This window comes from Cryobacterium sp. MDB2-A-1, assembly GCF_004402675.1.
Lineage (GTDB): Bacteria > Actinomycetota > Actinomycetes > Actinomycetales > Microbacteriaceae > Cryobacterium > Cryobacterium glucosi.
In genome coordinates this window covers 1-42195 of sequence record NZ_SOFK01000035.1, presented here as the reverse complement: position 1 = coordinate 42195, position 42195 = coordinate 1, and the positions used below count along the sequence as shown (strand labels likewise).

Here is a 42195-nt window from a genome sequence, read left to right as displayed (position 1 = left end):
AGTGGGCAGATCTCATGGCCACCAGCGGGCAGTTCTACTGGCCGTCAGCGGGCAGTTCCATGGCCGCCTATGGGCAGCTTGTCATGGCCGCCGACAGAGACGCACGCTGACGGTGCCGCTTCTGGCGAAAGCCCAAGCGCGGATGCTGGCCGAAGGCGTCACAGATGCTGCTCTGCCCGCTGCCGAGCTACCCGATGATCTCCGTCCCCATCTCCCCTTCAACGACGCACAAATCCGCGACGCGCTGCCCGATTCGGACGGCTTCGGATGGCGCGATCTGCGACTGGGTGGCTCTCTTCAATGACGCCCCGGACAAATGCAGCTGACCTACGCGGCTTCGGTCGAGAATGCTCTCGACGCAGCGAACGAGGTGACGCATGACCAGTCCGGAACGTGGTGAATGGCCGGCGAGCGACCGTGGGTACCGGCGCTCCGAAGTGTCGGCGCTCGTGGGGCATGGTGACGCCATCTGGGAGCGCGCCACCAGGGACGTCGTCCGGTGGCGGGTGAAAACAGCGAGCGGGTTTGCGGTCGACTCGACCGGGCCGGTGTCACAGGGGGACCATGTCATCGTCACCGCACGTGTGCTCACTGTGACCGTTGTCGAGCCCGTGGAGGTCGTTGAGGTCGTCAAGGAGTCCGACCGGGTCGGCTTTGCATACCGAACCCTGCCTGGGCACCCGGTCAGTGGTGAAGAGGCGTTCATCGTGCACCGACGTGGCGACGAGGTGCGTCTCACCGTGCGCTCGCTCACGCGACCTGCGCCACAGCAGCCTTGGCGAGCCCTCTACCCACTATTGCTCATCGCCCAACGGATCGCGCGTAGACGCTACCTGCGGTCACTTCGCTGAGCCACTGGCGCGGGCTGGTTCTGAGCATGAGCCGGGTTTCCTCTCTGGCCGGAGTCGTCCTTTGAGGCGCTTCCCTGCGCTCGGAACGTCCTGCACGTCGCAGAATCCGCGTATACAAAATTAAAATGATAGTTTTGATTTAAATACCTAAATGTTTGGAGTCAACATGCTCTCTGCCCAGTCTCTGCCCCTGATCGAAGCGACGTTGCCCCTCGTAGGCGAGCGCATGCCCGAAATCGCCAGGAATTTCTACGGCCGCATGCTCACCGCCCACCCCGAGCTCTTCGACGGCCTGTTCAGCCGCTCGAATCAGAAGAACGGCTCTCAGCAGCAGGCACTCGCCGGCAGCATCGCAGTGTTCGCGACGCACCTGGTTCAGAATCCCGAGACCACTCCCGAGGCCATGCTCTCCCGCATCGCGCACAAGCACGTCTCCCTCGACATCCGGCCCGAGCAGTACGACATTGTCTACAAATACCTCTTCGAAGCCATCGCCGACGAGCTCAGCGACGTCATCACAACGGAGATCGCCGGTGCCTGGACCGAGGTCTACTGGCTGATGGCCCACGCCCTGATCAAGATGGAGAGCGGACTTTACTCCGGCCTCGCAAGCGACAAGCCCCTCGCGCCCTGGGTCGTCGTGAAGAAGGAAACGGCCGGTACCGACGCCGTCACGTTCACCCTCGAACCGGCCGATGACACCCCGGTCTCGCCCGCATTGCCCGGCCAGTACGTGAGCGTCACCGTGCGGATGCCCGACGGCATCCATCAGGTGCGGCAATACTCCTTGTCAGCCGGCACGGCCACGACCCGCGTCTTCACCACCAAGCTGGATGCGAACGGCGAGGTCTCCCCAGCCCTGCACCGCGACGTGCAGGTCGGCGACACGCTGATCCTCTCTGTGCCCTGCGGGGACATCACCCTGGACCGCGGCGACGGCCCGCTCGTCCTGGCCTCGGCTGGTATCGGCTGCACGCCAAGCGCGTCCATCCTGCGCTCGCTGGTGGACGGTGCCTCGAAGCGCGAAGTGCTCGTCCTGCACGCCGAAAGCAACCTGGAACGCTGGGCGCTGCGCGACCAGATGAGCGAGGACATCGCCCTGCTCGAGGCCGCCGAGCTGGAGCTGTGGCTGGAAATCCCGAGCGCCGGTCACCACGAGGGTTTCATGTCTCTCGAGAATGTGACCATTCCCGACAACGCCTCGGTCTACCTGTGCGGGCCGCTCCCGTTTATGCGCAGCCTGCGCTCGCAGGCGCTGGCTGCAGGGGTCCCTGCCAATCGCATCCACTACGAGATCTTCGGACCCGACCTCTGGCTCGCGGGCGTCTGAGCGCTACCGGGCAAAACCGATGCGAGGATGATCGCATGACCAAGGACTTCGTATCGCGTCGACCAGACGTTGTAGCGGTCGAGCTTGTCGGCGGATCTGAGAAGCGCGAGCTGGAACTCGTTGCCTATGACGACAGCTGGCCCGTTATCTTCCTTGCCCACCAGAATCGTCTGCGGAAGGCGCTCGGAACGACGGAAGTCGAGGTTGAACACATCGGATCGACCTCGGTACCCGGGCTGGCGGCCAAGCCGATTATCGACATCCTGGTCACGGTCGGCGATATCACGGTGGAGGAGGACTATCTCGGACCTCTCTTATCCGTGGGATACGAGTTGCGCGTTCGTGAGCCCGGCCATCGCCTGGTGCGAACCTCGGCACGCGATGTGCACATCCACATCCTGCAAAGAGGCGATTCGGCTATCGACAGGTACCTCCTCTTCCGCAACCGTCTTCGTGCGGATGCTGACGACCGGTCCCTATATGAAGCGACCAAGAGCGCGTTGTTGGGTGAGGGTTTCGACGACATGAATGCATACGCCGAAGCCAAGGCCGACGTCATCGCGGCGATCATTGCGCGTGCACTTGCGTCCGGAACCTAGCCTCACCAGAATGTCGCAGGGAAGCTGCCGTCCTGTGGATCCGACGGCCCGTTGTCATACGGGACCGCAGGGAGGGACTTCTAGCGTGCGCGCATGCTGTTGTTGCGGGGGTCGTGGGTGAGTTCGGCGAGTCCGAGCGCTTCGAGCAACGGCGGAAGATACATGCCGAATCGCCCGCGGTATCCGTTCCGGAGCCCGTACCAGCCGCCGAGCGGGTTGGACTCGGACCGGCCCCACGCCTCGACACTCCCCTCAGCCGGGACTTTCTTCTCGTCCGCGGCACCCAGCGGTACCCAATCACCATGCTCCGTGAGCCAGGTGTGCAGGTCCTCAACGGCTCGGGCGTCGTAGCTGAGCTTTGTTGATCCGACCTGGCAGACCAGGCTCGGTGGTGTGCTCGACTCGTCGCGGTACATCGTGTACTGGCTCGTACCCGGCGGGGTGGACAGAATCCACGGTTCGTCTTTGCTTCCAGTGGTCATGAGCTACGTATATCACGCACCCCGCAGCTTGGGAATGCCGGGGGTCAGGTCGTGGACGCCGTGTAGATCCGCTCGATGGAGGTGGCCAGCATTGCGTTGAAGGCTGCGTCCGATTGCTGGACGGTAAGGCCCTCGAGCAGCGCCCGGCTGAAACTGGCGCTCAAACCGTGGTTCTCGGCCAGCAATCGGCAGGCCTCACTTTGGCTGTAGCCACCGGAGAGTGCTACCACCCGCAATACCAGCGGATGCTCGATCAGGTCGGTGTAGAAGTCGGGTACCGTCGGGATCGACAGCTTGACGATCACAGGCTGGTCGGTGGGGAGCCGGTCGAGGGCCGCCAACACGTCGGCTTTGAGCAGGTTTTCGGCTTCGGCCTTGTCAGGGGCATGTATGTCGACTTCGGGTTCCAAGATCGGCACCAGGCCATGGGAAAGAACCTGCGCGGCGACGGCAAACTGTTGGTCGACGATCGCCTGGATTCCGGCGGGGTTGGCTGACTTGATCACGGAACGCATCTTCGTGCCGAACATCGTGCGTTCAACGGCACGGGTGAGGAGGGGTTCCAGCTTGGTGAGGGGCCTCATCAACTGGACGCCGTCCTCCTCAGCGGCCAGGCCCTGATCGACCTTGACGATTGGCACGATACCTCGGGCGGTGAGGTACTCACCCGTCAACTGGCCGTTAACGGTGCGGTCCATGGTCTGCTCGAAGAGGATCGTCGCGAGGATGCGGTCGGAGGTGAAGCTTGCGGCCGTCATTACACGGGCACGCATCTGATGCATCAGGTCGAACATCTGCTCATCGCTGCCGTACGAGGCCGGGTCGATGCCATAGAGCTTCAGAGCGCCACTCGTGCTGCCGCCGCTTTGGTCAAGTGCTGCGACGAAGCCGACTCCGGTGTTCATCCTTGCTGCTTGTTCGGTATTCAAAGTCCCTCCAAAAAGGTCGTGGACTCGAGTCCAGTTTAGCGAGCGGTGATCGTCGCCCGAGCGGTTCACCGCGCCGATTTCCGGCTGTCGGCCCAGGCCTCGTGCCGGCACCGGGTGATTCTCGAAGCTGAGCCAGCGTCATCGGATGGACTGACTCGATTGGTGCCCGGGGACGTTACCTGCGTGGTGCCTTGGGCTATGCCACCGGCGCCCGCACCAGCTTCGCCAAGGCGGCCGGTCTGGTGCAGAACTCACGAACCCGGCCGCACCCACTTCCGTCGCACCGGAACCCCAAGTGGCGGCTGCGGCTCCCCGAATGCCCGGCGTCGCAGCGTCAGGAACTCGCGCACGGAATTGTCGGCAGACGGCCTTTAGCTGCCGTTGTACTCGTCATCGGTGATGTGCTCAAGCCAGGTGGTGGTTTTGGCCGGGTCGTCGCCCGACTGAACCATGGCGATGTGCTCCATGAAGACGCCGGGGGCTGCCGCGTGCCAGTGCTGTTCGCCTGGCGGGGTGTAGAGCGTCTGGCCGGGGTGGACCTCGATGATCGAGCCGTCTCGCGCTCCGAAACGGGCGACGCCCTGCGTGACGCGGACGTACTGGCCCAGTTCGTGGGAGTGCCAGGCGGTGCGGGCTCCTGGAGCGAACCGCACCGTCACGACGACCATGCGCTGGTCGGCCTCGTGGGGCAGTGCGATCGGGTCGAGCCAGACTTCACCGGCGAACTGGGCGGCCGGGTTGAGTGTGGTCGGTACTGCAGGTTCGATGATCATGATGTTCCTTACTCGTTCTTGGAGAAATACTGCTTGGCGACGCCCATTGCGGCCATGCCCCGGGGCCAGCCGGCGTAGAGCGTGACGTGCGTGATGGCTTCGATGAGTTCGATCTGGGTTACGCCGTTCTTGACGGCGTGATCGAGGTGGAAGGTCAACTGGTCGGTGTTCCCGCCGGCCGTGAGTACGGCCACGGTGATCAGGCTGCGGTCGCGGGCGGAGAGTTCGGGGCGGTTCCAGACGTCGGCGAAGAGGACGTCGTCGGTGAGTTCGGCGAGTTTCGGAGCGAAGTCGCCGAACAGGTTCCGGCCTCCTCCGACCTGCGTGCGTTGGCTGGTCATGGTGTTCCTTTCAGGGGTGGTCGATGGTGCGGGGAGCGGCAGGAGTGTGTCGTTCAGAAGGCGATCATGACCTTGAGGGCTTCGCGGTCGTCCATGGCACGGTACGCCTCGGGGACGGCGTCGAGGGTGACGGTACGGTCGAAGACCCTTCCGGGGTTGACGGTGCCGTCGAGGATCGCCGGCATCAGCCGTTCGATGTAGGCCCGCATAGGAGCCGGGCCGCCGGTCAGGGTGATGTTGGCGCCGAAGAGGCTGCCGAACCCGATCGGTGCGTCCTCATACTGGGGAACGCCGACGCGGCTGATGACTCCGCCGGGCCGGACGATGCGGTAGGCCTGTTCGTAGGCGGGCAGATGCCCGACCGCTTCGAGCACCTTCCGGACGCCGTGACCGCCGGTGAGTTCGCGGACCTTGTTGATGCCTTCGTCGCCGCGTTCTGCGACGACGTCGGTTGCGCCGAATTCCCGCCCGAGGTCGGTGCGCGCCTGGTGGCGCCCCATCAGGATGATGCGCTCGGCGCCGAGCTGCTTGGCTGAGAGGACCGCCATCAGGCCGACCGCTCCGTCACCGATGACCGCGACAGTGTCTCCGGCGGTGACACCAGCGCGGCTGGCTGCGTGCCACCCGGTGCCGTAGACGTCGGACAGGGTCAGCAGCGAGGTGAGCAGCGGGGACTTCTCGTCGATGCCGGGGACTTTCACGAGGGTCCCATCGGCGAAGGGGACCCGGATGCCTTCGGCCTGGGCGCCGCCTATGCCGGGCATGTCCCAGAATCCGCCGTGGATGCAGGAGGTGTAGAGGCCTTCGCGGCAGAATTCGCACGTTCCGTCGGAGAAGGCGAACGGAGAGATGACAAGGTCGCCGGGCGCGAGGGTGCGGACGTCGGATCCGACTTCCTCGACGACGCCGATGAATTCGTGCCCCATGGACACCCCACCCGGGGTGCTCGGCATGCTGTGGAACGGGTGCAGGTCGGAACCGCACACGCAGGCCCGAACGATTCGGACGACGGCGTCGGTGGTGTCGTGCACGACGGGGTCGGGGGCGTCGACGAGACGAACGTCGCCAGCACCGAACATGTATATCGCTTTCATTGCTATCTCCAGATGTGTTGCTGTCGATTGGTCGAATGGTTGAGAAATTGTGGGAAATGGTTGCTAGAGGCGGACGGGGAAAGCGGTGCGACGTCCGTAGACGGTGAGCAGGAGCGCGGTGAGGCCGAACACGATCATCACGACGGTGAGGACGAGGCCGTCGAAGACTGTCAGTAGGGCGGCGCCGAGAATGCCGGCGGTGAAGATGGCGAGGTTGAACGCCACCGGCAGGAACGAGTTGGCGATATCCGAGTCGTTGCCTCCCGTTGTGGTGAGAGCGGCTTGGACCTGGGCGGATACCCCGCCGAACGCGATTCCCCACAGAACGGTCGCGACGACGATCGCCGCGGTCGAGGTGTGCCCGATGAGGAGGACAACACCGGCCATGATGAACAGCGCCGCGCTGCCGTGCAGCAGCGGTCTCGAATAGCGGTCCAGCAGCGCCCCGGTGATGACGATGCCGCCGATCGAGGCGACTCCGAAGATGAAAAGCTGAACGTCGACGGTGAGGCTGCTGCTGGTCGCCCTGAGGTACGGGGAGAGATAGGTGTAGATCGTGTTGTGCGCCAACATCCAGGTGAAGATGACGGACAGAATGATGGCGATGCCGGGGATTCGGAACACCCGGACCAAGGGCAGTCGTGAGCTTCCCGGCTGTCCGTGGGCGTCGGGGGCGATCGCGGCGATGAGCGCACCGGCGATGATGGCCACTGCGGTGAGGCCGCCAAATGCCCACCTCCAGTCGAATGTCGTTCCAAGCCAGGATCCGAGGGGTGTACCGAGGGCGAATCCGACCGGTGCCCCGCCGGAGACGATCGCCAGGGACAGCCCTGCGCGGGACGGCGGGCTGATCTTTCGACCGTAGGCCGCGAGCATCCCCCAGATGATTCCTGAGAATGCCCCCGCAACGAACCGTGACAGCAGGGACAGAGCCACGTCGCTGGAGAGTGCGGTGACGCTGTTCGCGAGGATGAGACCGAGGATCGTTCCGAGGAGCAGGGGCTTTCGGCGCATTCCCCGGGTCAGGGTGATGGCCGGGATCGTGATGATGACCGTGCCGAGGGCGTATGCGCTCACAAATAGCCCGACGGTGCCTTCGCTGGTCCCCATGCCGGCGGCGATGACCGGAAGCAGGCCGGCCGGCATGGTCTCCATCGCCACGAGAACGAAGCCGATGACCGCCAAGGCAACCAGGGTTGCCAGAGGCAAACGCTTCATCGTCTCGACGGCGGCCGGTGGTGGCACCGTGATGGTCGTGTTCAAGATTCTCCTCACCGCCGACTGTTGCATGCGTTACTGCCCACGGGTGCGCAACGGTCCACACCGTGCCCGCCGTGAACAGCCGGTTGTTGCATATGCCTCAGTCAACGCGCTGTGCACCCCGGGAGGGAGTCTCTGTCGAGGGGTGTACCAGCAGGGCACCCCGCGCCCAGTGCCGGAGACGTAGTCTCGTCGACATGGACAATCACTCCGAGGTACGCGAATTCCTCATGTCCCGCCGCGCGAAAATTGCTCCGGAACAGGTGGGCCTTCCCGCCGGAGCAAACCGGCGGGTGGCGGGGCTCCGTCGCACCGAGGTGGCAACGCTCGCCGGCGTCAGTGTCGAGTACTACGCCAAGCTCGAACGTGGCGCGATCGGAGGGGCGTCCTCCTCCGTTCTCGACGCCCTTGCCCGCGCACTCAACCTCGACGACACGGAACGGACCCACCTCTTCGACCTCGCCCGCGCAGCAGACGGCGTCCCATTGTCCGGACGTCCGCGCAGGCGCGCCACAAAGAACGCCGTGAGCAGGCTCAGTCTTCACTGGGTACTCAGCACGATCACCGACGGCGTGGCATTCGTGCGCGACCAGCACCAGGATCTTCTCGCCACAAACGAACTCGGACGTGCCTTCTACTCGCCACTGATCGGCGACGGTGGGCGCACACCGAACCTGGCCCGGTTCCAATTCCTCGACCCCGCATCACGCGACTTCTATCCGGACTGGGATCTCTTCGCCGGAATGTGCGTCGCAATCATGCGTGCCGAAGCAGGGCGCGACCCCAACGACAAAGGCCTCCAGGACCTCGTCGGCGAACTATCCACCCGCAGCGACACATTCCGCCAGCTCTGGGGGGCCCACGACGTCCGCACCCACGGCTCCGGCACAAAACGCTTCAATCACCCCGTCGTCGGCGAGCTCACTCTTGCCTATGAAGAGCTCATCATCACCGCCGACCCAGGATTCGTTCTTATGATCTACACCGCGGAACCCGGCTCACCCAGCGCAGAGCGTCTGCGACTCCTGGCCAGCTGGGCAGCCCCGCGAATCGAAGCGGCCGAACCCCGGTAAGGGCTTCGCTTCAGTGAGGCGATGTTGCCTGCTGTTCATTCACCGATCAGGTGCCGACGAACGAAGGGACTACTGGGCGGGACGCCTCGACCCGTAGAAGCCGGACTTGATATCGTCGACAAGGCCGGCGTGCGTCGGTGTCCAGCCGAGCAGGTCCTGCGTCCGGGCGCTCGAGGTGGGAACGTCCAGGCCGAAGAACATGCCGATCCAGCCGAAGTGCGCGGCGGCATCTTCCGGGGGAATCGACACCAGTGGGATGCCTCGAGCGTCGCCGATTGCGGCGGCAATCTCGAGCGACGAGATGCCCTCTTCGCCGACGGCGTGCACGCGGGATCCGGCAGGCGCCTTCGCGAGTGCGAGTGCCACCATCCTCGCTGCATCCAGACGATTCACGGCAGGCCAGCGGCTGGAACCGTCACCGACATAGCCGGAGACACCCTTTTCGCCGGCGATCCCTGAGATCACCTGCATGAATCCGTGGTCGCCCTCACCGTGGACTGTCGGGGAGAAACGGAGGGCGACGGAGCGGATTCCGCGGTCGGCATAGGAAAGCGCGAGCGCCTCTGCGCCCCCGCGCGGCGCCTCAGGCCCGCTGAACGGAACCGCGTCGTCCTCGCTTGCGAGCCTGCCAGGCGCGAGCCCCGCAACACCAGACGCGAACAGGAACGGGCGATCCGAGCCGGCGAGGGTGTCCCCGAACATCTCGATGGTGGCTCGCTCGGTCGCGCCGGCACCCGCCATGTCGGAAAAGTCGTGCTTGTATGCCAGATGGATGACGCCATCCGCTGCTGCCGCCGCCTCGCGCATGCTGTCGAGATCGTCGAGATTCCCGCGATGGGGAGTGACGCCGGCGGCCTGCAGTTTCGCGAACGACTCGTCGTTTCGCGCCAGGCCGACGACCTCGTGTCCGGCAGCGATGATTTCCTGGGATACGGCAGAGCCGATCCAGCCGGAAGCGCCGGTGATGAAAATACGCATGAGTGACTTCTCCTTCGAGACGCGCGCCCGGTCGGTTGCCAGGCATCGGCTACTGATGTCAGTTGCTGACGTCAGAGTAGCACGTAATGTCAGCGACCGACATCAACTCGAAAGATCGTAGACTGCCTTTCATGGGACGCTGGCTACCGGATGCGCACGGTCGGCTCGCGCGCGCCGCACTGGAGCTCTACTCGGAGCGCGGCTTCGAGCAGACGACGGCCCTTGAGATCGCGGAACGAGCGGGTGTTACTGAGCGCACGTTCTTCCGTTACTTCGCCGACAAACGGGAGGTGCTCTTCCAGGGATCCCAGGAACTCCAGCGCATCATCCTCGCGACCATTGCCGAGACGCCCGAAGATGTGCGACCGGTCGACGTGGTCATTGCGGCCATGAACAAGGTCGGCGGACTGGTCTTCGACCGTGCACACTCCATTCGGCGGGCCGCGATCATCTCGGCCAATCCCGCACTCCAGGAGCGCGAACTGCTGAAATTTTCGACCCTGAGCGCATCCGTCGCGGGGGCGCTGCGCGAGCGCGGGGTTGCGGAGCCGTCGGCGACCCTTGCCGCCGAGACGGGTGTGACCGTGTTCAAGATCGGCTTCGAGAGATGGATCACGGGTACGCCTTCCGAGGACTGGGCTGAGTGCATCCGTGACACCGTCTGCCAGCTTCGTGAGGTCACACCCAGCATCATCGTTGGCTAGACCTGAACGCGGAGTAGCTTGAGAGCATGACCGAACAACAGCCCTATGCGGTCGTGGGCAATAACGATGGTTTCGAGTTGCGTCGCTACCCGGAGCATCTCGTCGCCGAGGTCATCACGACAGGGCCATTCGAAGATGCCGGCAATCGTGCATTCCGATACCTGTTCGCCTATATCAGCGGTGAGAATTCCGTTCGTCAGAAGGTCGCGATGACCGCGCCTGTCGTGCAGGCCGAGGCGTCGACGAAGATCGCGATGACCGCTCCTGTCGTTCAGGAGGCCGTCGGCGGAAAGCCAGGTGATCCTGGCGAGAAGGGGGCGTTCCGCGTTGCCTTCGTGCTCCCCACGGGCCTCACGATCGAGACGGCTCCACAACCGACCAGCCCGCAGGTGCGGCTGAGGAGCATTCCGGGGAGTCTCACCGCTGCGGTGAGGTATCGCGGCCGGTGGGACGAGGCCGGGTATGCGCGCCATCTGGAGTTGCTCCGGGGAGCGATAGCCGCCTCTGGATTCACGGCGTGGGGAGAGCCCCGTTTCGCCCGTTTCGATCCACCGTTCATGCCCTCGTTCCTGCGTCGTAACGAGGTCCTGCTCGATATCGTGCCCACCGAGGCAGAGACTCGGCCGTAACCTCGTCAGCCAGGTCGAGGGCGCCCTGGCCGACTTGACGCACAGGCGCTGATGGGAATCGAAGAGCCGCAGCCGGAACGCCGGCCCATCCCTGCTAACCCCTGGCGGGATCTCTGCCAACCCCTTAGCCGACAACCGCTTGGACGACAAGAAGGGCAAGAAATAATTCGTGCCTCCGGGCGGGCCAGTGCATGATGCATGCACCGGCCCCACCAATGGCTACTCGGTCACGAGTACGGCTTCCCGCTTGTCGGGCTGGGAATCGGGGCGCTCGTCGAGTGCATGGCCTTCCATGTCAAGATTCGGGAGGAGGCGATCGAGCCACTTCGGCAGCCACCACGCGGCCTTGCCGAGCAGGGACATCATTGCGGGCATCAGGATGAGGCGCACGATGAAGGCGTCAGCCATCACTCCGACCACGAGCCCGAAGGCGATGGATGCGGCGATCGGGAAGGTGCTCGTCGCAAAGCCCGCGAAGACGACGGTCATGATGGTTGCCGCAGCCACCAGGACCGGGCCCGAACGGGAGAAGCCTTCGATGATCGCCTGCTTCGGCGACATTCCCGTGTTGTGCATCTCCTGGATCCGGGACACCAGGAAGACCTGGTAATCCATGGCGAGCCCGAAGAGCACGCCGACGAGCAGGATCGGCAGGATGCTCATCATCGGGTCGCCCTGGGGCGCCGGGATCAGGGGATCGAGCCAGCCCCACTGGAAGACGGCGACGCTCGCGCCGAAGGAGGCGCCGACGGAGAGCAGGTAGCCGAGGGTGGCGATGAGCGGGATGAGCAGCGACCGGAACATGACGATCAAGAGCACCAGGGAGATGACGACGATGACAATGAGATACCGGATCAGCGCGTCCTGGAGGGCCTGGTCCTGGTCGATGCCGATCGCGGTCTCTCCGGTCACCTCGAGGTGGATTCCGGGCACAGAGTCGGCGTCGGTGCGGATCTGCTGGACGAGGTCCTTCGTCTGCTGATCGATGGGGCCTTCTGCGGGGATCACGGTCAGGAGTGCGACGTTTCCGTCGGCGCTGATCGGGCCGGGAACGACCATCTGGACACCGGGAAGGCTGGCGAGTGCGTCCTGGACGGATGCGGTCTGGGCGGTGATATCGCCGTCGGCTTCGGCGAGCACGACGAGCGGGCTTTGCACCCCGCCGAATTCGTCGATGATGAGGTTGTACGCGGTCCGCTGCGTCGAGGTCGGGTCGGCGCCGCCGGGGATGCTGAATGCGGTCTTCATGCTGAGGATGGGGGCGGCGACAATGACAAGCACGACAACGCCGGCGAGCAGCGACCGGACCGGATGGGCGACGACGAACGTCCCCCAGCGCCGGAGGAACCCTTTCCGAGTGGGGGACTGCGCGTCCGTCGAACCATCGGATGGCGTCCCGAAGGCGTTCGAGCGGCGGGTGCGTTGCTTCTTCGGCAGAACCCGGCGTCCGAGGGTGCGCATCAGGACCGGGAGGAGGGTCAGGGCCATCAGCACCGAAACGAGGATGGCGAAGGCGGCGGCGATGCCCATCTCCGTGATGAAACTGATGTTCGCGACGAGGAGGCCGACCAGGGCGATGATGACGGTGAGGCCGGCGAACACCACAGAGCTTCCGGCGGTTCCCGTTGCCCGGGCGACGGAGTCTTCGACGTTCCTGCCGCTGCGGAGCTCGGCGCGGAACCGGGTCAGGATGAACAGGCTGTAGTCGATCCCGACGGCGAGGCCGAGCATGGGCGCGAGGATGATGGTCGTGTCGCCGATCGGGGTCAGCGCCCCATAGGCGAGAACGCCCACGAGGCCGACGCCGACGCCGAAGACGGCGATCAGGAGGTTGACCCCGGCCGCGAGGAGCGACCCGAAGGTGAGGATCAGGACGAGGAAGGCGACGATCACTCCGACGCCCTCACCGATGCCCGCGGGCGGGGCGCCGAGCGGGACCAGGTTTCCGCCGACCTCGACCCGGAGGCCGTCAGGGGCATCCGCTTGCACGGTGAGGGCTGCCTCGTAGGAGGCTTTCTGCTGGTCGGCGGATAGGTCGCCGAAGCTGAGCGTCGAAACGGCGGTGCTCCCGTCCTGGGAGATGTACGGCTTCTGCGCGTCGAAAGGGTCGCTGACGGACGCGATGTCCGGGATGGTCGCGGCATCGGCCAGGACGCCGGCGATCTGAGCGGTGGCGGCGGCATCCGTGACGGCGGCCCCCGTGTCGGACTGGAAGACGAGCTGCAATGAGGAGGGCGTGCTGGTGCCCAGATCGGGGAATTCCTGGCTCATCCGCTCCAGCGCCTGGGAGGACTGCGTGCTCGGAATCGACGTGGAGGCCGTTCCGGGGGAGCCCTGGCCGCTCGCAACGACCAAGGTGCCGATGAGGCCGACGAAGATCAGCAGCCAGGCGCCGACCACCACCAGTCTGTGCCGGGCGCTGAAGCGCCCGATGAGGGAAAGAAACGTGGCCATGATGCTCCTAGGACTCGCGAAGAGAGGCGTCCGGGCATTCGCGGTCGGCCGGTTGGGCCAGGCGGATGCTGCCGTGCGGCAGGGACAGTTCCTATCGTTCCCGCGGGGCGGCTCGGCCACCTCGTCCAGGCGCATCGGCCGGTCTACTGCGTGCGCAGTAGACCGGGTGTGGGAGTGAGCCGGCTACGCGGAGAGCCCGGCGCGGTAGGCGAAGGTGACGAGCTGGGCGCGGTCACGGGCGCCGAGCTTCATCATCGCCCGGTTGGCGTGGGTCTTGACCGTGTATGGCGAGACGAACATGTCGGATGCGATCTGGGCGTTGTCGCGCCCCGTTGCGATGGCGATGACGACGTCTCGTTCGCGGGGTGTGAGCACGGAGAAGCGATCGACCATGGCCGCGTCGACAGCCGGGCGGTGTTCCTCGGCGACGTGGTGGATGAGCGCCGCGGTCGCGGCGGCGGACAAAGCGCCGCCACCGGAGGCGACGTCGACGATCCCGGCCACAAGTTCGGTCGGTCCGATGCCCTTGCTGAGAAAGCCGTTCGCGCCGGCCCGGAGTGCTGCGAAGACGTTCTCGTCGTTTTCGAACGTGGTCAGGATGATGATGCGCAGTTCTTCGGGCGGAAAGTCGAGGCGCAGGCGCCGGGTGGCTTCGACGCCATCGATTCCGGGCATGCGGATGTCCATCAGAACCACGTCGACGGACAGCCCGACGATCTGCTGGAGCGCTTCGAAACCGTCGGCGGCATCCGCCACGACGTCGATGTCCGGCTCCGGGGCGAGGATGGCGCGCAGCCCGACCCGGATCATCTCCTGGTCGTCCACGATCATGACCCGGATCATCGGATCCTGCCTCCGTCGACCCGGAGGGTCGCGGTGACGTGGAAGAGGTCATCACGGTCCTCGACCACGAGTTTGCCGCCGGCCGATGCGGCGCGTTCCCGCATTCCGACGAGACCGTAACCGCGGCGCGGGGCCAGGTCTGCCCCCGTCCGCGTCCGCGCAGGGGAGGCGATCTTCGCGGTGCGCACGGTCTTCGGATTGGAGACCGTGATCGTGAGGACGGCGCCGGACAGGGTCGTACTCAGCGTGACCGGTCCCGAACCGTGGCGCTGGGAATTCGTCAAGGCCTCCTGCACAATCCGGAATGCAGCGGTGCTCACTTCGGGATCGAGCGCGGCGGGTGCCTGGGTGAGGTCGGCCCGGACATCGACCCCGGCGTTCCGGCAGGATTCGATGAGATCGGGTATCCCGGAGAAGTCCGGCGCCGGCCGCAAGCCGACGCCGGAGTCGCGGCCCTCGGTGGTGTCGGAGCGCAGCACGTGCAGAATGCGCTGGGTCTCGAGCAGGACGGATTGGACACTCGTGCGCGCCGAGTGCAGGGATTCGCGGGCGACGGCGGCGTCGCTCGGCAGGTTCACTTCGGCGACGCCCAGGTGAATTCCGAGGACGGCCACCTCGTGCCCGATCACGTCGTGCAGGTCGCGGGCGATCCGGAGGCGTTCCTCGGTGACGCGGCCATTCGCCTCGGTATCCCGCGCGGCGAGAGCGTCGAGCGTGCGCTGTTCCAGCTCGTTTCGATAGCGGTCGTGGCTGCGCACCGCGCTTCCCGCGGCGGCGGCCATGAAGCCGAACGCGAATGCGGTGAAGGCGGTCGGGCTGCCGAAACCGATTCCGTTGTACATCACGGCGGCGAAATACAGGGTCGGTCCCACGAGCAGGCCGACCCATACGCCCGGAAGTGCGCGCAGGGTGACGGAGAAGGCGGTGAACACGGCAATGTTCCAGGTGATCAGCGGATCCCAGGCGACCGTGGCCGCGAGCAGCGGCGTGAGGGTGACGATCACGATGCCGGTCCAGGGATACCGTCGGGAGACGAGGACGCCGAGGAGAGAGACGGTCAGGGGCAGATATCCGAAGAGGCTCGTGCCGTTGGCCAGGGGGACACTGAATTCGGTCGCCGCGGCAACGAGTGTGACCGCGACCGCGGCCAGGTCGAGTGTTCGCGGATTGCGGTACCAGCGGGGTCGATAGGCGGCGAGTTCTCTGGGGGAGGCCGACATCGTCACCTGTCGATCCTCCCACTCGAGGACGCGCGACGGCCCGTGTGGATCTACTGCGTTCGCAGTAGATCCACACCGGCCGCATGACACACCGGGATTCTGGCTGTTCCGGGCTACTTGACCGAACCGCGGGTGACCCCGCTCACGACCCACTTCTGGGCGATCACGTACACGACCAGGAGCGGTGCGAGGGCCATCAGATACGAGGCGAAGGCCACGGGGTAGTTCGTGTTGAACTGGCCCTGGAAGATGAACTGCGCCAGCGGCAGTGTCTGCGCCGAGGGGTCGGACAGCACCACCAGCGGCAACAGGAAGTCGTTCCACGCCCAGACGCAGGTGAGGATGCCCACGGTCGCGTTCATGGGGGAGAGCAACGGGAAGATCACCTTCCAGAACACCGTCCAGGTGCTCGCCCCGTCGAGGCGGGCGGCTTCCTCCAGCTCGACCGGAATGGAGTTGATGTACGCGACGAAGATGAAGATGTTGAACGACAGCCCGTAGACCGTGTACAGCAGGATCAGGCCAACGGGAGTGTCGATGCCGAGCACCGCTGTCTCCTTGACCACCGGCAGCATGATGATCGGGAACGGCACGAAGATCGCGGCGAGGAAGTAGAAGTACAGCCCCTTGAAGAACTTCCTGTGCATGTTGCGTGCGATCGCGTAGGCCACGAGCGAATTGGTGAGCAGGGTGAGGAAGACCGCACCGACTGTGATCAGGGCCGTGTTGAGCAGGGCGCGCGGGAAGTTCGTGAGTTCGTAGGCATCCGCGAAGTTCTCCCAACGGATGCTCGTAGGCAGTTCGAACCCGGTGCCGCCCAGTTGGTCCGGCGTCTTGAGGGCGGTGACGACGGTGAAGTACAGCGGGATGAGTACGGTGAGCGAGCACACTGCGATGAGTGCGGTCAGCCACCAGTTGGTGCCGCCGTTGCCGCCGTCGATGCGTCGGCGGGTGCGCGGTTTCGCGATGCCGGCATCCTGCAGGTTCGGCGTCGGCGACGCGGTCGGGGTGGTCAGGGTATCGGTCATGAGAAGCTCGCCTCCCGGCGCTGCAGGAAGCGCAGCTGGACGAATGAAACAATGATGATGACGAAGAGGTAGATGACGGCGTTGGCCATCTGGTACCCGTACTCTCCGCCCTGGAAACCGCCTCGGAAGATGACCAGGGCGATGGATTCGGTGGACGTGCCCGGACCGCCCGCGGTGAGCGCGACGATCTGGTCGAAGACCTGCAGGAACGACTTGAACGACAGCACCATGTTGATGGTGAAGTATGCACCGATGAGCGGGAACGTAATCGATCGGAACCGGCGCCACCCGGATGCGCCGTCGATGGACGCAGCCTCGTACAGGTCTGCGGAGATGGTCTGCAGGCCGGCCAGATACAGGATGACGTTGAATGCCGCTGCCTGCCACACCGTTGTGATCACGATGCCGACCCAGGCGAAGTCCGGGCTGGCCAGCAGGTTCGTGGCCAGACCTGGCATCCCGATGGCCGTGAAGATCGCCGGGAAGGAGTTCGCGAAGAGGTAGTTGAAGACGTATCCGATGATCAGGATGGCCAGCACGTATGGGATGAAGAAGACCCCGCGGAAGGCCGCCTGGAACTTGATCTTCGAGTTCAGTCCGAGGGCGATGGCCAGGGCGATCACGTTGACCAAAACCGTGGAGACGATCGCGAATCCGAAGGTGAACCCGTAGGAATTGAGCACGCGGTCGTCCTGGAACAGGTTGACGTAGTTGGACAGCCCGACGAAGTCCCAGGTGCCATAGCCGGCGTAGTTGGTCAGGCTGAAGAACATTCCAGAGAGCACCGGGACGGTGTGCAGGCCGAAGAAGATCACAACGGCCGGCACCACCATCCAGTAGAAGGTGCGCGGGGTGCGGGCGAACGACGACCGGGCGGATGCCGGTGCCGATACTGCAGGTTCCGGCCGGTGTTTCTTGATCCGGACTGATGCTGTCGACGTCATCGTCATTTCCCCTGTCTCTGAGTAGTCGTGCGGGCCGCGACCTTGCTCCATTCGGAGTCCAGGTCGCTCAGGAAGGTTCCGGAATCGCCGCTGATCACGAGCGATTGCAGGAGGTTCACGAGCGGCACCGCGGCGGGAATCTGATGGTCGATGAAGCCGACGATCTTCCCGGCGGTGAAATAGGGTTCGAGTCCGGCCAGGGCGGTGTCCGTGTTGGGGGTGGCGTTCGCCAACGGCGAGAACGTGCTCTGAGCCTCGGAATATCCGGTGACGACCGCGGGAGACATGAGGTAATCGACGAACTTCTGCGCTTCGGCAGGATGCGCGGTGTCCCGGCCGATGGCGATCCCGACATCGACACCGGAGACTACGACGCGGGCGTCGGCGTCATCGGTGACCGGGTAGGGGAACGACCCGATGCTCGCCTGGGGATTGTTGGCACGAATGGCAGGAATTGCGTACGAGCCCTGAAGGTACATCGCGGATTCGCCATCCGCGAAGGCCTTGTTGCCTGCGTTGTAGTCGCGGCTCGCGAAGTTGTCCTGGCAATAGCTGAACAGGGTGACTTCCTTCTGGGCCGCGGTGGCGAAGTCCTTCTGGAACGAGACTGTGCCCGAGGAAACGTTGGAGCCTTCGGCACGGAGGGCGTCGAAGAATCCGTTCGGCATCAGCGTTCCGCCGAGGTTGACGAACGCGGGGGCGGCGGTCCACGCGTCTTTCAGGGTGCAGAAGAAGGGCGAGACGCCGTTGGCTTTGAACTTCTCGGCTGCCGCAACAAGCTCTGTCCACGTGGTGGGTACGGTGACGCCGTTCTGGGCGAAGATGGTCGGGTTGTACAGGATGCCGGAGGCGTTGCTGGCGAAGGGGAGTGCGTTCACTTCCTTCCCGCCGTCGGCCGCGCAGGTTCCGAGCGCCTGGACGATGTTCTGTACGGCGGGGTTGACCGTCGCTGCCACGGGGGTGGCGGCCAGGTCGGCGAAGATGCACGCCCGGGCGAGTTCGCCGCAGTTGCCGTTGGCATTGAGGGTCAACACGTCGGGCACCTTGTCCTTCACGAGCAGGGTGCGGATGGCGGTGTCCGGGTCTGGCACGGAGTTCTGGATGACCCGGATTCCCGGGTTCTCCGCCTCGAAGTCGTCAATGATCGACGCGAACTCCGTGACGGCTTCCGGCTTGAACTGGAAGAAGTTCAGCGTGACGATGCCGGTATCGGGTGCGGAGCATCCGGAGAGTCCGACGAGAGTCGCGGCTGCGACGACCACGGCGGTTGCCGTGATCCGTCTGCGATGCCGGAGCCCGGTGCGGTTGGTGTTTCTCATTGCGCCTCCTTGCGCTTGGTTCCGCCTCAGGCGGAAGTGATCTCGATGATGACGAGGTGTTCGGGAAAGAGGACCGGTCCGTGCACGCCGATGGTGCGCAGGGCCCGTCCCGTGAGGGTCAGCGGCTGGTGGGACCAGGACAGGGGCGACTGGCCGGCGTCCGGGCCGGTGGATGATTCGACGAGCATTCGGACCTGATAGCGGGACTCGTCGTCGAGACCGGCGAACCGGAGCGGACCGACCGGGTAGAAGGAGCTCGCGCGCACCTGGGTGAAGACGAAGAGTGCGGTGCGCTGATCGGAGGACACCACGCCCCGGAGGTCGACGGCCGGATCCGGGTGGTCGACGTGGACGGCGGTGCCGGTGTGGAACAGGTGGCGACGAGACTTGTACAGGTCGATCCAGACGGCCAGCTCAGCGGACTCCGATTCGGTGAGGGTGGTGATGTCCCACTCGATGCCCAGGTGGCCGAGGACGGCCACGCCGGCCCGGAGCGAGAGATCGTGCCGGCGCCCCGTGGAGTGTGACACCGGGCCGCCGATGTGGGCACCCATCAGTTCATAGGGCACCAGGAGGCCCGTGTACTTCTGGATCGTCAGTCGTTCGATCGGATCGATGCAGTCACTCGTCCAGATGCGATCGGTATGGTCGAGAATGCCGAGATCGACGCGGGCTCCGCCTGAGGCGCAGCTCTCGATCTCCAACCCGGGATGACGCGCCTTCAGTTCGTCGAGCAGGTCGTAGAGGGCGACGACGTTCTCGTGCACCGCGGCCCGGCCGGTGCGGGTGCTTCCCGCGTCGACGAGGTCCCGGTTGTGATCCCACTTCAGGTACCGAATCGGGTATTCGGACAGGAGGGCATCGAGCCGCTCGAGAATGTAGCCGTAAGCATCCGGGTGCGACAGATCGAGGACCTGTTGTTGACGCCCCTCAACCGGGAAACGGCCCCCGGGCTGCAGGATCCATTCCGGGTGGGCTCGCGCGAGTTCGGAATCGGGATTGACCATCTCCGGCTCCACCCACAGCCCGAACTGCATGCCGAGTCCTGTCACTCGTTCGATGAGCGGGGAGAGCCCATCTGGCCAGACGTCGTCGTCGACGTACCAGTCACCCAGTCCGCTCGTGTCGTCGCGACGACCGCGGAACCAGCCATCGTCGAGCACGTACCGTTCCACGCCGACCCGGGCGGCGGCATCCGCGAGCCCGAGCAGGCGATCGAGGTCGTGGTCGAAGTAGACGGCCTCCCAGGTATTGAGGGTGACCGGACGTGGGATGGCTGGATGCGTAGGGCGGGCGCGGAGCCGCGAGTGGATGCGCCCACTCAGTTCGTTGAGGCCGTGGCCCCAGGAGGCGATGACCGTGGGAGTGGTGTAGCTCTGTCCTGGACCCAGCTGAATTTCACCGGGCGCGAGGAGCTCGCCGGCCTGGAGGAAGACCGACCCGGTGACGAGTCTTTCGGCGGCAAGCCGGTGGTTGCCGCTCCATGCGAGATGGACCGCGTGCACCAGCCCGGCTTCAAACCCGAAGCCGGGGGCTCCTGCGCACAGCAGCAGAGTGGCATCGGCACCCGGCCTCCCCTTTCGGCTTTCACGTTCGTGCCGTCCGATGGTGAACGAGTGCCGTTGCGGAGTGCGTTCCCGCAGGTGCCGGCCGCTCATATCGAGGATTTCCGCGGCCGTGCCCGGCAGAGGAACGGTGAGGCAGAGGTCTTCGAGCTGGTAGTCGTCGAGGCCGGCGTTGGTCAGCGTGAGCACCTGGCTCAGTACACCCGCTGAGTCGATGTCCAACCCGAGACGAAGTGTCAGACCGGCATCGGCGTCGATCGCCAGCAGGACGAGCTCGGACGGGCCGCTCTCCATCCCCGTCACGCAGAAATTCGGAGAGAACGAGCGTCCATGCCGGCTACCGCGAAGACCAGGAGTGCCCTGCCAGCCCTCAGACTCCTGAGGCAGCACCGTCAGGCGCGCGGGCTCATCGAGGCCACCGGAGACCCGTTGCGGAAGGGAAGCCACGACGATCGCCTGGGCCTCGTCGGCGGAGAGGTCACCCTGGTCTTCGCCCCAGTGCACAACGGCAGGGAATCCGCCACCGTCGAAATCGAGGATGACGCTGGTACCGCCATTGCGGAGGTGAAGGACAGTGCTGTCGTGGTGCATGTGTTATTTCTATAGTGGAAATAACGTAGTGTCAAGATCGAGTTTCCGGCACAGTGGTTGGAGTCATTCGACATCGGGTCTCTGATTGGGGCCATTTGGGAGTGAAAATGCCGGTCATTATGATTCATAATGGAAATAACGAGCCGGTTGAGACGGCTGCATATTCTGAGCGGAGGGCGCGGTGACGACTGCGCATCGGAGTGACGCCCTCACTGGGCCCGCGCGGGACCTGGCACGGGAAGTACTCATTCATGGCCCCATCACGCGGAGTGAACTGGGCCGCAGGCTCGGGCTTTCGCCGGCCACGCTCACGCGCCTGAGTAAGCCTCTGTTGGATGAGGGGCTCCTGGTCGATGCTCCCGAAACGATCGAACGGTCGATCGGTCGTCCCGTACGGCCTCTCGATGTGAGTGTCGATTCCCAGCGTTTCATCGGCGTCAAGCTCACCGCCGGAGAGGTCTTCGCCGTGGCCACCGATCTCCGGGCAAACCTCGGAGCCGAATGCGTCATCGAGCTCAGCGGCCATGAGCCATCCCAGGTCGTTGCGGACATCGTGCGGGCCACGGTGGAGGTCGGTGGAATGGACGGTGTGACGGCGATTGGCGTGACGGTCGGAGGCCAGGTGGGCCGGTCGCGCTGGGTGGAGCGGGCACCGTTCCTCGGTTGGAAGGGTGTCGATCTGGGTGGACTGCTCCACGACGCACTGGGCGTCCCGGTGGTCGTGGAAAACGACGTCGTTGCGCTCACGGCGGCCGAGCACTGGTTCGGGATCGCCAAGGGAATAGAAGACTTCGCGGTGCTGACCATCGGTGCGGGGGTCGGCTATGGGCTTGTCATTCACGACCGACCGGTTGTCAACAGTGACACCGGCCTGGGCCTGGGCGGGCATTTTCCCCTCGATCCCACGGGCCCACTCTGTGCAGAGGGGCATCGCGGGTGTTCGACCGCCATGCTGTCGATTCCGAGCATGACGGCCAGCGCCCGCGTCGGGCTGGCACGCGATGTCGGCTACACCGAGCTCCTCGATCTGGCGGATGCGGGGGACCCGGTTGCTGCGCAGGTCGTCGGGTCAGCGGCCCGGTCGCTCGGTCGCCTGATTGCGGCGACCGCCAATCTCGCCATGGTTCAAACCATCGTGTTGTCCGGCGAGGGCGTCGGCCTTGCCGATCGGCAGCTGCCGCGCATCCTTGAGGCGTCGCGTGCCGATCGCGACCCGGACGCCGTACCGGTGCGCATCCTCGTCGACCGCTCCGGATTCACGGCCTGGGCGCGGGGAGCGGCGGCCGTCGCTATCCAGGCATCCTTCGCCTGAATCGGACCGGTTGATGCGGGGCTCGCGCTCTCGCGTCACCGCACACGCGCGAGCCCCTCGCCCGTCCCGAGAAGCGGGCGGTACGAAGGGCTCGCAACCCCGGAGTGTGGCCCAGGGCTAAAGGCGGGTCCGCCTGCCGGAACCCTCGTTCGTGTCGACGACCCGGATCAACCCGGTGCGTACCGAGAGGACCGGCTCCGCTGTCGGGTTGGCGCCCACGGAGAGCGACTCGTCGAGCATCTCCTTGTTGAGCGACTGTTCGCCTTCCGCCTCGTCGATGTGGGTGGCGAGCGGCTTCTCGACGACGAACATCAGCAGCACGGCGGCGACCAGAACGAGCGGCACCATGAACAGGAAGATCGGGGCGAGCGCGTCGTTGTAGGCGTTGACGATGATCGTACGGGCGGCTTCGGGCAGGGCGGCGACGAGCGCCGGGGTGAGTGAGTTGGTTCCGGTGCTGCCCGTGCCGCCGGCCGGCAGGTTCGCCGAGAGGATGTCGGTCAGCCGAGAGACGAACAGGCTGCCGACGATCGCCGCGCCCAGGGACGAGCCGATCTGGCGGAAGAAGTTGTTCGAGCTCGTCGCGGTTCCGACGATGGCCCGCGGGAACGAGTTCTGCACGACCAGGGTCAGGATCTGCATCGAGAGGCCGAGTCCGAAGCCCATCACGGCGAGGAAGGCGCACATGATCCAGATATAGGTGGTCGCCGTCAGGGTGGAGAGCAGGAACAGGCCCAGGGCGGTGACGAACATGCCGATGATCGGGATGACCTTGTACTTGCCGGTACGGGACACGATCTGGCCGGAACCGATCGACGAGATGAGCAGGGCACCCATCATCGGGATCATGAGCAGGCCGGCATCCGTGGCACCGACGCCGGTGACCATCTGCAGGTAGGTCGGCATGTAGGCCAGCGCCCCGAACATGGCGACACCGGTGATGAGGCCGGCCGAGGTGGTGAGGTTGAAGTTGCGGTTCTTGAACAGCTTCAGCGGGATGACGGGTTCTGCTGCCCGGTTCTCGATGAACACGAAGAGACCGGCGAGCACAACCGTCGCCACGATCAGGCCGATGATGACGGGCGAATCCCAGTCATAGGTATTGCCGCCCCAGGTCGTGAAGAGCACCAGGCTGGTCGCGGCGAGGGCGAGGACGATCATGCCCGCGTAGTCGATGCGGGGCTTGCTGTACTCGCGCTGGGGCAGCTTCAGGAAGAAGACGGCGGAGGCGATCGCGATGAGTCCGAGGGGGAGGTTCATCCAGAACGCCCAGCGCCAGCCGGGACCGTCGGTGAAGTAGCCGCCGAGCAACGGGCCCGCGACGCTTGAGACGGCGAAGACGGCGCCCATGATGCCGGAGTACTTGCCACGCTGGCGGGCGGGAACGACGTCGGCGATGATGGCGAGCGCGAGGATCATCAGCCCGCCGCCACCGAGGCCCTGAACGGCGCGGCCGGCGATGAGGGTGCCCATGGAGTCGGCGAGTCCGCCCATGACGCTGCCCACCAGGAAGATCGAGATCGCCCCGACGAACAGCCACTTGCGGCCGACGAGGTCACCGAGCTTGCCGTAGACGGGCATCACGATGGTCGAGGCGAGGATGTATGCGGTGGTGACCCAGAGCATGTGTTCGACGCCGTTGAGCTCGCCGACGATGGTCGGCAGCGCGGTGCTGAAAATGGTCTGGTCGAGCGACGACAGGAGCATCGCCACCATCAGGCCGGCGAAGACGAGCAGCACGCTGCGGGTCGACGGAACACCTGCCTCCTCTGCTTGCTTGGGTCGGGTGAGGACGGTCGTCATGTGAGTTTCTCCAGTACGGTTCTGAGCGTCGCGATGGCGCGCTCGTAGGTTTCTCGGGGGGCAGCGGATGCCGGTGGCCCGGTGGTCGGATCCGGATCGCTCGCCCATTTCTTCATGGTGATTCGCACGGTGGCGAGGGAGACGCCGAGGATGATGCGGGCCTCGTCGAGGTGCTCGGCCTCGCTCTGTTCTGCGAAGCGTGCGTCCTTCGCCAGCCAACCGGCGATGATCGCACTGAGGCGGTCTTCGAGCTCGGCGACGCGCACCATCTGGCGGGTCATCAGGCGCGGGTATTTGCGGATGACGTCGCGCTTGAGGTCGGACTTGATTCCGCCGCCTGTGGCTTCGAACAGTGCGGTGATCAGATCGAACAGGGCGAGGAAGACATCCTCGTCGCATCCGCGCACTCTGTCGAGCTCGGCCGACACGGCGACCTCGTCAATGCCCAGGACGGCATCTTCCTTGGTCGGGAAGTAGTTGAAGAACGTGCGGGTGGACACGCCGGCCCGGTCGCTGATCATTTCGATGGTCGCGGCGTCGAGCCCGCGTTCGAGCGCGAGCTCTGCCGCCGCGATGTGGATGACCTCGGAAGTCCGCGCACGCTTGCGCTCGCGGAGCCCGAGGCCGGAAGAATTGTTCATGAATGCATTATTGCACAATGCGTAACACTGCGCGGTTGCATTATTGCGTGCAACGCAAAAAGTCACAGGAGTCTCGCAGGGTGCCGCACGCGGCGGAGACTGCCCACTGCGCCGGCACGTGTTGGTTCTACGCTGGAGGCATGCCTGAACTACTCTCGGTCGTCGCAGTGATCGGCGGGATCGCTGCCGTACTCGCGAGTCTGATCGCGCTCGCCGCCCGTGCGCGGCGACGCGGTGCTACGGGTGCGGGTATTGCGGGAGCGATGGCCGCCTACGATGAGGCGTTCCACGGCACCGCGCACGACACCTACGTCGAGGTGCAGGCGCAGGCGGACCGTACGGTGCCGATTCCGGCGCCGGACGATCGCTGACCTGCGGGCGCGCTGCATCCTTAGCCCCGGGGCAGACCTCGTAGTCTGGACAGTGACGAGGTGCCGAGCGAGAGGACGGGTATGCCCAAGATCACTGCTCCGACCGTTGCCGAGCATCGCGTTCGCCAGCGTGCAGCCCTCCTCCACGCTGCGAGGGAGCTCCTGATCGCCGGGGGAGTCAGTGCCGTCACTCCTGCAGCCGTCGGTGCTGCGGCCGGATTGTCTCGTCCCAGCGTCTACGAGTACTTCTCCTCCGGTGCGGACGTCCTGGTCGCCGTGATCGAGGATGCCTTCCCGCGGGCCAATGCGGAACTCCAATCGGCTTTGGACTCGGTCACGTCTGCGTCGGAACGGCTCGACGTCTACGTCCGGGTGACGTTGCGGTTGGCGGCGGAGGGCGTGCATCGGCCGGTGGCGGCGCTCGCCGCAGCCCAGCTGCCTGCAGAATGCCTGGCGCGCCTATCCGCGTTGCACCGCGAACAGGCGGCACCCTTCATCGAGGCGCTGCGCGAGCTCGAGGTGCCTGAGCTCAACATCACGGCCCGTCTGCTCGGGGGCGTGCTCCAGGCGGCCATGGCCGCGATCGAATCGGGCGCCTCGCTGCCCGTGGTCACTGAGCGAACCCTGGTGTTCGTCCGGTCCGCGGTGGCGCCAGCTCTCTAGCCGCAGCAGGCTGCAGCTGAATCAGAGCTTCTGCGGGTAGATCGTCTCCCCGCGTTCGAGCATGGAGACGAACTTGGCGATGTTTGCAGCGCGGGTCGCGGGTCGCTTCACACCGCTGATGCGGAAGAGAATGGCAAAGCGGTTCTGCGATGAGAGCCTCGAGAACAGGTCCGCGGCCAATGGGCTGGCGTCGAGGGCGGACTTGAGGTCATCGGGGACCGGACTGTCCTTCTGGCGGTAGGCGGCTTCCCATCGTCCGTCGGCCTGGGCACGCTCGATTTCCGCGAACCCGGTCGGTCGCATCCGCCCGGCTTCGATCAGTTGTTCGACGAGGTCCCGGTTGCGCTGGGACCACATGCTCCGGGGTCTGCGCGGGGTGAAGGCGCGTAGAAAATAGTCATCGTCGTGGGTGCCGGCCTGCCCATCGATCCAGCCGAAGCACAGCGCCACCGTGAGTGCCTCGTCGTAGCCGATGCCCGGTGCGGAGGAGTTCTTCTTCACGAGCTGCAAGCGGATGCCGGCGTGATCGATGTTCTCCTCGAGCCAGGCTTCCCAGTCCCGCACGGTGGCGAACAACAGGATGGGCTTGCCCGAGTTTTCCGCCATGGCTCCCATCGTAGAGATCACCCGGATCTCGCTGAATAGGATCGAGGAGTGATCGGACACATTGATGAGGTCGTCATCGACTGCAGGGACCCCAAGGCGCTCGCGACGTTCTGGGCGAGCGTACTCGGCGGCGAACCACGCGGGCGGGACACAGCCTGGTGGTACATCCTGCCTCCTGGCTGGACGCAACTGTCGTTCCAGAAAGTACCCGAGGCCAAGACCGTGAAGAACCGGCTGCATCTCGACGTGCGTGTCGACGATATTGCGGCGGCGACGGACCAGGCCGAACAGCTCGGAGCGCGCCGGATCGGTGAGGCGCATCACGATATCGCCGGATCGTTCCAGGTGCTGCAGGACCCCGAGGGCAACGAGTGGTGCGTGGTCAGACCGGCCGCCGCGCATGACTGAGTGGGAGCTCGACGGGGACGGCCCACTGTGTCCCGTGTGTGGCATCGAGATGCTCGCCGACGGCGTGGACACGGCTGAGGGTCTCGAGTCGTGCCATCGGTGTCCGCGGTGCAAGCTCGTCGTTGTCATTTAGCCGGAACGACGGGCCAGTGCAGTCGAGAGCGAGAACGAAATCGGTTCGCGGGGGGCTGATACGTTGACGACATGAACGAATTTTCCGTCGGCGACGAGATCGCGGCATTCGTTGCCGAGCGCGACTGGGCGCAGTTCCACACGCCGGAGAACCTCGCGAAGAGCATCTCCATCGAGGCGGCCGAGTTGCTGGAGTGCTTTCAGTGGGATGCCGAGGCGAGCCCCGAGCGCGTACGGGAGGAATTGGCCGATGTGCTGACCTATTGCCTCCTTCTTGCCGAGCGGATCGGCGCTGATCCGAACCAGATCATTCTCGACAAGCTCGCACTGACGCGGGAGAAGTATCCGGTGGACAAGTCGCGGGGGCGAAGCACGAAGTATGACGCCCTGTGAGACTAGACGCCTAGCTCTTTAGAACGGGGTGGAGTCGTCGGGGTCTTCGTGTGTGGGATCCAGGTTCCAGACATCCACGAACGGGACCGGTGGTTTCGGTGCGGGTTTGGGTTTCCGGGGTGGTCTCATATCCGCGGAGGGTTCGACGATGTAGCTGTACCCGGCCGGGGAGGTCCATTCGATGCGGCCGTCGCCGAGGTGTCTCGGCGTCCACCGGGTGTAGCTCTTCACCGCGTGGTGATACGGGCAGAGGTGGGCGAGGTTCATCGCGTCGGTCTCCCCGCCGTGCTGCCACTCCACACTGTGGNGCCGGCAGCCCGGGAAGGTGCAGGTTTCATCGCGCACCTCGAGCCACTTCTTCAAAGCCGCGGGCGGTTTGTAGGTGTCGCGTCCCATCGAGAGCACGACGCCGGTTTCCGGGTGGGTGAGCAGCCGGGTGAAGCTCGGCGCACCCGCCGCGAGACGCCTCGCGGTGTCGGGGTCGATGGGTCCGTACCCGGCCAGATACCCGGGCTCCTCGCTCTTCCCCAGCAGGGTCAGCACGGGAACGGTGACGTTGACCTGCGCGGCCACCCCGGCACCGAGTCCGTCCGGGGTGACCCCGCCGATCAGGACGTCGGTGAGGACGTCCGCCGCCAGCTGGGTCAGCGTGCGGGTTTCCTCCGGGCCCTGCAGGGTCAGCGCCGTGTCGAGGGTGCGGTGGTAGGCCGCCTGCACCTTCTCGGCATCCCCGGTCAGGTACAGCGACGCCATGCCGTCGTTGAGGGCCTGGAACACCACATGCCGGTCCTCGACGCTTTTCTGGTGCCGGGCGGTGATGGTTTCCGGGTGGGTGCGTTCCCGCACCCTTCGGGCCCGGTCGGCGAGCTTCGCCACGGTCAGCACTTCCGCGTCGGGCACGAGGACCTCCTCGAACACGGCCCGCGCCCGGGCGGCCGCTTCCGGGTCATCATCGACTCGGATGCCCCAGGCCTGCTCCATGATGACTTGCGCGTGCCGGTAGCTGATCACCCCGGAGGCCAGAGCGTCCCGGGTTGCCGGGAGGTCTTCGGCGAGGGTGCGGCTGGCTTCGATCAGGGTCTCCGCCGTCCGCCGCGGCAGCCGCAGCAGGGCGCCGACCTCGCACGTGAACTCCTCCTTCGTGGCTTCCTCCGGCGACCACGGCGGGCGCGGGCCGCCCGCCCGCACTGCGGCGTCCGCCCGGCCCCGGCCGACGTCGGCGAGCACCCGTTGGGCGGTGTAGATCGCGGCGGCCCGGCGAGCGGTGGCCTGATTGATTTCCCGGTCCGCATCCCGGATTGCGTCATAGAAATCGGCGAGGGGCTGCTCCACAAGGCTCAGATGCCGGGGGTTCAGGTGCGAGTCGGGAGGGGTCCCGGGCGGGGGTTCCGCCGTGCTTTCTAAGCGAACTGTTGAGGATTCTTCAGCTGTCATATCGGTCACTCTACGGAGGACCACCGACATTCCACCGGCATCCGCACGCCCACAAATCACCTGTGGATAACCCGGTCAGAAAGCATTTGTTGAGGAGGGGGCACCACAATCCGCCGCTACGGGTCGGCCTGGTCTGTGGCGAGCTCAGCGGATTCCAACGACATGAAACACAGGAGTCCGCGTTGTTCCCGTAGCGTGGGGCCATGGTGAACACGCGTCCCGACAGGCATGATCCACTGTCCTTGAAAGACTCGACACTGGCCGTGCATGCGGGCAATACGGTCGATGCGGGGTCGGGTGCGATCCGCACCCCGATCGTGATGGCGAACTCCTATGCATTGCCGGAGGACCCGTCGTCGGTGAGCTGGTCGGGCACGGACGTGCCGCTCTACACCCGGAACTCGGGAGTCAACCAACTGGGACTGCAGGCGAAGCTCGCTGCCCTGGACGGTGGCGAGGACGCCGTCGTGCTGGCGTCGGGTGTCGCGGCGCTTCACGCGGTGTTCTTCACGTATCTGCGCTCCGGGGATCACGTCGTGGTCGCCGATGTCAGCTACGAGGCGACGTGGCGGTTGTTCACGGAGCTGCTTCCCGACAAGTACGGAATCGAGGCCACGTTCGTCGATATCAGCGATCTGGCCGCGGTCGCTGCGGCGATTCGACCGAATACGCGACTCGTGCACACGGAGGCGATCGCCAATCCGACGACCCGGGTTGCCGACATCGAGGCCCTGGCGGCGATCGCCCATCGGGCGGGCGCGCTGCTCGTTGTGGACTCCACCTTCACTCCGCCTCCGTTCTATCGACCTCTCGCGGACGGCGCCGACCTGGTCGTCCATTCCCTGACGAAGTACATCAATGGGCACGGCGACGCGATGGGCGGCGCGGTGATCGGCTCCCGCGAGCTGATCCAGCGCATCAAATCGGATGCGATGGTCGACGTGGGCGGAGTGATCTCGCCGTTCAACGCGTGGTTGATCACTCGCGGGTCGGTGACGCTGCCGCTTCGTCTCCGGCAGCATTTCGAGTCGGCCCAGTTGGTCGCCGAGTTCCTCGACTCCGACCCGCGGATCGCGTTCGTCGCTTTCCCCGGGCTCGCGAGCCACCCGCAGCATGAGCTCGCCGCGCGACAGTTCGCCGGTCGGGGCTATGGCGCGATGCTCGCGTTCGCCGTCGCGGGCGATCCGGAAACCCAGAATCGCTTCGTCTCCCAGCTCCGGGTGATCACCTCGGCCGTCTCGCTCGGTCATGACGAGTCGCTGATCGTTCATGTCGGCACGAGCGGACCGCGGGTCGCTGCGTACCCGGCGCCGTTCCGCGAGTTCGGGCATCTTCGATTCTCGGTCGGGCTCGAGGATCCTCTCGACCTGATCGCCGACCTGCGCGCGGCTCTCGACGCCACGTTCGCGTAGGCGTCACAGCCACGGCCACAGCCACGGTCGCAGCCGCAGCGAACGTCAGGCCCGGTTGCGCAACCGCGCGCGGCGGGCCTGACCGTCCTCCTGCAACTCCGCAATGGAACGCTGGGCCTTCAGGAAGTCCGTGAACGACTTGAAGCCGATCTTCTTCTCATCGAACCCGGGGTCGAGGCGCTTCATCTGCTGCTTGAGAGCGGATGCTGCCATCCAGCCGTCGACGTCGTCATTCGCCCGCCCGCGCAGGGCGCGCATGAGGAGTTTGCGGGCCTCCTTCGCGAGGTCCGGCGCCGGCGGCTCGACGGCCACTGTCGGAGTGGAGTGCGGAATGTCCTCGACGAGGTCCTCCCCGAGGTCCTCCCCGAGGTCTTCAACGAGGTCGTGGTAGTACGAGAACTCGTCGCAGGCGTTCTTGAACGCCGCACTGGTCGAACCCTGCACACCGATCCCGATGACCGTGCGGCCCAGGCGCCGTGCGCTTTGGGCGAGCGGGATGTAGTCGGAGTCACCGGCGACGATCACAACGTGCGAGATGTCCTGCAGCCGGAAGAGGTCTTCAACAACATCGATCGCGAGGCGGATGTCCGCACCGTTCTTGGTTCCGGAGGTGTTGAAAAGCTGTACGAGGTCGACCGCGCGGTCGACGAGCTGCTTCTGGTACCGGGTGTTCGCGGGCGCGGCCCAGTCCGCATAGGCCCGGCTGATTGCGACGGCTCCGAAAGACGAAGCGAAGTCGAGGACGGCGCCGATGTTGACCGTGGCTTCCTGGAGCCGATCCGCGGTCTTGCCGGTGGCGGTGCGGGCCTTCTCTTTGATGAAGGCTCCACGACCATGCACATTGTCGTATTGGGAAATGATGATGTTGTCGAAATCGATGTAGACGGCGACACGTGTCTCGGACAGTTCAGCCATGCTTCAACGCTACCGCGCGGCGTCTTCACCGGTGGGAGCGTCTTCACCGGTGAGGGCATCCCGGCAGGCGACGAGCTGAGCGAGAAGTCCAGCATGCTCCGCGGGGGACAGGGGGGACAGCATCCGTTTCTCGACACGGGCGACCGCCGCACTCGCGCCCGCCAGCGCCGCGTGGCCGGCCGGGGTGAGGCGCGTCGGCCGCGCCCGGCCGTGTTCGGCGACATCGGCGCGCGCGACCAGACCGCGCTCCTGAAGACCGCGCAGTACCTCGTTCATCGATTGGCGCGTGACGAACGCCCCGCGGGCCAGATCGGCGTTCGATTGCTCCGGCTCGTGGCCGAGTAGCTCAAGCACCGAATACTGCGACACAGTCAGGCCCTGCGGGCGCAGAACCGCGTCCATCGAGGCGTGCAGGGCCGTCGCTGCCTGCTTGAGCAGATAACCCACCGACTCGGCCAGATCGCCGACCTTCTCCTCTTGACTCATGTCAGCATCCTGACACACAATAGTCATGTAAGGATCCTGACACGCGGGATTCGACGAGGAGAAGAAACCATGACTGTCACTGGACCCGATTTTCTAGCCCTGCAGGTGAGCGACCTCGAGCGGTCGGCGAACTTCTACGAGACGCTGCTCGGGCTGCGGCGCGCGCCCGTGAGCCCGCCCCACGCTGTTGTCTTCGCCACCGAGCCGATCGCCTTCGCCGTTCGGGAACCGATGCCGGGGTTCGACCTCGATGCCGTGCGCCCGTGGGCCGGTGCGGGAGTTGCGCTCTGGTTGCACGCCGATGACTCCCAGGCTGTGCACGACGTCCTGGTCGAAGCTGGAGTCCGGATCGTCAGCGCCCCTGCCCCCGGCCCGTTCGGTCTCACCTTCTCATTCAGCGACCCGGATGGCTACGTCGTCACCATCCACGACCAGGTCTGATGAGGAAGACGCCAGCCGGGCTCGCCAGACCGGTGCGACTGTATTGACCGGTACCCATTCGGAGTCGTCAGGCGGCGAAGGGGCCTCCGGGTCCGAAGGCGAGCCCGGCGAAGCGCTCGCCGATGCGGTGGTGCGTCGCGGCATCCGGGTGGAGGTGGTCGGGCAACGGATGCTCGGCGAAGTCCGCGGTGCCGTAGAGGTCGAGGCCGTCGAGGTAGTGCAGGTTCGGATCTGTGGCCGCCCGCTGCTGCGCGATACGCGCGAGCTCCGCCCGGATCACCGTGAGCGTCAGCTTTCCGGCGGACGCTTCGGCCGGGTCCCCGGTGGCCACGAACTTCAGACGACCGGAGGCCAGGGCGGCGAGGTCGAAGGCGCCGGGCCCGGGTGTGTCCTCGTGGATGGGGCAGAGGAGGGGCGAGACCAGCAGCAGCGGTGTTGTGGGGTGACCGTCGCGGATGGTGTCGAGGAAGCCGTGCACGGCTGGGGCGAAGGCGCGCAGGCGCATCAGGTCGAGATTGACCAGATTGATGCCGATCTTGACGCTGATCAGGTCGGCGGGGGTGTCGCGCATGGTGCGGGCGATGAAGGGGTCGAGCAGCGCGCTGCCGCCGAAGCCGAGGTTCACCAGATCGAAATGGCCACTCGAAGCGGCAAGCGCCGGCCAGGTCTCGGTGGGATTGGCGGCGTTGGAGCCGTGGCTGATCGAGCTGCCGTGGTGCAGCCAGACCCGGTTGCCTGTCGCAGGCGCGGGTTCGATGGGCCCGTTGGAGCGGAGGGCGACGAGCTCGGTTCGTTCGTTGTGCGGGAGCCAGATCTCGATGTTCTTGAGGTGATCCGGCAGGCCGGTGAAGCGGAGGGTGCTGACGGGGCCGAGGTGGTTCGTGGTGGCGCCTGTGGTCATGTCCACGGTGACGGTGATGCCGGTCGTCGCGATGGCCTGACCGGCGAGCTTCCCGTCCACGAGGAGTTGGTACACGCCGATCGGGCGCGGCGGGGCGCCGAGGTAGACCAGCTTGGTGGGCAGTACGTCGAGTTCGAGGTCGGTTGCTCGGGTGCTGAAGGCCAGCCGGACCCCGGAGGGCTGGGCTTCCATGGCGGCCAGCTGCGGGTCGGCGTGGGCGCGAGCCCACGCGGGCAGGCGGTGCGGGAGCACGCCGTGGACGGTCTGTTCCAGATCGAGCGCGCCGCGGAGGAGGCCGGGGGTGATGGGCGTGGTGATCCAGTCGTGCTGGGAGGACATCTGTGAACTTTCTGATCGGGGATTTGCGAGGTGGGAGTCGTGGTGCGGGTACCGGACGCGTGGCGTTCTGGCGTTATTCGGGCGCCGGCCAGGCACGTAACAGGGCGTCGAGGGCGTCCAGGGTGCGAGTCCAGGACTCCTGGGAGTCGGGGGAACTGTTGCTGAAACCGCCCTCCAGCTCGAGGGTCGCAAAGCCATGGAAGACGCTGCCGAGCAGTCGGACGGCATGCGTCTGGTCCGGTTCCGTCAGGTCGTATCCGCGCAGGATTGCGCGGGTCATCGCGGAGTGGCGGACGCCGGCGCTGGCGATCGCGGTCTCCCGGTCGAGCCGAAAGTGCATGGCGGCGTAACGCCCGGGATGTTCGCGGGCATAGTCGCGGTAGACGTTGCCGAGCGCGACCAGGGCATCCTTGCCTGCCCGGCCGGCCACGGCATCCGCTGCCCGGTCAGCGAGTTCCTGCAGCGCGAGCAGGGCGATCCTGGTCTTGAGATCGTGCGAGTTAGTGACGTGGGAGTACAGGCTCGCGACCTTGACGTCGAAATGCCTGGCCAGTGCCGAGAGCGTGACCTGGTCGAATCCGACCTCGTCGGCGAGTTCAGCGCCCGCCTGGGTCAGGCGTTCCGCGGTCAGTCCTGCGCGTGCCATGAGAAGCTTTCCATTTTGCTAATGCTACATCGGTTTTGCCTAATACATTTAGGTAGATTCGCGATGAGCGCCGCTGGGATAATTTCCCCATGAGCGACACGCGCAGAATCCGGTCGGCGGTCGAGCCGACAGCCGGTCGAGCCGACATGGCCTTCTTCTGGGCTGGCCGCGTCGTGGCGACGCTCGGCGTGATCGTCACCGCCTGGGCGGCACTGTCGACCGGGTCGATGCTTGTGCACGGACATCCGGCCTACCTGGTCCTCCTCGTCCTCACGTTTGCCGTCAGCCTGACGGTTGCGCTGCGCTCCTGGCTCACGCGTACGGTCCGGCATCGCGGGCGCACGGGTATCCGGGGTGTCCTCGTTGCGCTGTCGCTCGGAGTGATCGCGCTGGCCTGGTGGCTCGTGCCGTCATCGGCCGTTGAGCCGGCCCTGTCCGCCATGGACTCCGACACGAGCGTGACCGTGACCGAGACGGCCGACCAGATCGTGCTGCAGCCCACGGGGGCCGTGAGCGAGGTCGGGGTGTTCTTCCAGCCCGGCGCGCGAGTCGACGCTCGCGCATACGCGGCCGTGCTGCGCCCGCTCGCCGCGGCCGGGCACGTGGTCGTCATCCCCAAGCAGCCGTTCGGGATTGCGTTCCTCTCGACGGGAGCATTCGGGTCGGCGCGCGCCGCGCATCCGCCGGTTGAACGTTGGGTCGTCGGCGGGCACTCTCTCGGCGGGACGGTCGCGGCGATGGATGCCCAGTCTTTCGCCGGTGCGTCGACAGACCCGGTTGTCGGGTTGTTGTTCTTCGCCTCATATCCCGCGAACGACCTGAGCGCGCTGGGCGCCGGCGTGCTGTCGATCTCCGGTACGAACGACGGTCTGGCGACTCCGGACAAGATCAGCGCGTCGAAAGCGTCGCTGCCTGCGGATGCGCGATACCTCGTGATCGAGGGCGGCGTGCACGCGTTCTTCGGCGACTACGGGCCGCAGTCCGGGGATGGCGAGCAGTCCATCTCCCAGGATGCCGCGCGCGCCGAAATTTCGGCGGCGAGCGTCGACTTCGTGAACGCCTTCGACCACTAGGACGACGATGGCCCGCCCGCACGCTTCTCGATGTTCGAGACGCGTGCGGGCGGGCCGGTGCGGAGCTGGCAGTGACCGTGCCGGCTAACCCGCTGTGCCTGCTACCCCACGGTGTCTGCGGGCTCGTGGGTCTTCTTCGGCGCGCTGTCCTCGTTCTCGAGCAGAGCGGGCGGCAGCGCCTCCCCACGTCGTTCGTCGCTGTAGACCATGAGGGTCGAGCCGACGAGCGCCAGGACAATCGCGATCGTTCCGAAAATGGTCGGCAGCGTCTGGTAGCCGACGAGCGACACCACGATCGTGAGAACGGGGGCGAGGGCGTTCGTCGTGGGCGCCACGATGGATGCCTTGCCTCGGCTCAGTGCCATGACGAGGAACAACGCGCCGACCGCATTGAGGAGCTGGGTGGCGGCGGTCAATGCGGGCGCCTGCCAGGGGACGTCGAGCGGGAGGCCGCCCATCGCCATGATCGCAAACGGAGTGAGGATCAGGCCGCTGATGGCCATCCAGGCGAAGGTCGTCGCGTCGTTCACTCCGATGGTCGCCGCCTTCCGCATGAAGAAGGCCTGCACGCCCCACGCAATGCAGACGAAGATGGCGATAACCAGCCAAGGACCGGATGTGGCGTCCCCTGAGCCGCCGGCGACGCTGAAGAGAACGATGGCGGCCAGTGCCGCGACCAAGCCGATGACGGCGACCTTGGGCAGGCGCTCGCGGAGGAACGCCACGGCCATGAGAACGGTGATGGCCGGCGAAATGGAGATGATCGGGAAGATCAGGTATGCGGGACCGGACGACAGGGCGTTGAACAGGAGCAGCTGGCCGCCGGCCCCGGTCAGGCCGATGAGGAGACCGTACATGGCGGCCTTCGGGCGGCGGTCGAACGTCTTGCCGCGGAGCGCGAAGACTGCCGGGATGATCATCACGACGGCCCAGATCACGTAGACCATTTCATCCGGGTACCCGTAGAGGGTGATGGGGAGGGACGAGAATGCGCCCCAGACTCCCCAGAACAGCACCAATAGTGCTGCGTAAAATATCCAACTCTGCGTTTTCTTCACAATGATCTCCTCGTTGACATCTGTTACTTGCTTGGACTTACTCAGGGGGACGTGCGTGGTGGTGCGTGGTGCGTAGTGCGTAGTGCGTGGTGCGGGTGAGGTCAGTGGGACCGGAGTTGCGCCAGCGCGGCTTCGGACAGCGGGGTGCCCGCCTTCTTCGCGGCGTAGAGCGCTGCGCCGACGGCGGGGCCGAACAGCGGAGTGCGTAACTCGTATTTCGGCGGCAGTGCCGAAAGCGCCTCTTCGAATCCGCTGCGGACGGCGGCGGCCGTGAACATGCCTCCCGAATAGGACACGGGGACCGTGTCGTCGTCGCCGAAACCGAGCTCCGTGCGCGTCGTGTCGACGATCCTGGCCAGCTCGGCGCAGGCATCCGTGAGGATCTGCGCGGCGATGAGGTCGCCCTGGGCGGCGGCTTCGACGACGGTCTTGGAGAGGTCGGCGATCGCCCCTCGCTGTCCCTTCCACCGATTCACGACGACGTCGATCAGGTCGAGATCGCTGTTCACGTCGGCACGGGCCTTGACGACGTCGTAGAGGGGGCCGCGGGGGAGCCGGCCGTCGCTCATCCGGGTGAAGGCGTTGAGACCGCGGATCGCGATCCAGTACGCGGAGCCTTCGTCGCCGAAGAGCTCGCTCCAGCCGCCGACCCGGTGGCCATGGCCTGCACGTTCTCCGTAGGTCATCGAGCCGGTTCCGCTGATCACGTTGATCCCGTCGACGGCACCGAGGGATCCGGCCCAGCCGCACACCATGTCGTTGTCGCACGTGTAGCGGTCGTGCCCGAGCACCGCGCGGGGCACGGCGTTCAGTCGTTCGATATCAGAGCTGACCTCGCCGTATCCCGGGAGCCCGAAGAAGGCCTGGTCAATGTCCTTCGTCTCGATTCCGGCCTGGGCGGTGATCGTGTCGATGCCCTGGGTGAGGATTCGGCCGACGAGCTCGATGCCCTCGCTGAAGTAATAGCAACTCGGTGTCTGTGTTTCCGCGACGATGTGTCCGGAGTCGTTGAGGAGGACGAAGGCGGTTTTTGAGCCGCCGCCGTCAACCCCGAGGAAGAATGACATGGCTCTCAGCTCGCGTTCGTGAGGGTGCCCGCGGACGCGGACAGCGGGTGGATGTGCACGCCCTTGACGACGCGGTTGACGGTTCCGCCCGGGAACGGGTTGTCGGGGGTGGCGCCGAGCGTGAGGGAGAACGAGAGCCCCAGAAGCTGCGCGATGACGATGTAGCCGACGGCCAGGAACGCGTCATCCAGGCCCGCGAGGTCCGAGAGGATCCACGAATGGCCGTCGGCTGCCGGCAGTGGCAGGGAGGAGATCGCGACGACGCGTTCGGGGCTGAGCGCTGTGCGCAGTTCGGCGATGATGTCGAGGTCATACTCGCGGGTATAGGGGTCGGAAGACACGTAGACCAGGGCGAGCGTGGTCTCATCGAGGACGGCCTTGGGGCCGTGGCGGAAGCCGAGGGACGAGTCGTAGTAGGTGACAATCGCACCGGCCGTCAGTTCGAGGACCTTGAGGGCTGATTCGCGGGCGAGGCCGGTCAGTGGCCCGCTGCCGATGTAGACGATGCGTTCGTAGCCGGCCTCTGCCAGTGCGCGGATCTCGGGCTGGCGGCAGTCGATGATCTGCGTTGCGGCCGTGGAAAGGGCGGCAACGGCGTCGTCGTTCGCGCCGCCGAGGATCAGGAGACTTGACAGGAGCATCGACGTGAAGCTCGACGTCATTGCGAAGCCTTCGTCGTTGGAGCGACGCGGCATCAGCACGACCTTCGAGTGTGCGCGTCCCTGATGGTCCGTGAAGAGGTTCCCGTCTTCGTTGCAGGTCAGAATCAGGTGGCTGACGTCGGTGAGCACCTGGTCGGCGAGGACCGTTGCGGCGCTGCTCTCCGGGCTGTTGCCCGAGCGGGCGAAGGAGACGAGCAGGGTGGGAACGTCTTCGGCGAAGCTCTCCCGGGGATTCGAGACGATGTCCGTCGTGGCCACGGCGTCAACGCGGCGGCCGAGGAGTCGCGACAGTGCCGGTGCCGCGATGTCGCCGACGAAGGCGGATGTCCCTGCTCCCGTGAGAACGATGCGCAAGTCGGATTGGGAGAGGAGGGGTGCGAGGAAGGCATCGATGTCGGTGCGCTGGGCGGCGATGTTCGCCGAGGCCTCGCGCCAGACATCCGGTTGCTGGGCGATCTCGCGGACGGTGGCTTCAGACCCGGGGCCTGCGGCGTGGCCGATGGTCGCCGATGCGGCTGGGGTGGATGTGGCGGTGGGGTTAGACAAGGAGTGCTCCCTGGATGGTTGTGGTTGTCGTGGAACGGTCGCGGACCGTCGGGAAACAGGCGAAGGCATATGGGCGCAGGGCGTCGCGGATCTTGTCCACGACGAGCTCGCGCGGTTCGGGAGCAAGGCTCCCGGCCCGCACCCTGGCGTATTGCTCGGGAAGGAACTGGCTGATCAGGGGAAGCGGAATCTGCAGGGCGGAGAGGTTGTCGTAGAGGCGGTTCTCGGCGGCTTCGATCTCCGGGTCCGGCCAGTAGTAGCGCAGCCGGTCGCTGTAGCTGAACCGGCGGGCAAGGCGCTGCTGCTGGGCCGTGCCCTCGTAGTAACCCGCCCAATAGTCCGGACGGGCGAGCATCCGCCGTTCGATGACCTCGACGAGTGCGGAGCGATCCGCGACCGGCACGAGCTCGTCTTCGATCTTCGCGAGGGCGAAGAGGGCTTCCCGCATCGCGAACGTCAGTCCGGGTCCGACCTTGAGGATCGCCCAGTGGTCTTCGACGAGTTCGGCGAGCCGGCCCGTCTCCTGGTAGTCGGTGGAGTGGGCCTCGAACACCAGTCCCGGCTCGTCGTTCAGGACGGTCCGCAGCTGCACGGTCCCTTCGCGGTGGTAGTCGATGACCTGCAGGTGGTCGAATTCCACGGCGGGCTGCACGACGAGCGCGATGATGCGTGGCCAGATGTCGGTGAGGCCGACCTTCTCGAATGCGGCGCGGTGTCGGTCGAGGGTCGCTCGTGCCGCCACGGCGGATGTCGCAGTCAGGGTGCCGAGGGTCTCGTGCGCGCCTCCCGGTACAGGGACCTCTGTGCCGATCACGTACAGGATGTCGCTCGGGAGACCGGCGCGCGTGGCTGTATCCTCGGCAACCCGCAACAGCCGTGCTGAGCGATCGGCCGCGAGGTCGTCGCCGACCGGCACGGGATCCCCGGCGCAGGACATGCTGCAGTCCAGGTGGATCTTGGTATAGCCGGCTTCGACGTATGCCGTGACGAGGGCGTCGGCATTCGCCATGGCCTCGTCAGCGCTGAGGTTCTGCCATCGGTTGGGACCGAGGTGGTCGCCACCGAGGACAAGGCGGTCCCTGGCGAAGCCGACCCTGTCGGCGATCGAGTAGACCAGATCACGGAAGTCGGCCGGACGCATGCCGGTGTACCCGCCGAACTGGTCGACCTGGTTGGATGTGGCCTCGATGAGAACGTAGGTTCCGTCGGCATCCGCCTGGCGGATGGCAGCCTCGAGCACGGTCGGGTGCGCCGAGCATACTGAATAGATTCCGACGGTTTCACCCGCCTTATGCCGACGTACCGTGTTCCAGAGTTGATTAACCATTGTGCTCCTTTGCAGTCCCACGGGCGTCCCGTTGTTCGGGGCGGGGTGGTTCGATCGATGGGTCTCGGGGGTGGATGGGTCAGCGGGTACCCAGCCCGGTGAGGAGGGCTGAATCCGAGGTGGTGGGGTTGTGCGCCGCTGCCGCGTCGAGCACGGTGCACAGGTGCGTGACGGTGCGGGAGATGGACTCGCAGCCGTCGCGAATGTACGTGCGCGGATCGGTGACATCCGGGTTGGTGGCAAGGAACCGCCGGACGCCGCCCGTGAATGCGATGTTCAGTGCCGTTCCGACGTTGATCTTGCGCATTCCGGCGGCGATGGCGGCGACGAGCGTCGTGTCGCTGACGCCGGAGGAGCCGTGGAGGACGAGGGGGACGGGCACGATTCCGGCAAGTTGGGCGATGAGCGCGAGGTCGAGCTCGGCAACCTGTGACGTCATCGCGTGTGAACTGCCGACCGCAACGGCGAGCCCGTCAACGGTGGTTTGCGCGACGAAGTCACGCGCCTCATCGGGCTGGGTGCGTGCGAGCGGAGAGTGTGCGCCGTCTTTGCCGCCGATTTCGCCCAGCTCAGCCTCGACCCAGAGGCCGCGGGCGTGGGCGCGCCGAGCCAGTTCGCGGGTCTGGCGAACGTTCTGGTCGTGGGGGAGATGAGCGGCATCGACCATGATCGAGCTCACGCCGAGATCGTTCGCCAGATCGATGGCGTGTTCGGTGAGCGCAAGGTCCTGGAAATGGTCGAGATGAATGGAGATGGGCGCGGAGGACTCGGCGGCGATCTTCGCGCAGGCCGCGATGATCGGCGAGATCCTGCCGTTGTGGAACCGGATCGCGTTCTCGCTCACCTGGAGAATCGCGCCGGTATTGGCGCGCTCCACTCCGATCGCGATGGCTTCGGCGTGCTCGAGGGTGATCACGTTGAAGGCGAGAACGGCACGGTTGCCTGCGCCGAAGTGGTCGATGAGATCGCGAGTTGTGGCGAGCAAGATGACGAGCTCCTCCCGGCAGTGATGGAGTGCGATTCGGGCGATGTCGGCTCGACACCATCCGTGCACTGCACCATCACGATGGCCATGGCTTGATCCTGCGCCAGAGTGCGCGGAGCGCGCAATTTTCCTGCTAAAGTGGACAGAAATACTGCGCGTTTCAATTTCGGTAAGGCGTCTCATGCTCCAGAACGGCTCGTACTCATCCACTCCTCGTGCGGTCTCGGGCAAGCGCTCCGAGCGGATGCGCCTCGTGCTGTCGCTCCTCCATGAACAGACGAGCATGTCGCAGTCCGCGCTCGCGGAGGCCCTCGGTATTTCGGCGGCGACCCTGCGGCGCGATCTGGCGGACCTGGACGAACAGGGGCTGCTCGTGCGGACGCATGGTGGGGCCCGTGCCCTGGACGCCCGCAGCGAAATTCCCGTTCGGCTCCGGAATACCCAGTTCCGTGAGGCCAAGCAGCTGATCGCGCGTCGTGCGGTGGAAATGATCCCCGCTGGACCGTATGCGATAGCCCTGAGTGGGGGGACCACGACGGCCGAGGTCGCCAGGGCGCTCAGTAATCGGTCAGGACTGACCATTGTGACGAATTCGCTCACTATTGCGCTGGAGTGCGCGGCACGCCCGAAGCTCAAGGTGATCATGACGGGAGGCGTCGTTCGGCAGAGCTCCTTCGAGGCGGTCGGCTCGCTGTCCGAGAACACGTTCAAAGCGATCAACGTGGGCACTGCCGTTCTGGGCACCGACGGCATCAGCGTGTCAGGGGGTGTGACGACCCACGATGAAACCGAAGCGCGCACCAATCACGCCATGGTTGCCAACGCCCAGCGTGTGATCGTCGTTGCCGACGGTTCGAAAGTCGGACAGGTCACCCTCGCGAAGATGGCCGACCTGAGCGAGATCGACGATTTCGTCACAGATTCCGATGCGGACCCCGCCGCGCTTCAGTTGATCGCAGACGCCGGGGTAACCGTACACATCGTCGACCTCAGCGCTGTGCGTCGGTAGGGCACGGTACGATCCTCAGAACCTGCGCTTTCAACAGAGGCCGCGGCTGACGCGCAGGCGGGAGGCCGGTGCGCGCAGGGCGATTCGGTAGTGATCGCGTTTGAATTCTAGATAATAAACATGTTAATTAACTGAGCAAATCTCGCATTCGTGTTCGATTTGGGGTAGAATCGGGGTATGGCAGGAGCTTCCGATCCCCAGTCACACACCCCGCAGACACCCGGTTCAGGGGTCGCGGGAGATCAGCGCGTCCAGGGCGTCGAGTTGGCCCATCCGGTCGCGGTCGTTGAGGGTTTCGAGGGCGCTGAGGGGTTGGCCGGGTCGGTGCCATCGGTTCATGCGGATGCTGTCGCCCGGCTCGCCGAGGCGCAGGCGGTTCTCGCCGAGGCCCTGGTGGCGATCCCGGTCGGGCTGCTCAGTGACACAGAAGCTGTCACGGCGCTGAGCACCGTGGAGGCGATCGGTCGGACGGTGGATGCGGCCCGGGTGAGCACGGCGACGGATGTGGACCGGCGGGCCCGGGTGCTCGGCCGGGAGGGTCTGGCCTGGCGGATGGGC

At 65.6% G+C, this 42195-nt stretch carries 43 protein-coding genes and 1 pseudogene; 17 read left to right on the top strand and 27 right to left on the bottom strand.

The window, feature by feature from the left end:
- From E3O39_RS19340 to E3O39_RS14830, 4 genes and pseudogenes are all read left to right on the top strand, one after another.
- Positions 1 to 304, top strand: a pseudogene (locus E3O39_RS19340) (hypothetical protein); the annotation flags it as partial.
- 73 nt (positions 305 to 377) lie between these two features.
- Positions 378 to 851 (top strand): DUF1990 family protein, encoded by a 474-nt coding sequence (locus E3O39_RS14840; protein ID WP_134445782.1) that lies wholly within the window; start codon positions 378 to 380, stop codon positions 849 to 851.
- A gap of 166 nt (positions 852 to 1017) precedes the next feature.
- On the top strand, positions 1018 to 2181 hold the full coding sequence (locus E3O39_RS14835; protein WP_134445781.1) for a globin domain-containing protein: 1164 nt from the start codon (positions 1018 to 1020) through the stop codon (positions 2179 to 2181).
- A 35-nt stretch (positions 2182 to 2216) separates the two neighbouring features.
- Complete coding sequence (locus tag E3O39_RS14830; protein ID WP_134445780.1) at positions 2217 to 2780, top strand: GrpB family protein; 564 nt, start codon at positions 2217 to 2219, stop codon at positions 2778 to 2780.
- Positions 2781 to 2860: 80 nt separating this feature from the next.
- On the opposite strand, the gene E3O39_RS14825 is transcribed toward E3O39_RS14830, so the two are convergent.
- From E3O39_RS14825 to E3O39_RS14800, 6 genes are all read right to left on the bottom strand, one after another.
- A complete protein-coding gene (locus E3O39_RS14825) occupies positions 2861 to 3262 on the bottom strand; it encodes a DUF6855 family protein (RefSeq protein ID WP_134445779.1) in 402 nt (133 codons plus the stop codon).
- Positions 3263 to 3306: 44 nt separating this feature from the next.
- Complete coding sequence (locus E3O39_RS14820; protein WP_134445789.1) at positions 3307 to 4191, bottom strand: fructose bisphosphate aldolase; 885 nt, start codon at positions 4189 to 4191, stop codon at positions 3307 to 3309.
- Between the two features lie 371 nt (positions 4192 to 4562).
- Positions 4563 to 4964: a cupin domain-containing protein gene (locus E3O39_RS14815; protein ID WP_134445778.1), complete on the bottom strand. Its 402-nt coding sequence runs from the start codon at positions 4962 to 4964 to the stop codon at positions 4563 to 4565.
- An 8-nt stretch (positions 4965 to 4972) separates the two neighbouring features.
- Entirely contained in the window at positions 4973 to 5305 is a 333-nt protein-coding gene (locus tag E3O39_RS14810) for a carboxymuconolactone decarboxylase family protein (RefSeq protein ID WP_134445777.1), read from the bottom strand.
- 53 nt (positions 5306 to 5358) lie between these two features.
- Positions 5359 to 6399 carry an alcohol dehydrogenase catalytic domain-containing protein gene (locus tag E3O39_RS14805; protein ID WP_134445776.1) on the bottom strand — a complete coding sequence of 347 codons (1041 nt, stop codon included), beginning with the start codon at positions 6397 to 6399 and terminating at the stop codon, positions 5359 to 5361.
- A 63-nt stretch (positions 6400 to 6462) separates the two neighbouring features.
- Positions 6463 to 7662, bottom strand: a complete 1200-nt coding sequence (locus E3O39_RS14800; protein WP_241985100.1) for an MFS transporter — start codon at positions 7660 to 7662, stop codon at positions 6463 to 6465.
- A 194-nt stretch (positions 7663 to 7856) separates the two neighbouring features.
- Between E3O39_RS14800 and E3O39_RS14795 the strand changes: the two genes are divergently transcribed.
- Positions 7857 to 8732, top strand: a complete 876-nt coding sequence (locus E3O39_RS14795; RefSeq protein WP_134445775.1) for a helix-turn-helix transcriptional regulator — start codon at positions 7857 to 7859, stop codon at positions 8730 to 8732.
- A 69-nt stretch (positions 8733 to 8801) separates the two neighbouring features.
- Here the strand turns inward: E3O39_RS14795 and E3O39_RS14790 are convergent, their stop codons facing one another.
- Positions 8802 to 9710 carry an SDR family oxidoreductase gene (locus E3O39_RS14790; RefSeq protein ID WP_134445774.1) on the bottom strand — a complete coding sequence of 303 codons (909 nt, stop codon included), beginning with the start codon at positions 9708 to 9710 and terminating at the stop codon, positions 8802 to 8804.
- A gap of 131 nt (positions 9711 to 9841) precedes the next feature.
- Between E3O39_RS14790 and E3O39_RS14785 the strand changes: the two genes are divergently transcribed.
- Together E3O39_RS14785 and E3O39_RS14780 are read left to right on the top strand one after the other, a co-directional pair.
- The gene (locus E3O39_RS14785; RefSeq protein ID WP_134445773.1) at positions 9842 to 10414 is read left to right on the top strand and encodes a TetR family transcriptional regulator; all 573 of its coding nucleotides are present in this window, start codon (positions 9842 to 9844) and stop codon (positions 10412 to 10414) included.
- A gap of 26 nt (positions 10415 to 10440) precedes the next feature.
- A complete protein-coding gene (locus tag E3O39_RS14780) occupies positions 10441 to 11043 on the top strand; it encodes a heme-binding protein (RefSeq protein WP_134445772.1) in 603 nt (200 codons plus the stop codon).
- Positions 11044 to 11262: 219 nt separating this feature from the next.
- On the opposite strand, the gene E3O39_RS14775 is transcribed toward E3O39_RS14780, so the two are convergent.
- The 7 genes from E3O39_RS14775 to E3O39_RS14745 all read right to left on the bottom strand — a co-directional run bounded on the left by E3O39_RS14775 (position 11263) and on the right by E3O39_RS14745 (position 21007).
- Positions 11263 to 13497, bottom strand: coding sequence for an MMPL family transporter (locus E3O39_RS14775; RefSeq protein WP_134445771.1), 2235 nt, complete (start codon positions 13495 to 13497; stop codon positions 11263 to 11265).
- Positions 13498 to 13680: 183 nt separating this feature from the next.
- Positions 13681 to 14340 carry a response regulator transcription factor gene (locus E3O39_RS14770; RefSeq protein WP_134445770.1) on the bottom strand — a complete coding sequence of 220 codons (660 nt, stop codon included), beginning with the start codon at positions 14338 to 14340 and terminating at the stop codon, positions 13681 to 13683.
- Positions 14337 to 15560, bottom strand: coding sequence for a sensor histidine kinase (locus E3O39_RS14765; protein ID WP_134445787.1), 1224 nt, complete (start codon positions 15558 to 15560; stop codon positions 14337 to 14339). The genes E3O39_RS14770 and E3O39_RS14765 overlap by 4 nt, the downstream gene beginning before the upstream one ends.
- 113 nt (positions 15561 to 15673) lie before the next feature.
- Positions 15674 to 16588: a carbohydrate ABC transporter permease gene (locus E3O39_RS14760; protein WP_134445769.1), complete on the bottom strand. Its 915-nt coding sequence runs from the start codon at positions 16586 to 16588 to the stop codon at positions 15674 to 15676.
- Positions 16585 to 17538: a carbohydrate ABC transporter permease gene (locus tag E3O39_RS14755; protein WP_134445768.1), complete on the bottom strand. Its 954-nt coding sequence runs from the start codon at positions 17536 to 17538 to the stop codon at positions 16585 to 16587. The genes E3O39_RS14760 and E3O39_RS14755 overlap by 4 nt, the downstream gene beginning before the upstream one ends.
- Positions 17535 to 18851 carry an ABC transporter substrate-binding protein gene (locus tag E3O39_RS14750; protein ID WP_134445767.1) on the bottom strand — a complete coding sequence of 439 codons (1317 nt, stop codon included), beginning with the start codon at positions 18849 to 18851 and terminating at the stop codon, positions 17535 to 17537. Before E3O39_RS14750 ends, E3O39_RS14755 begins: the two co-directional genes overlap by 4 nt.
- A gap of 26 nt (positions 18852 to 18877) precedes the next feature.
- Positions 18878 to 21007, bottom strand: a complete 2130-nt coding sequence (locus E3O39_RS14745) for an alpha-galactosidase (protein WP_134445766.1) — start codon at positions 21005 to 21007, stop codon at positions 18878 to 18880.
- 406 nt (positions 21008 to 21413) lie between these two features.
- Between E3O39_RS14745 and E3O39_RS14740 the strand changes: the two genes are divergently transcribed.
- Entirely contained in the window at positions 21414 to 22319 is a 906-nt protein-coding gene (locus E3O39_RS14740; protein WP_241975320.1) for an ROK family protein, read from the top strand.
- Between the two features lie 117 nt (positions 22320 to 22436).
- Here the strand turns inward: E3O39_RS14740 and E3O39_RS14735 are convergent, their stop codons facing one another.
- A complete protein-coding gene (locus E3O39_RS14735; RefSeq protein WP_134445764.1) occupies positions 22437 to 24122 on the bottom strand; it encodes an MDR family MFS transporter in 1686 nt (561 codons plus the stop codon).
- The gene (locus tag E3O39_RS14730) at positions 24119 to 24763 is read right to left on the bottom strand and encodes a TetR/AcrR family transcriptional regulator (protein ID WP_134445763.1); all 645 of its coding nucleotides are present in this window, start codon (positions 24761 to 24763) and stop codon (positions 24119 to 24121) included. Before E3O39_RS14730 ends, E3O39_RS14735 begins: the two co-directional genes overlap by 4 nt.
- 140 nt (positions 24764 to 24903) lie before the next feature.
- On the opposite strand from E3O39_RS14730, the gene E3O39_RS14725 reads away from it, so the two are divergent.
- Together E3O39_RS14725 and E3O39_RS14720 are read left to right on the top strand one after the other, a co-directional pair.
- Entirely contained in the window at positions 24904 to 25134 is a 231-nt protein-coding gene (locus E3O39_RS14725; RefSeq protein WP_134445762.1) for a hypothetical protein, read from the top strand.
- 81 nt (positions 25135 to 25215) lie between these two features.
- On the top strand, positions 25216 to 25797 hold the full coding sequence (locus tag E3O39_RS14720; protein WP_134445761.1) for a TetR/AcrR family transcriptional regulator: 582 nt from the start codon (positions 25216 to 25218) through the stop codon (positions 25795 to 25797).
- Positions 25798 to 25818: 21 nt separating this feature from the next.
- Here E3O39_RS14720 and E3O39_RS14715 read toward each other — a convergent pair whose 3' ends face one another.
- The gene (locus tag E3O39_RS14715) at positions 25819 to 26403 is read right to left on the bottom strand and encodes a YdeI family protein (protein WP_174774605.1); all 585 of its coding nucleotides are present in this window, start codon (positions 26401 to 26403) and stop codon (positions 25819 to 25821) included.
- Positions 26404 to 26451: 48 nt separating this feature from the next.
- Between E3O39_RS14715 and E3O39_RS14710 the strand changes: the two genes are divergently transcribed.
- A complete protein-coding gene (locus E3O39_RS14710; RefSeq protein ID WP_134445760.1) occupies positions 26452 to 26811 on the top strand; it encodes a VOC family protein in 360 nt (119 codons plus the stop codon).
- A 204-nt stretch (positions 26812 to 27015) separates the two neighbouring features.
- On the top strand, positions 27016 to 27336 hold the full coding sequence (locus tag E3O39_RS14705) for a nucleotide pyrophosphohydrolase (RefSeq protein WP_134445759.1): 321 nt from the start codon (positions 27016 to 27018) through the stop codon (positions 27334 to 27336).
- Between the two features lie 18 nt (positions 27337 to 27354).
- On the opposite strand, the gene E3O39_RS14700 is transcribed toward E3O39_RS14705, so the two are convergent.
- The gene (locus E3O39_RS14700) at positions 27355 to 28770 is read right to left on the bottom strand and encodes an HNH endonuclease signature motif containing protein (protein ID WP_166789567.1); all 1416 of its coding nucleotides are present in this window, start codon (positions 28768 to 28770) and stop codon (positions 27355 to 27357) included.
- Positions 28771 to 28973: 203 nt separating this feature from the next.
- On the opposite strand from E3O39_RS14700, the gene E3O39_RS14695 reads away from it, so the two are divergent.
- Positions 28974 to 30182: a PLP-dependent aspartate aminotransferase family protein gene (locus tag E3O39_RS14695; protein WP_198413449.1), complete on the top strand. Its 1209-nt coding sequence runs from the start codon at positions 28974 to 28976 to the stop codon at positions 30180 to 30182.
- A gap of 45 nt (positions 30183 to 30227) precedes the next feature.
- Here E3O39_RS14695 and E3O39_RS14690 read toward each other — a convergent pair whose 3' ends face one another.
- Together E3O39_RS14690 and E3O39_RS14685 are read right to left on the bottom strand one after the other, a co-directional pair.
- Entirely contained in the window at positions 30228 to 31097 is an 870-nt protein-coding gene (locus E3O39_RS14690; protein ID WP_134445757.1) for an NYN domain-containing protein, read from the bottom strand.
- Between the two features lie 9 nt (positions 31098 to 31106).
- Entirely contained in the window at positions 31107 to 31583 is a 477-nt protein-coding gene (locus E3O39_RS14685) for a MarR family winged helix-turn-helix transcriptional regulator (RefSeq protein WP_134445756.1), read from the bottom strand.
- Positions 31584 to 31652: 69 nt separating this feature from the next.
- On the opposite strand from E3O39_RS14685, the gene E3O39_RS14680 reads away from it, so the two are divergent.
- Positions 31653 to 32024: a VOC family protein gene (locus tag E3O39_RS14680; RefSeq protein WP_134445755.1), complete on the top strand. Its 372-nt coding sequence runs from the start codon at positions 31653 to 31655 to the stop codon at positions 32022 to 32024.
- Between the two features lie 67 nt (positions 32025 to 32091).
- On the opposite strand, the gene E3O39_RS14675 is transcribed toward E3O39_RS14680, so the two are convergent.
- Together E3O39_RS14675 and E3O39_RS14670 are read right to left on the bottom strand one after the other, a co-directional pair.
- Complete coding sequence (locus E3O39_RS14675) at positions 32092 to 33264, bottom strand: SGNH/GDSL hydrolase family protein (protein ID WP_134445754.1); 1173 nt, start codon at positions 33262 to 33264, stop codon at positions 32092 to 32094.
- Positions 33265 to 33337: 73 nt separating this feature from the next.
- On the bottom strand, positions 33338 to 33910 hold the full coding sequence (locus E3O39_RS14670) for a TetR/AcrR family transcriptional regulator (RefSeq protein ID WP_134445753.1): 573 nt from the start codon (positions 33908 to 33910) through the stop codon (positions 33338 to 33340).
- An 89-nt stretch (positions 33911 to 33999) separates the two neighbouring features.
- Between E3O39_RS14670 and E3O39_RS14665 the strand changes: the two genes are divergently transcribed.
- Complete coding sequence (locus E3O39_RS14665; RefSeq protein WP_134445752.1) at positions 34000 to 34983, top strand: alpha/beta hydrolase; 984 nt, start codon at positions 34000 to 34002, stop codon at positions 34981 to 34983.
- A gap of 101 nt (positions 34984 to 35084) precedes the next feature.
- On the opposite strand, the gene E3O39_RS14660 is transcribed toward E3O39_RS14665, so the two are convergent.
- The 5 genes from E3O39_RS14660 to E3O39_RS14640 all read right to left on the bottom strand — a co-directional run bounded on the left by E3O39_RS14660 (position 35085) and on the right by E3O39_RS14640 (position 40628).
- A complete protein-coding gene (locus E3O39_RS14660; RefSeq protein WP_198413448.1) occupies positions 35085 to 36041 on the bottom strand; it encodes a DMT family transporter in 957 nt (318 codons plus the stop codon).
- Between the two features lie 101 nt (positions 36042 to 36142).
- A complete protein-coding gene (locus tag E3O39_RS14655) occupies positions 36143 to 37108 on the bottom strand; it encodes an N-acetylglucosamine kinase (protein ID WP_134445751.1) in 966 nt (321 codons plus the stop codon).
- A 5-nt stretch (positions 37109 to 37113) separates the two neighbouring features.
- A complete protein-coding gene (locus E3O39_RS14650) occupies positions 37114 to 38316 on the bottom strand; it encodes an SIS domain-containing protein (protein ID WP_198413447.1) in 1203 nt (400 codons plus the stop codon).
- On the bottom strand, positions 38309 to 39643 hold the full coding sequence (locus E3O39_RS14645; protein WP_134445749.1) for a D-tagatose-bisphosphate aldolase, class II, non-catalytic subunit: 1335 nt from the start codon (positions 39641 to 39643) through the stop codon (positions 38309 to 38311). The genes E3O39_RS14650 and E3O39_RS14645 overlap by 8 nt, the downstream gene beginning before the upstream one ends.
- A gap of 79 nt (positions 39644 to 39722) precedes the next feature.
- Complete coding sequence (locus E3O39_RS14640) at positions 39723 to 40628, bottom strand: class II fructose-bisphosphate aldolase (RefSeq protein WP_241985098.1); 906 nt, start codon at positions 40626 to 40628, stop codon at positions 39723 to 39725.
- 244 nt (positions 40629 to 40872) lie between these two features.
- Between E3O39_RS14640 and E3O39_RS14635 the strand changes: the two genes are divergently transcribed.
- Together E3O39_RS14635 and E3O39_RS14630 are read left to right on the top strand one after the other, a co-directional pair.
- Complete coding sequence (locus tag E3O39_RS14635) at positions 40873 to 41637, top strand: DeoR/GlpR family DNA-binding transcription regulator (protein WP_241985097.1); 765 nt, start codon at positions 40873 to 40875, stop codon at positions 41635 to 41637.
- A gap of 177 nt (positions 41638 to 41814) precedes the next feature.
- Positions 41815 to 42195: hypothetical protein (locus E3O39_RS14630; RefSeq protein ID WP_134445747.1), on the top strand; the 381-nt coding region annotated here is incomplete at its 3' end.

Coding starts and splice junctions, on each gene's coding strand:
- E3O39_RS14830 (WP_134445780.1), top strand. CDS start 2,217: ATGACCAAGGACTTCGTATCGCGTCGACCAGACGTTGTAGCGGTCGAG.
- E3O39_RS14695 (WP_198413449.1), top strand. CDS start 28,974: ATGGTGAACACGCGTCCCGACAGGCATGATCCACTGTCCTTGAAAGAC.
- E3O39_RS14840 (WP_134445782.1), top strand. CDS start 378: ATGACCAGTCCGGAACGTGGTGAATGGCCGGCGAGCGACCGTGGGTAC.
- E3O39_RS14675 (WP_134445754.1), bottom strand. CDS start 33,264: ATGTCCTCCCAGCACGACTGGATCACCACGCCCATCACCCCCGGCCTC.
- E3O39_RS14805 (WP_134445776.1), bottom strand. CDS start 6,399: ATGAAAGCGATATACATGTTCGGTGCTGGCGACGTTCGTCTCGTCGAC.
- E3O39_RS14730 (WP_134445763.1), bottom strand. CDS start 24,763: ATGAACAATTCTTCCGGCCTCGGGCTCCGCGAGCGCAAGCGTGCGCGG.
- E3O39_RS14755 (WP_134445768.1), bottom strand. CDS start 17,538: ATGACGATGACGTCGACAGCATCAGTCCGGATCAAGAAACACCGGCCG.
- E3O39_RS14815 (WP_134445778.1), bottom strand. CDS start 4,964: ATGATCATCGAACCTGCAGTACCGACCACACTCAACCCGGCCGCCCAG.
- E3O39_RS14635 (WP_241985097.1), top strand. CDS start 40,873: ATGCGCCTCGTGCTGTCGCTCCTCCATGAACAGACGAGCATGTCGCAG.
- E3O39_RS14780 (WP_134445772.1), top strand. CDS start 10,441: ATGACCGAACAACAGCCCTATGCGGTCGTGGGCAATAACGATGGTTTC.
- E3O39_RS14645 (WP_134445749.1), bottom strand. CDS start 39,643: ATGGTTAATCAACTCTGGAACACGGTACGTCGGCATAAGGCGGGTGAA.
- E3O39_RS14750 (WP_134445767.1), bottom strand. CDS start 18,851: ATGAGAAACACCAACCGCACCGGGCTCCGGCATCGCAGACGGATCACG.
- E3O39_RS14705 (WP_134445759.1), top strand. CDS start 27,016: ATGAACGAATTTTCCGTCGGCGACGAGATCGCGGCATTCGTTGCCGAG.
- E3O39_RS14665 (WP_134445752.1), top strand. CDS start 34,000: ATGAGCGACACGCGCAGAATCCGGTCGGCGGTCGAGCCGACAGCCGGT.
- E3O39_RS14735 (WP_134445764.1), bottom strand. CDS start 24,122: ATGACGACCGTCCTCACCCGACCCAAGCAAGCAGAGGAGGCAGGTGTT.
- E3O39_RS14720 (WP_134445761.1), top strand. CDS start 25,216: ATGCCCAAGATCACTGCTCCGACCGTTGCCGAGCATCGCGTTCGCCAG.
- E3O39_RS14725 (WP_134445762.1), top strand. CDS start 24,904: ATGCCTGAACTACTCTCGGTCGTCGCAGTGATCGGCGGGATCGCTGCC.
- E3O39_RS14670 (WP_134445753.1), bottom strand. CDS start 33,910: ATGGCACGCGCAGGACTGACCGCGGAACGCCTGACCCAGGCGGGCGCT.
- E3O39_RS14810 (WP_134445777.1), bottom strand. CDS start 5,305: ATGACCAGCCAACGCACGCAGGTCGGAGGAGGCCGGAACCTGTTCGGC.
- E3O39_RS14760 (WP_134445769.1), bottom strand. CDS start 16,588: ATGACCGATACCCTGACCACCCCGACCGCGTCGCCGACGCCGAACCTG.
- E3O39_RS14775 (WP_134445771.1), bottom strand. CDS start 13,497: ATGGCCACGTTTCTTTCCCTCATCGGGCGCTTCAGCGCCCGGCACAGA.
- E3O39_RS14745 (WP_134445766.1), bottom strand. CDS start 21,007: ATGCACCACGACAGCACTGTCCTTCACCTCCGCAATGGCGGTACCAGC.
- E3O39_RS14690 (WP_134445757.1), bottom strand. CDS start 31,097: ATGGCTGAACTGTCCGAGACACGTGTCGCCGTCTACATCGATTTCGAC.
- E3O39_RS14680 (WP_134445755.1), top strand. CDS start 31,653: ATGACTGTCACTGGACCCGATTTTCTAGCCCTGCAGGTGAGCGACCTC.
- E3O39_RS14765 (WP_134445787.1), bottom strand. CDS start 15,560: ATGTCGGCCTCCCCCAGAGAACTCGCCGCCTATCGACCCCGCTGGTAC.
- E3O39_RS14715 (WP_174774605.1), bottom strand. CDS start 26,403: ATGGCGGAAAACTCGGGCAAGCCCATCCTGTTGTTCGCCACCGTGCGG.
- E3O39_RS14685 (WP_134445756.1), bottom strand. CDS start 31,583: ATGAGTCAAGAGGAGAAGGTCGGCGATCTGGCCGAGTCGGTGGGTTAT.
- E3O39_RS14790 (WP_134445774.1), bottom strand. CDS start 9,710: ATGCGTATTTTCATCACCGGCGCTTCCGGCTGGATCGGCTCTGCCGTA.
- E3O39_RS14785 (WP_134445773.1), top strand. CDS start 9,842: ATGGGACGCTGGCTACCGGATGCGCACGGTCGGCTCGCGCGCGCCGCA.
- E3O39_RS14825 (WP_134445779.1), bottom strand. CDS start 3,262: ATGACCACTGGAAGCAAAGACGAACCGTGGATTCTGTCCACCCCGCCG.
- E3O39_RS14655 (WP_134445751.1), bottom strand. CDS start 37,108: ATGTCATTCTTCCTCGGGGTTGACGGCGGCGGCTCAAAAACCGCCTTC.
- E3O39_RS14795 (WP_134445775.1), top strand. CDS start 7,857: ATGGACAATCACTCCGAGGTACGCGAATTCCTCATGTCCCGCCGCGCG.
- E3O39_RS14770 (WP_134445770.1), bottom strand. CDS start 14,340: ATGATCCGGGTCATGATCGTGGACGACCAGGAGATGATCCGGGTCGGG.
- E3O39_RS14835 (WP_134445781.1), top strand. CDS start 1,018: ATGCTCTCTGCCCAGTCTCTGCCCCTGATCGAAGCGACGTTGCCCCTC.